The organism is Nocardia sp. NPDC050406 (assembly GCF_044459025.1).
Lineage (GTDB): Bacteria > Actinomycetota > Actinomycetes > Mycobacteriales > Mycobacteriaceae > Nocardia.
In genome coordinates this window covers 1,112,332-1,167,469 of the sequence record NZ_JBITIM010000001.1, presented here as the reverse complement: position 1 = coordinate 1,167,469, position 55,138 = coordinate 1,112,332, and the positions used below count along the sequence as shown (strand labels likewise).

Here is a 55,138-nt window from a genome sequence, read left to right as displayed (position 1 = left end):
GGTGCCCCAGGTGAGGTGGAAGCGCGGCACCGAATTGCCGTGGCCGTCGGCGGTCATGCCGCCGCGCTCGGCCCAGCCGACGAGCGGAGTCACCCGCAGCCCGAGATCGTAGAGGTATTGCCGCTTCTCCCCGGCGGCGAATTCGACATAGGCGCGCGCCCACTGTCGCGCCCAGTGATCCTCGTCCTCGCGGTCGAATCCGGCCGAGCCCTGCCAGTCCTGCCAGGCCAGCTCGAAGGAGTCCTTGACGCCCAGTCGTCGCTGCTCGGGGCTGTCCACGAAGAACAGCCCGCCCAGTGACCAGAACGCCTGACCGCCCAGATTCGCGCGGTTCTCCTGATCCAGCACCAGCACCCGGCGGCCCGCCCGCACCAGCTCATGGGTGGCGACGAGACCGGCCAGTCCGGCACCGATGACGATCACATCCGGGTTCTCGATCATGCCCAATCCTCGGGTCGTAGGAAGTTCGATACACAACTGTATCGGACGAGGTCCCGATGCGTCGGCAGGTCGATCGTGGCCGAGATTGTCGGTGGGTCGTGGCAAGGTGGGGATTTGTGCCTGCGAAGACCCCCGAGACCAGCGGATCCACCCGTCCCCGTGCCGCGGCCAGCGCGCGAGGCAACGCGTCATCAACTCCCGCCACGGCAGCGGGCACAAGCAGAGCGCCGCGAGACGCGGCCGCTACGCGGACGGGCTCGGGTGGTTCCGGGCGGCCGATGAGTATCGCCGCGGCTCGGCGAATCGCCTTGGCGGCACAGGGTTTCGCGGGGGAGCGGAGCGCGGGACCGGCCACGCGCCGAACGGTGATGCGGGTGCTCGACCGCACGCGGCTGCTGCAATTGGATTCGGTGTCGGCGGTGGTGCGGGCCCATTACGCGCCGGTTTTCAGCAGGATCGGGGCCTACGACCGGACCATGTTGGACGAGGCCGCGTGGGGGCACACCGCGCGTAAACCTCGTCGTCTGGTGGAGTTCTGGGCGCACGAGGCGGCGCTGATTCCGGTCGAGGACTGGTCGCTCATGCGGTGGCGCATGGAGCAGTTTCGGCACGGGCGCTGGTCGGGGATGAAGCAGGTGCTCGAGCGCAATCCCACGCTCGGCGACGAAGTGCTCGACGTGCTGCGCGAGTTCGGGCCCTCGACTGCCGGGGAGGTGGAGAAGCACCTCGAGCTGGATCGTCCACGCGACAAGGACCATTGGGGCTGGAACTACAGCGATACCAAGGTGGTCTGTGAGGCGCTGTTCGCGGCGGGGGAGGTGTCGGTGCCCAAACGCGTTGGCTTCCAACGCTATTACGACCTCACCGAACGCGTCGTCCCCGCCGATGTGCTGGCCCAGCGCATCGACGAAGCCGATGCCGTCCGTGAACTCGTGCGTCGCGCGGCGACCGCGCACGGTATCGGCACCGAGACCGACCTGCGCGACTACTACCGCCTCAATCGTCGCCAAACCGAGCCCGCCATAGCGGATCTCCTGGACTCGGGTGAGCTGGAGCAGGTGACCGTCGCGGGCTGGGACAAACCCGCCTACCTGCACACCAGCGCGCGCATCCCGCGCCGCGTCACCGGTGCGGCGCTGCTGTGCCCGTTCGACCCGCTCATCTTCTTCCGGCCCCGCACCGAGCGCCTCTTCGACTTCCACTACCGCATCGAGATCTACACGCCGGAACACAAACGCGTGCACGGGTATTACGTCTTCCCGTTCCTGCTCGACGGCGAACTCGTCGGCCGCGTCGACCTACGCGCCGAACGCGCCACCGGCCGCCTCCTGGTGCCGGGCGCGTTCACCGAACACGGCCGCGACAGCGGCCGTGTCGCGGCCGAGCTGGCGAAGTCCTTGCGCGACATGGCCGAGTGGCTCGAACTCGACACGATCGAGGTGGGTGAGCGCGGCGACCTCGCCCCGGCGTTGGCCGCGTCGCTGCGCTGACGTCGCATGGGTTGAACCGCTGTGGCCCGAACGCATCCGGGCGCGAGCGCGCTATCGCAGCAAAGCGCGCGAGGGCACGCGGCTTGAACGCGCGCAGGCCTCAACGCGCGACGGCCTGAAACCGCAGTGCGGCCCGAAACGCGGGGCGGCCCGAGACGCGGTGCGGCCCGAGACGCGGTACGGCCCGAGACGCGGTGCGGCCCGAGACGCGGTACGGCCCGAGACGCGGTACGGCCGGAAACGCGGTGCGGCCCGAACGAGCGGGTCCGAAGAGCTACCGCGCGAACCCGCGTGCGGTGACGTCTCAGAACGGCCCGTCGGTCCAGGTGTCGAGGGCGATGCCCTTCTTGTTGTCGCCGGTGCAGGTCAGGCTCATGGGGATGAGCGGGCGGGGCGAATCGCTGACATTGAAGGTCGGGGACTGGACGCCGCGGCCCACATTCCGGTAGCCCAGGCAGCGGACGATGCCGACGTACCAGCCGTTCTCCGGGCAGATGAAGGTGACGGTGTCCGGGGCGGGCCGCTCCACCGCGCAGCCCGCGGGGGCGGCGGAGGCGGGCGCGGCGACCGCGACCAGGGCGGCTCCGGAGAGGCAGAGGGCGGAGCCGACGGACAGCATCCGGCGGCGCAGGCGAAGACCGATCAGCATGAGCGTGTTCTCCTCGGGTAAGGACCTTCTCGAGTTGTCGCTACGTGCACAGCGTTGTGTCCGCGTTCAATAGTGACGTCGGTCGGTACTTCGGAGTGGGAGCCGCCCCGGATGGATTCCGGCGTGGCGCGCGATCGGGCGGACGCGCCCGCCGAGCCTGTCGGACCCGATCAGTAACCTGGATCCGTGGCAGATCCCGCGACGTACCGGCCCGCGCCGGGCACCATTCCCGTCGAACCCGGTGTGTACAAGTTCCGGGACGCGCACAAGCGGGTCATCTACGTCGGCAAGGCCAAGAGCCTGCGCAGCCGCCTCAACTCCTACTTCGCCGATGTGGCGTCGCTGCATCCGCGCACCCGCCAGATGGTCACCACCGCCGCCAGCGTGGAGTGGACCGTGGTCTCCACCGAGGTGGAAGCCCTTCAGCTGGAATACAACTGGATCAAGGAATTCGATCCGCGCTTCAATGTGCGCTACCGCGACGACAAGTCGTATCCGGTGCTGGCGGTCAGCCTCGACGAGGAGTACCCGCGCGTGTTCGTCTACCGAGGCGCGCGCAAGAAGGGGGTGCGCTACTTCGGCCCCTACGCGCACGCCTGGGCCATCCGCGAGACCCTGGATCTGCTGCTGCGCGTCTTCCCGGTACGCACCTGCTCCAACGGAGTCTTCAAGCGGCACAACCAGATCGGGCGTCCCTGCCTGCTCGGCTACATCGACAAATGCTCCGCGCCGTGTATCGGCCGGGTGAGCGCCGCCGAGCACCGGCAGATCGTGGAGGACTTCTGCGACTTCCTCTCCGGCAAGACCGATCGGCTGGTCCGCGACACCGAGAAGCGCATGCACGCCGCCGCCGAGGAGCTCGACTTCGAGACCGCCGCCCGGCTGCGCGACGACGTCCAGGCGCTGCGCCGGGCGCTGGAGAAGCAGGCCGTGGTGCTGGGCAGCGGCACCGACGCCGACGTCATCAACTTCGCCATCGACGAACTCGAGGTCGCCGTCCAGATCTTCCATGTCCGCGACGGCCGGGTACGCGGTCAGCGCGGCTGGGTGGTGGACAAGTCCGGCGATGCCATCGACGCGGTCGAATCCGGCGGCGAGCTGGCCGCGCTGGTCGAACAGTTCCTCACCCAGTTCTACGGTGAGCAGTCCGCCGTCGCCGCCCAGGCCGGAGACGAACAGCCCGGGGCCGTGGTCCCGCGCGAGGTCCTGGTGCCCGCCCTGCCCAACGACGCCGACGAGGTGCAGAAATGGCTGTCGAACCTGCGCGGTTCGGCCGTCCAGCTGCGCATTCCGCAGCGCGGTGACAAGAAGGCGCTCGCGGAGACCGTGCAGCGCAATGCCATGGAGGCCCTGCAACAGCACAAGCTCAAGCGCGCGGGCGACCTCACCGCCCGCTCGGCGGCGCTACAGGGCATCCAAGACGCCCTCGATCTCGACAGCGCGCCGCTGCGCATCGAGTGCGTGGACATCTCGCACGTCCAGGGCACCGATGTGGTGGCCTCGCTGGTGGTCTTCGAGGACGGCCTACCCCGCAAATCCGAGTACCGGCACTACGCCATCAAGGAGGCGGCGGGCGAGGGCCGCTCCGACGATGTGGCCAGCATCGCCGAGGTGACCCGGCGGCGCTTCCAGAAGCTGCGCCGCGACCTCGACGCCATGGCGGCCGAGGCGCTCGAATCCGACGGGGAGGCAACGGAATCCGCGCTCCCCGGCATCGACCCCAAGACCGGTAAGCCGCGCCGCTTCTCGTATCCGCCCAATCTCTACGTGGTCGACGGCGGCGCACCCCAGGTCGCGGCGGCCGCCGAGGTGCTCGACGAATTGGGCATCACCGATGTGGCGGTCATCGGCTTGGCCAAACGTCTCGAAGAGGTCTGGGTCCCCAATGAGCCCGATCCGGTCATCATGCCGCGCACCAGCGAATCGCTGTATCTGCTGCAGCGCGTGCGCGACGAGGCGCACCGCTTCGCCATCACCTTCCACCGCAGCAAGCGCTCGCGCCGTATGACCGAATCCGCCCTGGACGCGGTGCCCGGTCTGGGTTCGGCGCGGAAAACCGCGCTGGTCACGCACTTCGGGTCGGTCGCCAAGCTCAAGGAGGCTACGGTGGACGAGATCACCGAGGTCCCGGGTATCGGCGTGGCGACCGCCAAGGCGGTGCTGGCCGCGCTACGCGTCGATGCGAAGAGCGGCGGCGGCGAGTAGAACGCCGGAATCGGATACCCTTCGCGTATGGGACACGCCCGGCGAAGCAGTATCCGTCTATGGGCGTGTCGCGCCCGATTTCCGGGCATCGGTGCAGCATGATCGAAGGACACCCAGACACGAACCGGTAGGACATGACGCGCGTCGAATCCAGTAACAATGCGGCCAGTACCCGATCCACAGCCACCCCCACAGCAGCTGATACCGCACCGGTAGAGGTCGTCATCGTCACCGGACTCTCGGGTGCGGGTCGCGGCACCGCCGCCCGCGTCCTCGAGGATCTGGGTTGGTACGTCGCCGACAACCTGCCGCCCGAACTCATCGGCCGCATGGTCGAACTCGGCGCCGAGACCGAGCCGCCGATTCGCAAATGGGCCCTGGTCATGGATGTGCGCAGCCGGTTCTTCACCGGCGATCTCTCCGCCGTCACCGACCAACTGCGCGCCGCGGGCGTGCGCACCCGAATCCTGTTCCTGGAAGCCTCCGACGATGTGCTGATCCGACGTTTCGGGTTCGCCCGCAGGCGGCATCCACTACAAAGTGAAAGCGCCGACGGCACCCTCTCCGAGGGCATCGCCGCCGAACGCCGACGCCTGTCATCGGTGAAAACGGCCGCTGATGTGGTCATCGACACCACCGCCCTATCGGTGCACCAGCTGCACCGCAAACTCGAGGAGGTCTACGGCGGCGGCGCACCCACCGCGCTGCAGCTGACCGTGCAGTCGTTCGGTTTCAAGTACGGAGTGCCCATCGACGCCGACATGGTGTTGGATGTGCGATTCCTGCCCAATCCGCATTGGGTGCCGGAACTCCGCGAACAGACCGGACAGGATGCCGAGGTGAGTGAGTACGTGTTGTCGCAGACCGGCGCGAGGGACTACCTGAGCACCTGTCGGCACCTCATCGACCTCACCACCGACGGCTACCGTCAAGAGGGGAAGCGATACATGACCGTGGCAGTGGGCTGCACCGGTGGCAAGCACCGCAGCGTGGCGATAGCGGAGGCGCTGGGCGGATTACTCGGCGACGACGTCGAGAGCGGATCGGTGGACGTGGTCCGCGTGGTCCACCGGGACCTGGGGCGAGAATGAGCGGGCGCGAGACCAACCCGGCGATCGTCGCGCTGGGTGGAGGACACGGGCTGTACGCGACGCTCACGGCGGTCCGGCGGCTGACACGCAAGATCACCGCCGTGGTCACCGTCGCCGACGACGGCGGCTCCTCGGGCCGACTGCGTTCGGAACTGGGCATGCTGCCCCCGGGTGATCTGCGAATGGCGTTGGCCGCCTTGGCCGATGAGACCGACGGCATCTGGGCGCGCACCCTCCAGCATCGCTTCGGCGGTACCGGAGCACTGGCCGGGCACTCGGTCGGCAACCTCATGTTGGCCGGGCTCACCGAGGAGCTGGGCGATCCCATCGCGGCGCTCGACGAACTCGGCAAGGCCCTGCGCATCACCGGCCGGGTGTTGCCCATGTCGCCCATCGCCTTGACCATCGAGGCGGATGTGGCGGGGCTGGAGGCCGATCCTCGGGTGAGCCGGTGCATTCGCGGTCAGGTGGCGGTCGCCACCACACCGGGGAAAGTACGGCGCGTGCGGTTGATCCCATCCGATCCCCCCGCCTGCTCCGAAGCAACCTCGGCCATCGAGCACGCCGACGTCGTGGTGCTGGGCCCCGGAAGTTGGTTCACCAGCGTGATTCCGCATGTGCTGGTGCCGGAACTACACGATGCCCTGGTACATACGAGAGGCCGGAAAGTGCTGGTGCTCAACCTCGCCGCCGAACCGGGCGAAACGGCCGGATTCTCCGCGGAACGGCACCTACATGTATTGTCCCAGCACGCACCGGATTTCACAGTCGACGATGTTGTGGTCGATTCCGGATCCGTACCGGAGGGTAGGGAACGCGAACATGTGGCAAGAGCTGCCGAACAGCTGCGAGCACGAGTAACCTTCGCTGATGTCGCCGAGGCGGGCACGGACCGGCACCACCCTGGAAAGCTTGCCGCCGCACTGGATCAGGTGATCCGGCAACCTCGGCCGGAATTGGCAGGGCTTCGAGTCGAAGGACGGCATATGGGCCAGCACGTGCGGTCCGGGTTGGGCGGAAAGGAGCGCGTCTCGTGGCGATGACAGCGGAAGTGAAGGACGAGCTGAGCCGACTCTCTGTGTCACAGGTGAGTTCACGCAAGGCTGAGCTGTCCGCACTACTCCGGTTCGCCGGTGGACTGCACATAGTGGGCGGACGAGTGATCGTCGAGGCCGAGGTGGACATGGGTTCCATCGCGCGACGGCTCCGCCGGGAGATCTTCGAGCTGTACGGCTACGGCTCGGATGTGCACGTCCTCGGCGCGGGCGGACTCCGGAAAACCTCCCGGTACGTGGTACGCGTTTCCAAGGAGGGCGAGGCGCTCGCCCGGCAGACCGGATTGCTCGATGTGCGCGGTCGCCCGGTGCGCGGTTTGCCCGCGCAGGTGGTCGGCGGCAGCATCGCCGACGCCGAAGCCGCTTGGCGCGGAGCGTTTCTCGCGCACGGGTCGCTCACCGAACCGGGTCGCTCCTCGGCCCTCGAGGTGAGCTGCCCGGGACCGGAGGCGGCGCTCGCCCTGGTCGGCGCGGCCCGACGCATGGGCATCTCCGCCAAGGCCCGCGAGGTGCGCGGCACCGACCGCGTTGTGGTGCGCGACGGCGAGGCCATCGGCGCGCTGCTCACCCGCATGGGCGCGCAGGACACCCGGCTCACCTGGGAAGAACGGCGCATGCGCCGCGAGGTCCGCGCCACCGCGAATCGGCTCGCCAACTTCGACGACGCCAATCTGCGCCGCTCGGCCCGCGCGGCCGTCGCGGCGGCGGCCCGGGTGGAACGCGCGCTGGAGATCCTGGCCGACGATGTGCCCGACCATTTGGCCGCCGCGGGCAAGCTGCGCGTGCTGCACCGGCAGGCGTCGCTCGAGGAGCTCGGTCAACTGGCCGATCCGCCCATGACGAAAGACGCTGTGGCAGGGCGTATTCGACGCCTGCTGTCGATGGCGGACCGGCGCGCCAAGGAACTCGGCGTGCCCGATACCGAATCCGCCGTCACCGCCGAGCTGCTCGAAGACGCGTGATACGAACCCTTCGGTAGCGACACCGGAACACCCCCGGCGAGGATGGGAGCTCACATCCGCGGGGGTGTTTCTGTGATGGTCCCCGGCGGGTTTAGGGTTAGAAGGCAACGGAAAAGATCCGCGACACAACTGAGGAGCGATAACGTGACTGTCCGGGTAGGCATCAACGGCTTCGGCCGCATCGGACGTAACTTCTTCAGGGCGGTCGAAGCGCAGAAGGCGCTCGGCACCACCGATATCGAAATTGTCGCGGTCAACGACCTCACCGACAACGCGACGCTCGCCACCCTCCTGAAGTACGACTCGATCCTCGGCCGTCTGCCGCAGGACGTCTCCCTCGACGGCGACGACACCATCGTGGTCGGCGATCAGCGCATCAAGGCGCTGGCCATCAAGGAGGGCCCGTCCGCGCTGCCGTGGGGCGATCTGGGTGTCGACGTGGTCGTGGAGTCCACCGGTATCTTCACCGACGCCACCAAGGCCAAGGGCCACCTGGCCGCCGGTGCCAAGAAGGTCATCATCTCCGCGCCCGCCAAGGGCGAGGACATCACCATCGTCATGGGCGTCAACGACGACAAGTACGACGGTTCGCAGAACATCATCTCCAACGCGTCGTGCACCACCAACTGCCTCGGCCCGATCGCCAAGGTGCTCAACGACTCCTTCGGCATCGAGCGTGGTCTGATGACCACCGTGCACGCCTACACCCAGGACCAGAACCTGCAGGACGGTCCGCACAGCGACCTGCGTCGCGCCCGCGCCGCCGCGCTGAACATCGTGCCCACCGGCACCGGCGCCGCCAAGGCCATCGGCCTGGTGCTGCCCGAACTGCTCGGCAAGCTGAACGGCTACGCGCTGCGCGTGCCGGTCCCGACCGGGTCGCTCACCGACCTGACCGTGGACCTGGCCAAGGCCGCCTCCGTCGACGAGGTCAACGCCGCCATGAAGGCCGCCGCCGAGGGCCCGATGAAGGGCATCCTGAAGTACAACACCGATCCGATCGTCTCCTCCGACATCGTGACCGACCCGCACTCCTCCATCTACGACGCGCCGCTGACCCAGGTCATCGACAACCAGGTCAAGGTCGCCTCGTGGTACGACAACGAGTGGGGCTACTCCAACCGTCTGGCCGACCTCATCGGTCTCGTCGGCAAGTCCCTGTAAGCGATATGGCGATCAAGACACTCCAGGATCTGCTGAGCGAGGGTGTCGAGGGTCGGGGCGTGCTGGTGCGCTCCGACCTGAACGTTCCCCTCGACGACGGCGTCATCACCGATCCGGGCCGCATCATCGCGTCCGCGCCCACCATCAAGGCCCTGGCCGAGGCCGGTGCCAAGGTGGTCGTGACCGCGCATCTGGGCCGCCCCAAGGGCGAGCCCGATCCGAAGCTCTCGCTCGCCCCGGTCGCCGCGCGACTGGCCGAGGAGCTGGGCCGCAATGTCCAGCTCGCCGGTGACGTGGTGGGTCAGGACGCGCTGGCGCGCTCGGAGGGCCTCACCGACGGCGACGTCATGCTGTGCGAGAACATTCGCTTCGACGCGCGCGAGACCAGCAAGGACGATGCGCAGCGGGCCAAGCTCGCGGCCGCGCTCGTCGAGCTGGTCGGCGACGACGGCGCGTTCGTCTCCGACGGTTTCGGTGTGGTGCACCGCAAGCAGGCGTCGGTCTACGACGTCGCGAAGGTCTTGCCGCACTACGCCGGTGGGCTCGTGGCCGCCGAGACCGAGGTGCTGAAGAAGCTCACCGAGGATCCGGAGCGGCCGTACGCGGTCGTGCTGGGCGGCTCCAAGGTCTCCGACAAGCTCGCGGTCATCGAGGCGCTCGCCCCCAAGGTCGACACCCTGGTGATCGGCGGCGGCATGTGCTTCACCTTCCTTGCGGCACAGGGCCTTTCGGTGGGCTCGTCGCTGCTGCAGGAGGAGATGATCGACACCTGCAAGCAGCTGCTCGAGACCTTCGGCGATGTCATCCACCTGCCCGTCGACATTGTCGCGGCCGACAAGTTCGCCGCCGATGCCGATTCGAAGGTGGTGCCCGCCAACGAGATTCCCGAGGGCTGGATGGGCCTGGACATCGGTCCGGAGTCGGTGAGCCGCTTCGCGGCGCTGCTCACCGAGGCCAAGACCGTGTTCTGGAACGGCCCCATGGGCGTATTCGAGTTCGAGAAGTTCGCCGACGGTACGCGCGGGGTTGCCGAGGCCATTGCCACGGCCACCGGCAAGGGCGCGTTCACCGTGGTCGGCGGCGGCGATTCGGCCGCGGCCGTGCGCACCCTGGGCCTGCCCGACGACGGCTTCTCGCACATCTCCACCGGCGGCGGCGCGTCGTTGGAATACCTGGAGGGCAAGGAACTTCCGGGCCTCTCCGTCCTGGAGGACTGATTCATGGCGCGTAAACCGCTCATCGCGGGCAACTGGAAGATGAACCTCAATCACCTCGAGGCCATCGCCCTGGTGCAGAAGATCGCCTTCGCGCTGCCGGAGAAGTACTTCGCCAAGGTCGATGTGACGGTGATTCCGCCGTTCACCGACCTGCGCAGCGTGCAGACCCTGGTGGAGGGCGACAAACTGCTCATCACCTACGGTGCGCAGGACGTCTCCACCCACGATTCGGGTGCCTACACCGGCGAGATCAGCGCTCCCATGCTGGCCAAGCTGGGCTGCACCTACGTGGTGGTCGGGCACTCCGAGCGTCGCCAGTACCACCTCGAGGACGATGCGACGGTGGCCGCCAAGGCCAAGAAGGCCCTGGAGCACGGCATCACCCCGATCGTCTGCATCGGCGAGGGGCTCGGTATTCGTGAGGCCCGCACCCATGTCGAGTACAACCTCGAACAGCTGCGCGGCTCGCTGAAGGGCCTGTCGGCCGAGGACATCGCCAAGGTCGTCATCGCCTACGAGCCGGTCTGGGCCATCGGTACCGGCAAGGTCGCCAGCGCGGCGGACGCCCAGGAAGTCTGCGGCGCCATCCGCGGCGAACTGGCCGAACTCGCCGACCCGGAGGTCGCCGCGGGTGTGCGCGTCCTCTACGGCGGCTCGGTCAACGCCAAGAACGTCGGCGAGTTGGTCGGTCAGACCGATATCGACGGCGCGCTGGTCGGCGGCGCCTCGCTCAAGGGTGACGAATTCGCCACCCTCTCCGCCATCGCCGCGGGCGGTCCGCTGCCGTAACGGTTGCACCGCAACGGTTTTCACCGAAAAGGGCCGGACATCGCGATGATGTCCGGCCCTTTTCGCGGTCGAGCTAGAGGCTGAAGGCGATCGACTGCAGCACCAGCGCCGCGATGAACACGATCGTGAAGGCCAGGTCGATGCCGATATTGCCCGCCCGGATCGGGGGCAGCACGCGGCGGACCGGAGCGATCACCGGCTCGGTCAGTTTGTGCGTGACATCGCGGGCCTTGTACACCCAGTCGGCGGGGCTGGACGACAGCGTGATGATCCAGTCCACGATCAGGCGGGCGATCAGGAACAGAAGAAACACCGACAGGGCGTACCCGATCAGGGTTCCGATGAGGCTCATGACGAACTCCTTTGATGGCCGTGTGGCCCTTCTACCACGATCAACGTGGGGGTCCCGGTCGAGAGTGCCGCTTTTGCCGCAGATTCAGGGGATTCTCAGGTCGGCGTGTCGGAGTGGCGCGGCCCGCGACCGGCTCGACGCGCCGTCGCGATTGCTCGGACGCGAGGTGATCATCCGTGCGAAGCTCGTGCCGAGACACCGGAACGACATGCGGGAAGGTAGCTGATGGCAGGCAGGGGAGCACGGTCGGATTCGGTCGGTACCGCCGTTCGGTCAACGGCGGGTGAGGTGGTCACGGTGGGCCTCGGTCCGGTCGCCGTCGACGAGGTGGTGCGGGTCGCTCGACAGGGCGCGGGCGTGGTGCTGTCGGAGGAGGCGTTTGCGGCGATCGCGCACAGCCGCACACGGATTCAGGAGCTCGCCGACGATCCGAAGCCGGTGTACGGGGTCTCGACCGGGTTCGGGGCGCTGGCGAGCCGCCATATTCCGCAGGAGCTGCGCACCCAGTTGCAGCGCAGCCTGATTCGATCGCATGCCGCCGGGTCGGGGGCGGAGGTCGAGGCGGAGGTCGTGCGGGCGATGATGTTGCTGCGGCTGTCCACCGTGGCGACCGGGCGCACCGGGGTGCGGCCCGAGGTCGCGGCGGCCTACGCGAGCATGCTCTCGGCCGGGTTGACGCCGATCGTCTACGAATACGGCAGCCTCGGCTGTTCCGGTGATCTCGCGCCGCTGGCGCACGTGGCGCTGGCGGTCATGGGCGAGGGGCAAGTGCGCACGGCCGACGGTGAATTGCTGGATGCCGCCGAGGGATTGGCGCGGGCCGGGCTGGAGCCGGTCGTGCTGGCCGAGAAGGAGGGGCTGGCGCTGATCAATGGCACCGACGGCATGTTGGGCCAGTTGGTGCTCGCCCTCGACGATCTCGATCGCCTGTTGCGGTTGGCCGATATCGCGGCGGCCATGAGTGTGGAGGGGTTGCTCGGCACCGACCGAGTGTTCGCGGCGGATCTGCAGGCACTGCGCCCGCATCCGGGGCAGGCGGTGGCCGCCGCGAATATGACGCGGGTGCTCGCCGACTCCGCCATTGTCGCCAGTCATCGCGGGCCGGACTGTGCTCGGGTGCAGGACGCGTATTCGCTGCGCTGCGCACCGCAGGTCGCGGGTGCGGCGCGCGATACCGTCGCGCACGCCCGCACCGTGGCGACGCGCGAATTGGCCAGTGCCATCGACAATCCCGTCGTCACCCTCGACGGCCGCGTCGAGTCGAACGGCAATTTCCACGGTGCGCCCATCGCGTACGTGCTGGACTTCCTCGCCATCGTGGTCGCCGATGTCGCGAGCATCAGCGAGCGCCGCACCGACCGCTTCCTCGATGTCGCCCGCAATCACGGCCTCAACGCGTTCCTCGCCGACGACCCGGGCGTGGACAGCGGCCACATGATCGCCCAATACACCCAGGCGGCGATCGTCTCCGAGCTCAAGCGGCTGGCGAATCCGGCGAGCACCGACTCCATTCCCTCCTCGGCCATGCAGGAGGATCACGTCTCCATGGGCTGGTCGGCGGCGCGCAAACTGCGCCGGTCCATCGACGGCCTCACCCGGGTGCTGGCCATCGAAATCCTCACCGCCGCACGCGGAATCGACCTGCGCGCACCGCTGACCCCGTCACCCGCCACCGCCGCGGTCATCGCCGCGCTGCGCGAGCAAGTGCCCGGGCCGGGTACCGACCGCCATCTCGCCCCGGAGATCGACGCCGCGGTACGGCTGTGCGCCTCCGGCGAACTGGTCGCCGCCGCGGAATCGGTGACCGGCCCGCTGTCCTGACCGATACGGCTTGAGTCTCCACCAAGGGGAGACAGCAAGGTGGAGTTCATGGACGACGAGACGCTCTTCACGATCGGAGCGCTGGCCGAACGGACCGGGCTGACGGTCAAGACCATTCGGTTCTACGCCGACAAGGGGATCGTCCCGCCGACCACGCACAGCCCCGGCGGCTACCGGCTCTACGACACGCACGCGGTGGCGCGGCTGGAAATGGTGCGCACTCTGCGCGATCTGGGGGTCGATCTGGCCACGGTCAAACAGGTGCTGGCCCGCGACACCACGGTGGCCGAGGTCGCCGCCGCCCACGCCGACGCGCTCGACGTGCAGATTCGTGTGCTGCGGCTGCGGCGCGCCGTGCTGCGCGCGGTGGCCAAGCGGGGCTCCAACCACGAGGAGATGAGACTCATGCACGGACTGGTCAAACTGTCGGAGGCCGAGCGGCAGCGGCTGATTCACGATTTCGTCGACGACACCTTCGGCGCGGTGGACGGCAATCCGGCCATGGTCGAGCTGCTGCGCTCCACCATGCCGGAGCTGCCCGACGACCCGCGTCCGGAGCAGGTCGAGGCGTGGATGGAGCTGGCGGAACTGGTGCAGGACAGCGACTTTCGCGCGGCGGTGCGGCGCATGGCCGAATATCAGGCGCAGGAGCGCGCCGCCGGGGACACCACCGGCCTGCACCAGGAGCTGACCGAGACCGTCGTGGCGACCGTGCGGGAAGCCGAATCCGCCGGTGTCGCACCGGATTCACTGGCGGCGCGGCTGATCGTCGGCGTGCTCACCGCGCGCTATGCCGAGACCTTCGGCAAGGCCGACGACGAGCGGCTGCGCCGATGGATTCTGGAACGGCTGGAAGTGTCGAACGACCAACGGGTACAGCGCTATTGGCAGCTGGTGTCGACCATCAACGATTGGCCCGAAGCGCCCGATGTGACCGGGGTGTTCGCGTGGCTGACGGCGGCCCTGCGCGCCCATCCCTGACAGGTCATGGATTGCCGGGCTGTTCCGGGCCCGCCAAGGCGGTGGTGTCGGGTGCCGTCGGTGCTTCGCGTCGCCCGTCCTCCACGACGCCGGGCACCCCGTCACGCACCACGAAGGTCGCCCGGGTGTGAATGGGCGCGCCGGGTCGCCGAATGTAGGGCACGACCCGAAAGTCTGTACGCCACAACCCATGATTCAATTCGACCCGGACGTACCCGCGCTGCGAATTGGTGAATTTCAGATCCGGGTTGGCGTCGAGGAGTCGGCGTCCGCTCGGACTGAGGTCGGTGCCATTGCCACCGCTGCTGATGGAGGTGCCGATGAATTCCCCCGCCACCACCGGTGATTCGAGGTCGCCGTGGTCGCGGCGCAGGTCGGAGGCGCAGTGCTCGTGCCGGTCGCCGGTGATGACCACCAGATTGCGCCCGCCGCGTTCTGCGGCGGCGCCCAGCACGGCGCCGCGGTCGGCGAGGTAACCGTCCCAGGAGTCGGTGCCCATGACTGTCTCGGGTCCCGGGTCGGAGTCGGTGCGCGCCATGGAGACCTGATTGCCGAGCACCTGCCAGCGCGCGGGGGAGGAGGCCAGCCCGTCGATGAGCCAATTACGTTGCCGCTCACCCAATATGGTGCGATCAGCGGAGTAGCGGTCGTCGCAGTCCGCCACCGGGCTGCCGTCGCCGCACGCCTGTTTGCTGCGGTAGGAGCGGGTGTCGAGCATGGTGATCTCGGCCAGGTCGCCGAACCGGTAGCGGCGGTGCAGCAACATGTTCGGGCCCGACGGCATCTGCGCGATCCGCAGCGGCTGATGCTCGTACATGGCCTGGAACGCGGCGGCCTTGCGTCGCCGGAACAGCGCCGGAATCCGATGGACGTCGAAGCCGAGCCCTGGGGCGTCACCGGCCCAGTTGTTGTCGATCTCGTGATCGTCCATGGTGGTCAGCCACGGGAAGGCCGCATGCGCCGCGCGCAGTGGCGCTTCGGCTTTCACCTGCGCGTACCGCTGCCGGTAATCGGACAGGTCCACGGCCTCGGTGGAGAAATCGGCATTGGGAGCCATCCCGTCGCGCCCGTGTATCCAGGTCCGCTCGTAGATGTAGTCACCCAGGTGCACGACCAGATCGAGATCCTCGCGACTCATATGGTCGTAGGCGGTGAAGTACCCCGAACTCCACGACTGGCACGACGCGTACGCGAACCGCATGCGCGCGACCGACTGCCCGAGGGCCGGAGCCGTGCGCGTGCGCCCGACCGGTGAGATCGCCGCCCCGGCCCGAAACCGGTAGAAGTACCAGCGATCCGGTGCCAACCCCCGCACCTCCGGGTGCACACTGTGCGCGAGTTCGCGCGTCGCGACCGCCGAGCCGCGCGCCACCACCTGCCGAAACGCCTCGTCGTGCGCGACCTCGTACTCCACGGTCACCGGAGCCAACGGCATGCCGCCGAGCCCATCGGGGGCCAGGGGATCCGGGGCCAACCGCGTCCACAACACCACCCCGTCGGGCAGCGGCTCTCCCGACGCCACCCCCAAGGTGAACGGATCACTGCCCACCCAGCGAGGCGCCCGGAACCGCGCACTGCTCACCGCGGAGCTCCCCACGAGCACCGCCGCGGACCCAGCTGCCCCGAATCGCAACAACTGCCGACGCGATATGGCCATAAACCACAGTAATCAGCTCCATGGTGGCCCCTCGTGAACACCGGGCGTGACCTGGTGAAACATCCGATGACAGAATGCGGCCTACGATGTCGCCATGACCGGCAGCCAGCGTTTGAGGGTCGTGCCCTCGCAGTTCGTGGTCGAGCATTTGCCGAACTCCACGTTCCCGGAGGACGACGAGTGGATCGCTTTGGTGCGCGCCCCGGAGGGTCTCACCGCTGTTCGGGAAGCGCCGTCGTGGGCGGAGGGCGAGGTGTGGAAGGGGTTCTACGGCGACGGGGCGCACGGTCTCGATACGCCGGGGATGCTCGCCGCGTTGGTGGGGCCGTTGGCGGACGCGGGGGTTCCGGTATTCGTGGCGTCCACGTATCACGCCGATCTGGTGTTGGTTCCCGCGCATCGATTGCCGGACGCGTCGGCGGCCTTGCGGGACGCGGGGCACCGGGTCGCCGAATAGCCCTGCGGGGGTAGCCGGGTGGGCTGTGGCAGGATCGCCGACATGTCCGCAGCCATGACGCCCGAACAGATCGCCGAACGAACCTCCCGCGCGCTCGACGCGGCGGTCGGAGCGGGACGCGAGCTGGGGCTCACGGTGACGGACGCGGCGGTCCTGCACGACGTGTTCTCGGTGGTCGTGCATCTCGCGCCGTCGCCTGTCGTGGTGCGGGTGCCGGTGGTGGTGCCGCCCTATCTCGATGTGGACGCGCAGGCCGCGCGGCAGCGCATGGAGCTCGCGGTGGTGGGCTGGCTGGCGGACCAGGGGCATCCGGTGATCGCGCCGAGTCCGCTGGTGCCGCGAGAGCCGGTGCGGCGCAACGGATTCTCGATGACGTTCTGGGAGTTCGTCGACCAGGACCACGACGCGGAGCCCGATTACGCGCGCAACTGCGGCCTGGTCGCCGACCTGCATGCGGCACTGCGCGACTACCCCGGCGAGCTGCCGTTCCTGTCGGCGGCCGAACCGGTGATGGTCGAGGACGCCTTCGCCTTCCTCGGAACACGGCCCGATCTGTTGGATCCGGCCGACCTCGACCGCGCCCGGCGGGAGTGGGAGGTCGTGGCGCCACTTGTCCGGTCGCGCACGGCTTTCGAAGCGGAATTCCCCGGCATCGACGTGCAGCCGATCCACGGGGACGCGCCCGCCGCAAATATCATCACGACGGTCACCGGCCCGGTGTACTCCGATTTCGAGCTCGTCACCCTCGGTCCGGCCGAATGGGATGTGGCGTTCTTCGGGCCCGACTGCGAGGCCGCGTACGACGCCGCGGCGCGGCGACACGGCTTGCGCCCACTGGACGAGCGCGTGCTGCGGTTCGTCAGCGCCGTCGGCATGTCCCGCGTGGTCGCGTGCCTCGCGCTGGTGCCGAGCCTGCCCATGCTCGAGGAGGCGCTGAAACCGTCCTTGGAGCACTGGCGGACCATGCCGCCGTTCACCGCGACCGCGCGCGACTGACGGGCTCGGGCAGTCGAAGTCGCTTCAGCGCCACCGCGTTCAATGCCACGATGATGCTCGACCCCGACATGGACATGGCCGCGATCTCGGGCCGCAGCGTGAAGCCCCACGGCTCGAACACCCCGGCCGCGATGGGCAGCGCGATGGTGTTGTAGCCGACCGCCCACGCCAGATTCTGACGCATCTTGCGCACGGTGCCGCGCCCGATGCGCAGCGCGGTGGGCACATCCAGGGGATCGGAGCGCATGAGCACCACTTCGGCGGTGTCGATGGCGACATCGGTGCCCGCGCCGATGGCGATGCCGAGGTCGGCGCGCGCCAGCGCGGGCGCGTCGTTGACGCCGTCACCGACCATGGCGACCTTGCGGCCATCGCGCTGCAGGGCCGCGATCCGGTCGGCCTTGTCGCCGGGCAGCACGTCGGCGATGACGGTGTCGATGCCGAGCGCGGCGGCGATGCGCTCGGCGGTGGCGCGATTGTCGCCGGTGAGCATGACGACTTCCACTCCGAGAGCGTGCAATTCGCGCACGGCGTCGGCGGAGGTGGGTCGCGGGGCGTCGGCGATGCCCACCACGGCGGCGGGCTTGCCGTCGACCGCCGCGAGCACCGCCGTCTGCCCGCCTTCGGCAATGCGCTCGCGCGCCTCGGCGAGTTCGCCCAGGTCGATGCCCTCGCGTTCGAGCAGTCGCCGATTGCCGACAACTACGCGATGTCCGTCGACGGTGGCGATCGCGCCGTGCCCCGGGACGTTCTCGAACTTCTCGGCGGAAACCGCCAGTGCCCCTTGGCCTTCGGCGTATCGGACGATCGCGGCGGCCAGGGGATGTTCGGATTCGCGCTCCACCGCCGCCAACAGCGGCAGCACCTCGTCCGTGGAAGCGCCCGCGCCCGCCCGGATTTCGGTGACCTCCGGCTTGCCCATGGTCAATGTGCCGGTCTTGTCCATGACCACCACCTGAATCCCGGCGGCGGACTCCAGGGCCATCGCGTTCTTGAACAGCACACCGCGTTTCGCGCCCAGCCCGGTGCCCACCATGATGGCGGTCGGTGTCGCCAACCCCAGCGCGTCCGGGCAGGTGATCACCACGACCGTGATGGCGAAGAGCATGGCCTTGGCGAACGAGGCACCCAGCAGTAGCCACACCAGTAGCGTCAGCCCGCCGCCGATCAAGGCCACCAGCACCAGCCAGAACGCCGCCCGATCCGCCAGTCGCTGCCCGGGGGCCTTGGAATTCTGGGCCTGCTGCACGAGATCCACGATCTGCGCCAACGCCGTGTCGGAACCGACCTTGGTGGCCCGAACCCGCAGTGTCCCATTGGCATTGATGGTCGCGCCCACCACGGCCGAACCCGGCTCCTTGTGCACCGGCAGGCTCTCACCGGTGACCATGGACTCGTCGACCTCGCTCGCACCGTCCTCGACCACGCCGTCCACGGCGATCTTGGCACCCGGCCGCACCAACAGGATGTCGTCGACACGCACCTCGGCCGTGGGGATTTCGACCTCTCGGCCGTCGCGGAGCACCACCGCGTGCGGCGGCGCGAGATCCATCAGCGTGCGAATGGCGTCATTGGCCCCGCCGCGCGCCCGCATCTCGAACCAGTGCCCGAGCAGTACGAAGGTGGCCAACATGGTGGACGCCTCGTAGAAGACCTCACCGCCGCCGGTGAGCGTAATGGCAAGGGAGTACAGCCATCCCGCGCCGATGCCGACCGCGACCAGCACCATCATGTCGAGGGTGCGGGCCCGCAGCGCGTGGACCGCGCCGGTGAAGAAGATGCTCGACGAGTAGAAGATCACCGGCAGGCTCAGCAGCAGCGCCCACACGTCCTGGCGCAGTCCGAACGGCGTCGGCAGATGCAGTCCGAACATCTCGGTCGCCATCGGCGAATAGAGCATCACCAGCAGGGAGAAGACCAAGGCCACCAGGAACCGATTGCGCATATCGGCGGCCATGGCGTCCATGGACATTCCCGCGTGCCCGGCATGCCCCATGGCCGCGTGGTCGGCCGGTTCGTGCTCGGCCACCGGTTCGGCCATCGGATCGCACAGATGCCTCGGCACCGACCGCCCGTCGCAATGGAATCCGCAGTCGCGCACCCACTCGCGCAATTCGGCGACCGAGGTGCGCGCGGGGTCGTACTCCACCGTCGCTGTCTGCCCCACCGGATTGGGCGTCACCGCCAGCACGCCGGGCCGCCGCCCGAGCACCGCGCTCACCCGGTGCTGCTGACTGGCCCAGCGCAGCCCGCTCACGTCCAGGACCGCCGTGCGGGGTCCGGATTCTTCGGCCATGCCATCGCTCCTCGGACTCGCGGCCCCCGATCGTCCACAGTACGACGTACGTACGTAGGGCGTATGACGTGTCTGTTTCGTGTCGCCGTTCCGGTTGAGCGGTGGCCACGCTACCCCTACCATCTACGCAACAGAGCAGTAGATTCCTGGAGAGGAGATGTCGGCGGTGGCACGAGGCTTCGGCGACCTGGAAGCGGTCGTCATGGACCGCGTCTGGGCGCGCACCGAGCGGACCACCGTCCGCGAGGTGTTCGAGGAGCTCGCCGCCGAACGCGATATCGCCTACACCACCGTCATGTCCACCATGGACAACCTGCACCGCAAAGGCTGGCTGGAGCGCGAGCGGGTCGGCAAGGCGTACCACTACTGGCCCCAGCTCAGTCGCGAGGAGTACAGCGCCCGGCTCATGCGCGAGGCGCTGGGGGCGGGCGGGAGTTCGGAGCTGGTGCTCGCGCATTTCGTGGAACAGATGAGCCCCGAGGAGTCCGCCGGGCTGCGCGCCGCTCTGCGCAAATTGACGCGGGGCAAGCGCGGCTGAGGCCGAGACCGCCCCCTCCCACTATCTACGTACGGAGATAGTAGATTGGTCCGCGTGGGCATTGCGGATCTGCTGCGTGACCGGGGGCTGCTGGCGATATTCGCCGCCATCCTGCTGGTGATCCCCGTGGCCGACTGCGCCTTGGTCGAACCGGCCGGGCACGCCCACGTCTCGGCCGATTCGATGGCCGCGATCGCGCCTCTCGCCGAGGACACGCCGCCGGGTGACTTCGAGGGCGCGGCGCACTGCGAGCCGCATGCGCAGCACTACGTGAAAGCCGTTCCGCCCGTGGTGTCCGCGGGCGTGCCGCATCTCCCCGCCATGCCCATGATGGTCGCGGTGATTCTGACCGCCCTCGCCGTGTTGTGGGCGGCCTCCGGAGGTGTGCGCGGCCCGCCTCTGATTCGCGTGCGCACCGGCCGAATGCTCTTGGCCCACTTCTGTATCGACCGTCGCTGACCGGTCAGCGTCAGGCCGTCGCTCGTCGTCGGCCGGTGTCCGCTGCCCGCACGCAGGTCGCCGCCCTCGGGTGGCGTCGATACAGAAAGCGACAGTCATGGACAAGGTTGTGCTCGACAGCTTCGCATCGGTGGGTTCCGCGCCCGGCGCGGCACGCCAGCCCCGCGCCCTGGTGGGCAATACGCCGGTGCTGTGGGTCGGTCCGCCGCTCGCACCCGAGGGGACGGGGTTCTGGGCGAAACTGGAAGGTTTCAATCCTGGCGGTATGAAGGACCGTCCCGCGCTGCACATGGTGCGCCGCGCCCAGGAGCGCGGTGATCTCGCACCGGGTGCGCGCATCATCGAATCGAGCAGTGGCACTTTGGGTTTGGGTTTGGCGCTGGCGGGGATGGTGTACCGGCACCCGGTGACGGTGGTGACCGACCCGGGTCTGGAGCCGATTGTGGCGAATATGCTCGCGGCCTACGGGGCGCGCGTGGAGATGGTGACCGAGCCGCATCCGGTCGGCGGCTGGCAGCAGGCCCGCCGTGACCGGGTGACCGAGTTGCTGGCGCGCGAGCCCGGCGCGTGGTGCCCCGACCAGTACAGCAATCCCGACAATGTCGACGGATACCGTTCGCTGGCACTGGAACTCGTCGACCAGCTCGGCCGGGTGGATGTCCTGGTGTGTGCGGTGGGCACCGGCGGGCATTCGGCCGGGGTGGCGCGGGTGCTGCGGCGGTTCAATCCCGCACTGAAGCTCATCGGCGTGGATACGGTGGCGTCCACCATTTTCGGGCAACCGGCCGGGTCGCGCCTCATGCGCGGGCTCGGCTCCAGCATTCACCCGAGCAATGTGGACTATGCCGCCTTCGACGAAATCCATTGGGTGGCACCGGCGGAGGCGGTGTGGGCGTGCCGGGCGCTGGCCGCGAGCCATCACGCCAGCGGCGGCTGGAGCGTGGGCGCGGTGGCCCTGGTGGCCGGGTGGGCGGCACGCACCCATCCGGCGCGCACGCGCATAGCCGCGGTCTTTCCCGATGGTCCGCACCGCTACTTCGACACCGTCTACAACGACACCTACTGCGAGGACAACGATTTGCTCGGCACACCACCCACCGATCCGGCGACCATCACCCATCCGAGTGCGCGGGTCGTGAGCTCGTGGACGCGCTGCGCGACCGTGGTCGATCCCCGGGGGCTGATCGCGTGAGCGCGCTGACGACCTTCCGGGGCTTCGACCGGCCCGCCCAGCTGTTGATGGTGAACCAGTTCGGCATCAATCTGGGCTTCTACATGTTGATGCCGTATCTGGCCGGATACCTCGCGGGCCCACTGGGTTTGGCGGTGTGGGCGGTCGGCTTGGTGCTGGGTGTGCGCAATTTCTCGCAGCAGGGCATGTTCCTGGTCGGCGGTACCCTCGCCGACCGTTTGGGCTACAAGCCGCTCATCGTGGCCGGATGTCTGCTGCGCACCGGCGGTTTCGCGTTGCTCGTCTTCGCGACGTCACTGCCGGGCTTGCTGATCGCGTCCGCGGCAACGGGTTTCGCGGGAGCGCTGTTCAACCCGGCGGTTCGCGCGTATCTCGCGGCCGATGCCGGTGAGCGGCGCGTGGAAGCGTTCGCGGTGTTCAACATCTTCTATCAGGCGGGCATTCTCGCCGGACCCTTGGTCGGATTGGCGTTGTTGACGCTGGATTTCCGTGTGGTCGCGGGTGTTTCGGCGGTGGTGTTCGCGCTGTTGACGGTGGCGCAGCTGCTCGCGCTTCCGCCCAGGCGCGCCGCCGACCGCGTGCAACCGTCCTCGGTGCTCGATGATTGGCGCACGGTGGTTCGCAATCGCCGGTTCGTATCCTTCGCGGTGGCGATGATCGGCTCGTATGTGCTGTCGTTCCAGGTCTATCTGGCGCTGCCGTTGCAGGCGGAGTTCATCGCGCCCGAGAATGCGCAACTGCTGACCTCGGCCGTCTTCGTCATCTCGGGGGTCGTCGCGGTCGCGGGACAGCTGCGCATTACGGCGTGGTGCCGGGCGCGGTGGGGGAGCGGGCGCAGTCTGGTGGCGGGAATGGCGCTGTTGACGGTGGCCTTTCTGCCGTTGGCGGTGATTCCGGGCCCGCGCTGGTTCGGGCCGGTCGCGGCGGGCGCCGCGCTGCTCGTCGCGGCGGCGCTACTGGCGGTCGGGACGGCGGCGGTCTTTCCGTTCGAGATGGATACGGTCGTCGCGCTGTCCGGGGACCGACTGGTCGCCACGCACTACGGTTTCTACAACACCGTGGTCGGCGTCGGAATCCTCATCGGCAATCTCGCGACCGGCGCGATTGTCGGTGCCGCCCGCGCGGCTGGAGCGGAATGGTCGGTGTGGGTCGGCCTCATGGTCATCGGCGCGATCGCGGCGTACGCGCTGCACCGACTCGCCGAACCAGCGCCCGCGAAGGTGCTGGCCGCGTAACCGCAGCGCTGACGGCCGGGGGTCCGGCCGTCAGCGGCGCGGCTTGGCGAGCTGGGCCAGGAACTCGGCATTCGTCGGGGCCTGGCGCAGCCCCTCGAGCAGGAGTTCGGTGGCATTGCCGTCGACCGCGGCGAGGGTACGGCGCAGGACATCGGTGGACGCGAGTTCGGCTGGGGTGAGCAGAAGTTCGTCCTTGCGGGTGCTCGACTGGCCGATATCGATGGCAGGGAAGACGCGGCGATTGGCGAGGGCGCGATCGAGCTTGAGTTCGGCATTGCCGGTGCCCTTGTACTCCTCGAAGATCACCGTATCCGCGGTGGAGCCGGTCTCGACCAGGGCGGTCGCAATAATGGTGAGCGAGCCGCCGCCGTCGAAATTGCGGGCCGCGCCGAGGAATCGCTTGGGCAGCGTGAGCGAGGCGGCGTCCACGCCACCGGAGAGGATACGGCCGGAGGCCGGGGCCGCGAGATTGTAGGCGCGGGCAAGGCGGGTCAGCGAATCCAGCAGAACCACCACGTCACGGCCGGTTTCGGCGAGGCGCTTGGCATGTTCGATGGCCAGTTCGGCCAGCGCCACATGCTCGCGCGGGGAGCGGTCGAAGGTGGCGGCCGCGACATCGGCGGGGACCGAGCGGGCGAGGTCGGTGACCTCCTCGGGGCGCTCGCCGACCAGCACCAGCATGAGTTCGCATTCGGGATGGTTCTTGGCGATACCGTGTGCGATGGATTGCAGCACAGAGGTTTTGCCCGCCTTGGGCGGTGCGACGATGAGCGCGCGCTGGCCCTTGCCGATCGGCATGACGAGATCGGTGATGCGCGTGGTCATTTCGTGCGGTTCGGTCTCGAGCCGCAGGCGCTGATTGGGATAGACGGGGACCAGCTCGGCGAATTTCGGCCGGTGCGCGGCGCGCGATGGGTCTTGCCCATTCACCGCCGTGACCTCGGTGAGCTGATCGTGCTTGGCGTTGCCGGTCGGCGGATTCGCGGTGCCGTTGACGAAATCGCCACGGCGCAGGTGGTTTTCGCGAACCAGTCGATTCGAGACGTGGATGTCGTCGGGATCGGGGAGATAACCGTGCACCCGCAGGAATGCGTGGTTGTCGATGATGTCCAGGATCCCGGATACTGTGCGTCCGGCAACTGGCGCCCGGTGAGATGTGTTGTCGTTCATGGTGTTTCCTTGAATGTGCTGGGCACGGCGAGACGGCCGTGGGCGCTGGAGATCCGAGCGCGACGAGAAAGGATGTCGCGGAGGTGAAAATCGCCGAATCTCCGGAGAGAAATCTGACTGCTCGTGGGAGGAGAACCTACGACCACAAGAATGAGACAGCAGTGACGATACGCGACAGCAGGGCGGTCACGCAACCGTGAGCCCGGTCACCGGGCAGCGGTCAGCTCGATATCGGCAGGCAGACGGCGGTTTCGGCGGCCGCCAACAAGAGTGCGGCGACGGCGGTCAGGGCGGCGGTGGCGGTGGCCGCGCCGAGCGTCAGCCGCGAGCGGCGGCGTGCGGTGCGATCGGTCGGTGCGGCGAGGCGCGCCACCCGTCCGGTGAGGCCGATTCCGGTGGCCCCCATGGCCTCTGCCGGTCCCTCGGACATATCGGAGACGGTGAGCAGGGCGCGCAGCACGGTCGCGCGACCGTGGACGCGGACCGCGGCGTCGTCGGCGAGTATCTCCAGCAATCGCGCCACCTCGGCCGCGCCGACGGCGAACAGTCGAATGCGGGGCAGTGCCGTGGCGAGTCCGCGGGTCAGCGCGAGCAGGAGGTGGTGGCGGCCGTCGAGATGGGCGCGCTCGTGGGCCAGCACCGCGTCGATGTGGCGGTCATCGAGCGCGGTCAGCACCCCTCGGGTGACGACGATCGTATGGGGTTTGCCCGCAACGCAATACGCCGCCGGATGGTCCACATCCAGTACTACCGCGCCGAGTTCGCTGTTGTGTCGCCCGGCGATGCGGGCCATGCGCGCATGGCTGAAGGTGGTGCGGCGGGCCTGCCACAGCGAGTGGCCGATGCGGACGAACCAGAAGGCGCTGGCGAGAGCGGCCAATCCGGTCAGGATGAACAATCCCACCTGCGTCGCGCCGCCGTACTGGCCGACCGCGGCGTCGTGCAGCTGGGTGACGCAGTCGTCCATGACCGCCTGCGACATGTGGTGCACCCGGTGCCGCACCACATCCACGGTGAGTGTCGTCAATGCGCCGACCCAGGCGAGCACGGTGGAGCCGAGGGCGGTGAGCCAGGCCGTGAGTGCGAAACGCGGGGCCGCGCCGCCGCGCGCGAGCCGGGGCAGCGCCGAGGGAGCGAGGACGGCGATGATGAAGCCGTACACCAGGAGGCAGACCGCGACGCTCACCGCACCGAGTGTACGTGCCGATCTTGATAGTCCTCGGCGGCCTCGTGACCAGTGCCGTTGCGCCACCGCCACATTTCCGCTACTACTATCTACGTACCTACTTAGTAGATAAGAGCTTGTGCCGTACCCCTCAGCGGCACGAGGGACGCCGAGCGGAACGGCGTTGCGCGACCGGCGGTGGTGGGCTCCCTCATCACCCGCCCCCGCCGGTCGCTCTTTCCCGCTCGCGCTGCTGCGAAGGCCCGCTCACGACCTCGCGAGGAGTTTGTCGGCGGCCTCCTCGATCCGGGGCTCGTCGAGCAGGACGAGATTCGTCGCGGGGCCGAGGGGAATGAAGCTGTCCTCGCTGGTGACCCGAGCGAGCGCGCCGTCGTATCCCGCGTCGAGCAGCGCCGCGCACACCGACTCGGAAACGCCTCCGCTGCGGCGGGTTTCGTCGACCACGAGTACGCGCCCGCTGGCCCGCGCGTGGTCGAGGAGATCGTCCACGGGCAGCGGAGCCAACCAGCGCAGATCCACCACACGCGCGTGCACACCGCGTTCGGCCAGGCGACGCGCCACGCGCAGGCTCATCGGCACCCCATTGGCGAAGGTGACGATGGTGAGGTGGGTGCCGGTGCCATGGGCGCGGGCCCGACCGATGTCGGCATGGCGCACACCGGCGATGGGGGCCAGCCAGGCGGCGTCGCCGGGACGGTACAGATCCCGGGTGTGGTACAGCGCGATGGGTTCGAGGAAGACGCACACCCGCCCGTCCACGCGCGCGGCGGAGACGCAGGTGCGCAGCAGGGCGGCGGCATCGTCGGCGCGGGCGGGGGAGGCGATTACCAAGCCTGGGATATCCCGCAGTGCCGCAAGGGAATTGTCGTTGTGGAAGTGGCCGCCGAAACCCTTCTGGTAGCCGTATCCGGCGATGCGCACCACCATCGGGTTGCGGTAGCGACCCTCGGAGAAGAACGACAGCGTGGCCGCCTCGCCGCGCAGCTGGTCCGCGGCATTGTGGACGTAGGCGAGGTACTGGATCTCCGGGATGGGAACGAAACCCGCCAGGCCCGCGCCCAGCGCGGTGCCGAGCACGCTCTGCTCGTCGAGCAGCGTATCGAAAACCCTGCGCGCCCCGAAGCTCTGCTGCAATCCCTTGGTGACGCCGTAGACGCCGCCCTTGCGGCCGACATCCTCGCCGAAGACCAGCACATCGCGGTCGTGGGCGAGCAGGCTCGACAGCGTGTGATTGACCGCCTGCGCCAAGGTCATCGGCTCGCCCGGCTCCGCGGCATCGGCTTCCCGCGAATCCGTTGTGTGCGACGCGGATCCGTTCGAGGTGGCCGCGCGCAGCGCGTCCGTGCGCACCATGGTCGGCCGAGTCGGGGCGAGGGGTTCCATGACCATGGCCGCGGAACTCAATTTCGGCTCCCGCCTGACCTTTTCGGCGGCCTCCGCCACCCGCGCGCCGATCTCGTCGTAACGCCGAAGCACCGCGTTCGCCGTCGCCACCCCGGACGCTACGAGCAGCCGCCCCGTCGCGGTCACCGGATCGCGGCGCAGATCGGCCGCCAAGTCACCCGGCCGCCGGTAGGCCGCCTCCACATCCGAGCCCGCGTGTCCGAGCAGCCGCACCGTCCGCAGCCGCAGGAAGGCGGGCCGCCGATGCTCCCGCACCCACTCCGCCGCCGCGGTAGCGGTCTCCACCGCCGCCACGGTATCCGTGCCGTCCGCCTCGAAATACCGCAGCCCGGGCCGAGATCCGTACGCGTTCTCGATCCATTGCCGAGGTGTCGGCACGCTGATGCCGATGCCATTGTCCTCGCAGACGAACAGAATCGGCATGGCGATGCCCTGGTAGGCGGTGTGGACGGCGGTATTGATCGCCCCCGCCGCCGTGGAGTGATTGGCCGAGGCGTCGCCGAAGGTGCACAGCACCACCGCGTTCGCGGGCCATTCGCACGCCAGCCCCGCCTTGGCCGCCCGCTCCAGTGCGAAGGCCAGCCCGACCGCGCGCGGCAGGTGCGAGGCGATGGTGGAGGTCTGTGGAATCACCCCGGCGGCCTTACTGCCGAAAACCTTGTGCCGCCCACCGGAAATCGGGTCCGAGGCCGCCGCCACGACCCCGAGCAGGACATCGCGAATCGGATCGCTTCCGGAAACCCGCCCGACCCGATGGACGAAGAACGCGCCGGACCGATAGTGCAGCAGCGCCGGATCGTCCACCCGGGTGGCCGCCGAGAGCGCCACATTGCTCTCGTGCCCGGAGGATCCGATGCTGTAGTAGCCGTTGCCTTCTCGGGTGAGCTGGCGTGCCATCAGATCGAGATGTCGGCTGGCGGCCTGCGCGTCGAAGAGTTCCAGCAGTCGGTCGCCGGTGAGTGCCGCACTCAGCGGTTGGTCGCGGGCTCGGGTCGGTCCCGGCGTCGTCGCGGTGACCTCCGCGCGAAACCACTGATCCAATTCCGATTCCCGCTCGCCGATGACGGTCACCGCCCCTCGATTCCGGTTTGCCGCTTATGTCCTGTATTGCGGTGTTTCAGATTAATCGGGTGTCCGGTTTCTCGTGGGCAATCTCGGTCGCGGCCCGCGAGTCACACCGACCAAGCATCCCGCTTCATCAGGTCCACAATCAATGCCGCGACATTCCAGGCATCGTCGTCCCCGCGATGATGGGTGCCCGCCAAGGGAATTCCGGCCAGCCGCAGCGCCCCGGCCATCCCGTATCGACGAGTGGTGCCCTGGGCCGCGGAGAAGGCGCGTTTGGCATTGGTGTGCCGGGTGCCGAAGGGGTAGCGCACCCCGGTGGCCGCGCACTGCGTCTCGAACTGCCTGCGGTCGTAATCGCCCCAGCTCGCCCACGGCCGCGAATCGGTGTGGAATCGTTCGCGCAGCAGGGCGCAGGCCTGCTCGAAGAGGATGCCGCCCGCGACCTGCTCGGGTGTGAGAGTGGTCAGCCGGGTACAGAACTCGCTGACCTCGGAGCGCTCCGGGCGCACCAGAATGCTGTGCTTCCCGACCCGCTCGAGGGTGCGGGTATCGAGGACGCAGAGGCCGATTTCGATGATCTCGTTGGGTTGGCCGGGCGGGTTCGGGCCTTCCCAACAGGTGGCCTCGACATCCACGACGTTGAGGAAGTGGTCGTTCATGCGCCGGACGGTACCGGCCCGGATATGGCGGGCGACAACAATTTTCGCCCGTCGCGCTACTCCGCGCGCAGTTTCAGCCCGGTGCCGTTGCCGGTATTGCGCAGGGTGAGGGTATCCGAATCGATGGTGGCCGTGGTCTTTCCGTCCAGCGCCGTGAGCACCTGCTGCTCCACCTCCATGACCTGGGGATCGCAGGCCATTCGGGTGGTGCCGATCTGGAAGGTGACCTCCTCGCCCGCGATCTGGGCGCTGCCCATCATGCGATTGCAGCCCGCGCTGCCGGAGACCGCGCCGTCGGAGCCGATGAGCAGGGTCGGCTTCACCTCGTCGAGGGTGCGCGAGCGCACCTCGGCGTCCTGGGTGAGCGTGGCGGTGACGATCCAGGTGGTGCCGACCAGGGGTTTGTCCGGATGGGCGACCTTGCGGTCGAGCAGGGTGACGGTGCTGCCATTGCCGCTGACGGTCAGGGTGTCGCCGTCCATCTTCCAGGTGGGCCGGGATTTCAGCAGGCCCTCCTGCCAGCCGTCGGACTCCCCGCGCTCGTCCGGGCAGCCCATGAGGGTGGAGGCGAGTTGATCGACGGTGAGGACATGGCCGTCGAGATTCACCGGGCCGGTGGCGGTATTGCATCCGGCATTGGAGGTGACGCGGTCCTCGGCGAAGGAGAGCGTCAATGGGCCGCCGCCGGGAATCGGCAGGCCCTCGACCTTCGTGGAGACGAAGGAGCGGCCCATCGGCGTGGGCCCCGGCTTGTCGTCGGTGTCGTCGCCGGAGGAACATCCGGCGACGACGACCGCGGTCAGGGCTAGGAGAAATCCACCCCGAACTCGAGTTGCTCGCATATTGCCGATCGTACGGAGGTCATACCGGCATGCCCAGTGCCGACGCGAGCGTTTGTCCAATGGTGTTGGCGAAAGTGCCGATCGCGCCCGGATCCAGAATTTGGCTCCATACGTCGCGATTCGAACATCCGGCCGGAGCGGGCACGCCATTGAGCCGGTCACTGAGCCACATAGCGGCGCTCGCGGTGCCGGAGACCGCCGCTATGCCGTGCTCGCTGAGCAGGTCGCGGGTGTAGTAGACCTGCGCGTTCGGGTCCGTGCAGTAGGTGTCGTAGAGCCGATTGACGGAATTGATCGGCATCACCTCGTCGAAGGGCGATTCGTAGATGAACAGCGGCGAGGGCGGGGTGCCGCGGCGGCCCAGGCTCAATTCGTCGAGGACCGGTTGCATTTCGGGCGCGCGCATGGGATCGCCCGGGTAATCGAACAGGCCCTTGATATTCACGAAGGGGAAGGCCGCGAATTGCAATGTCACGCACTGGCCTTCGTGGACCACCCGCACGGCCTTGCCGAGAGGGTTCATATAGCGGTCGATGAATTGATTCACCTGCGGGTATTCCCGGGCGACACCGAACAGCCCGCCGAGCACCGCGCCGCCGAAGGTCGAGGTGCCGTTGTTGTAGTCGATGGCGTCGCGGATATCGGCCATGAGTCCGCCCGCGGCCGTTCCCACCATATTCAGTTCCGGGGCGTACTCGGGCTGCAATTCCGCGGCGTGCGCGGTCGGAATCGCGCCGCCGGAGTAGCCCCACAACCCGACCTTGGTCTCGCTGCCCGGCAGTTCGGCGGGCGCGAAATTCTCGGCGGCGCGAATACCGTCGAGGGTGATACGACCGCCCAGCGGCCCGACCGCGTAGGCCGCGTTCGGTCCCTGATGATCGGGCACCACGACGGCGTGACCGAGTTGCAGCATGGCCTGCACCTCGATGAATTCCGCGCCGATGACCGGGTTCAGCGGATTGGGCAGCGAACCCATCTGCAAGGTGTACGAGGGCGCGCAATTGACCGACAGCGAATCCTCGGCCATTTGGAACGACAGCAGCGCGCGCTGACCCGTGGGGGCGGGGCGGTGCGGCACGATGACCGTCGCCACGGCCGGAATCGCCTCACCTCGGGTATTGGTGCTGCGGTAGGACAGCTGCCAGGCCTTCACATTCAGCGGGATCAGCCAGAAATTGGCGAGATTCACCTGTCGAGCGGAGAGGATTTCGCCGGGCTGGGCGGCGGCGACCTTGGCTGGGTCGGGGTTGTAGAAATCCGGATCCAGGTACGGCGGGGCGGGCGGAATCGGGAAGGGGAGTGGCGGCTCCACCGAAACAGGTTCCGCCGCAGCGGGATTCACCACCGCCGGGCATACCGCCACCGTCAATCCCGCCGCTACCGCGAGACAGGTTCGGGCGATGGTCGCCCGGGTCCGCGCTGTCATATCGATTCCTCCACACCCCGCGTCCCCGACGCGCGCCCGCCCACTAAGATAGAGAGCGTTTGTTTTCTAAGTTGGGTGCCGACTCTATGGCTCCGAGCGGGACTGTGTCAACGGTCACGTTCGAGCGGGCGTTGGCCTCGCCCCGACGACCAGGCAGGATGATCCACCGTGACCGAAGCTCCCCGCCCGCGCCGCACCCAGCAGGAACGCCGCGCCGCCACGGTCGCCAAACTGGTCGACGCGACCATCGCGGCCATTGGCGAGGTCGGCTACCAGCGCGCCACGGTGCAGGAGATCTGCACGCGGGCCGGGCTGTCGGCCGGGGCCATGTTCCGGCAGTTCGACACACGCCTGGATCTGATCGTGCGCACCGCGCGGGAGGCGTTCGCGCAGCAGTTGAACGGGTTCGGCGCGGCCATGGAACACCTTGGGGCGCAAGAGAACGCGCTCGATGTGGCCCTGCGGTTCCTGCGCCAGGCGCAGTCCTCGAATCTCATACACGCGCTGCGGGAGATCTATCTGGCGGCGCGGTCGGACAGCGAACTGCGCGAGCGGATCGCGTCCATCGCCGACGAGTACTACCGCGAGATCGTGGCCACGCTGAACCGCACCGGGCTGCTCGACGACTTCCCGGAGCAGGTGCGCGAACCGCTGTTCTTCATGATGCTGCACCTGTTCTCGGGTGAGGCCGTGGTGCGCGGGGTGTATCAGCGGCCGGATCTCGACGAGTCGGTGCTCGCGCTGGTGGAGGACATGTTGGCCGTCTACGCCGCGCGGTTAAGTTCGCGCGAGTCCTAGCGTGGCATCCGCACGGCCTCGATGGCTGGGAATACGCTGCGTTCGGTGAGTGCCGTTCGATCCGAAGCCCGCGACTCGGCGTGGGCCCCGCTGGCGGCCCCGGTGTTTCGCGCGCTGTGGATCGCGCAGTTGGTCTCCAATCTGGGTACCTGGATGCAGACCGTCGGCGCGCAGTGGACCCTGGTGGGCGAACCCAACGCCGCGACGCTGGTCTCGCTGGTGCAGACCGCCACCACCCTGCCGGTCATGTTGTTGGCCATTCCCTCCGGTGTGCTGGCGGATCTGGTGGATCGGCGGCGGCTGCTCATCACCGCCCAATCGGTCATGGCGGCGCTGGCCGCGGCGCTCGCGGTGCTCACCGCGACCGGGCACACCACGCCGTTGCTGTTGTTGACGCTGCTGTTCCTGCTGGGCTGTGGGCAGGCGCTGACCGGTCCGGCCTGGCAGGCGATTCAACCGGATCTGGTGCCGCGCAACCAGATTCCGGCGGCGGCCGCGCTGGGCAGTATGGGCATGAATGTCGGGCGGGCGGTGGGTCCGGCGCTGGCGGGCATGCTGGTGGCGCTGTCGGGACCGACCCTGGTGTTCGCGCTGAACGCGGTGTCGTTCGCGGGCATTCTGGTGGTGCTGGTGCGGTGGCGGCGGCCCGAGAGCGACCGAGGGTTGCCGACCGAACGGCCCATCGCCGCGCTACAGGCCGGGCTGCGGTTCATCTCGGCCTCGCCCGCGGTGCGGCGAGTGTTGTTGCGCTGCTTGCTGTTCGTGGCTCCCGGCAGTGCGCTGTGGGCGCTGCTGCCGGTGGTGGCGCACGATCGGCTCGGGCTGTCGTCGTCGGGGTACGGACTGCTGCTCGGGGCCTTGGGGCTCGGCGCGGTCATCGGCGCGACCCAGGTGGCGCGATTGCGGCACACGCTGCGACCGACTCGGCTGCTCGCCGTGGCGGCCGTGGCGTTCGGCATCGCGACCGTGGGCGCGGGCGCGATCCACAACGAGGTGGTCGTGCTGCTGCTGTTGGTGGTCGGCGGCTTCGGCTGGATAACCGGTATGTCCACCATGAACTCGACCATGCAGCTGCTGCTGCCGGGCTGGGTGCGGGCGCGCGGACTTTCGGTGTATCAGCTGGTGTTCATGGGTGGGCAGGCGCTCGGCTCACTGCTGTGGGGTCTGGCGGCGGGGTGGGTCGGCAGCGAGACCGCGCTGCTCGCGGCGGCGGCGCTGCTCGGTCTGTGTGCCGTGAGCACGCTGTGGCTGCCCGTGAAGGTCTCCTCGGTCGACACCACTCCGTCGGCGCACTGGCCCGAGCCGGTGCTGGTCTTCGAACCCGCTCCGACCGATGGTCCCGTGCTGGTGTTGGAGACCTATCGCGTCCCCGACGAGATGGCCGCCGACTTCGTCCATGCCATGGCTCGCGTCGGCCGCTCCCGGCAGCGCACCGGAGCCATGGAATGGCGGCTGTTTCGCGATGTCGGCGCGGCGGACCGGTATGTCGAGGCGTTCGTGGTTCGGTCGTGGGCCGAGCACATGATCCAACACCAGGTCCGCCTCACCGCTCAGGACCAAGCGGCGGAAGCGCGGGTGGCTCAGTACACCGTCGGTGAGACGCACACGTTGCACCTGGTCGCGGTGCCGCCCCCGCATCCCTCCGGGGGCCTGATGCGTCCGTGATCGTCAGGCGGCGAAGACGGTACGGACGATGGATTCGTCGCCCTCGACCTCGATCAGTCCGAAGGTGCGGGCGTCGCCGAGGGTGAAGGCACCCGCGGCGAGGCCGAGGATGTAGGCGGGGTCGGCGCGCAGGGTCGCGTCGAGGTCGCGACCGTCGTGTGGGGTGACCTCGAAGCCGGAGCGGGTCGCGCGCAGTTGTAAAGGGGGACCGCCGATTTCGAGGCCGACGGTGGCTACGCGGCGGACCTTGGCTCGGGTGGCGAGCAGGGCGGGGAGGGCCAGGGCGAGCCACTCGGGGCGGAAGACGTCGCCCTCGGGGCCGCGCGCCATCAGCGGGGTCGACCAGCGGATCAGGCTCTCGATGGGCTGGCGCAGTGCGGAACCCCATGGGGTGAGCGCGTATTCGACCGCACCGCCCGGGCCCAGTCGGCGCTCGAGGACTCCCGAGGACTCGAGGTCGCGGAGTCGATCGGCGAGCAGGTTGGTGGCGATGCCGGGGAGGCCGTCCATCAGGTCGCGGTAGCGGGCGGGGCCGATGAGGAGCTGGCGGACGATGAGCAGATTCCATCGATCGCCGACGACCTCGAGGGATCGGGCGAGCCCACAGTACTGACCATAGCTACGCATGCTTGACCTTCTCCAGTGCGCTTGAGAAAATCAAGTATACCGCCGCCTTCGAGTCGAGAGGGTCGTCATGACCGGCACCACCGAGAGCGTGCGACCCGCCTGGGTCGATGACAGTCTGTTCCCCTTCCAGAGCCGTTTCGTCGAGATCGACGGGCACACAGTGCATTACGTGGACGAGGGTTCGGGTCCCACACTGCTGTTCCTGCACGGCAACCCGACCTGGTCGTTTCTGTTTCGCGACGTGATCCGCGCACTGCGCGACGACTTCCGGTGTGTCGCCCTCGACTACCCAGGGTTCGGGTTGTCCACGCCGAAGCCGGGTTATCGCTTCCGGCCCGAGGATCACGCCGAGGTCGTCACCGCTTTCGTCGACAAGATCGGATTCGTGGGCGTCACGCTGGTCGGCCAGGATTGGGGCGGTCTCATCGGCTTGGCGGTCGCGCAGCGGCGGCCCGGCCTGTTCGACCGGCTGGTGCTGGCCAACACCTGGGCGTGGCCGGTCAACGGCGTCCTGCATTTCGAAGCCTTCTCCCGCCTCGTCGGCGGTCTCGCGGGCCGCTTCCTGGCCCGGCGGTTCAACCTGGTCGTCAACACGTTCATCCCCACCGGCCACCGCCGCCGCAAGCCCACCCCGGCCGAGATGACCCACTACCGCGAAGCCCTGAACACCCCCCAGCGCCGCCAGGCCTCCGCCATCTTCCCCGCCCGGGTCCTCGCCAGCCGAGCCTTCTTCGCCGACCTCGAAGCGGGCCTCCCCACCCTCGCCCACCTGCCGACACTGATCGTCTGGGGCGACGCCGACATCGCCTTCCGCCCGCAGGAGCGCGAGCGCCTGGAAGCGACCTTCCCCGACCACGAGACGGTGATCGTCGAGGGCGCTGGAACCTACGTGGAATCCGATGCACCCGAAGAGTTCGTCGCCGCCATCCGCGAGTGGACAGCGGCGCACCCCGGCGCGCTAGGCCAGTAGGAAGCTGGCGAGGGCGGGGCCTACCGCTTGACCGAGTTGGTAGGCCAGGAGGTAGAGGCCGAGGGCGCTGTGGCGGTGGTGGAGGGGGAGTGCTGTGGTGGCATGGGTTGTGTACCAGGCCATTCCGGCGCTGGATGCGAAGACCGCCAGCGCCGTCGAGCAGGTGAGGATGGTCGGGGGAGGAGCGGCGAGTGGGAGGGTCGCCGCGGCGATGGCGAAGGCGGGCAGTCCGAGATCCACGGCCCTGGCGGGCAGTCGGTGGGCCCAGCGGGTGAACAGCAGTGCCGCGGTGGCTCCTGCGGCGAGACCGATGAGAGTGGCCAGACCGATCTGATTCGGGGACCACTCGGCACGCAGTAGCTGCGGAATCGTGTACAGCACAGCGAAATACACCGTCGACAGGGCGCAGGCGGCCGCGGTGCCGACCAGCCACGGGCGTGATCTCAGTACCGCCCGTGGCACGAATCCCTCAGGGGTACTGGCGATATGAGCCGCCAGGGCCGCCGCCAGAATCGCGAGCGCGGCGATCGCGACACCGGGTACGCGGGGCATGACCACGACCGCGGTGAGGATGCCGATCACCAGCGCCGCACCGCGATGATCCCGGGTTTGCGCACTGCCGATCGGGACCGTCCGCAGTCGTCGCAGCAGTGCGGGTGCCGCCAGTGTCGCTAGGGCGGCCAACAGCAATGGCAGCCGCCACGACACCGCCGACAGCGCGGAACCGGCCAGCGGGCCGAAAGCGCCGACGAGCCCGACGCTGGCGGTGATCACGCCGGTGCGGCGGGTCGTACCCGCCAGGCTGATCGCGAGCGTGACCAGACCTCCGCTGCCGATCGCGCCGACCGCGCGCCCGGCGAGCAGCACCGCAAGCGTGGGCGCGGCGGCGGTGACGGCCGCTCCGAACAGGACGAGCGCCGTGTTCACGCCGAGAGTTCTACGCGGGCCGTGGATTTGGAGAAGGGCCGTCGTCAGCGGAGTGCCCACGAGCACACCCCATCCGAACGCCGTGGCCACCCACGTCGCGGTGGACACGGTTACGCCCAAATCGGTTGCGAGGGAGGCGATCGCCGTCGTGGCGCTATTGGCGCTGAGCGCGGTCGGCGTCGCCAGCAGGACAAGTAGGAGGAGCGGAACATGCGCGGTCCGCGTCGTGTCGGTGACCATGAATCCAAAGTAAACCAAGTAGTGCAATAAATGCACTACTTGGTTTACATTGGTGGCACTCGCGAAAGCGAGACCACCATGACGAAGCGCGCTGGCCCGGAAGGCGCCGTGGTGCACTTATAAGCTGCTCGGGGAACACAGAAGGGAAGTGGATGAGCGAGCGGTCGGAATTCCGCGGTAGGCCCGACAAGCGGCGAGCCATCACCGGTGCGGCCCGCAAGGTATTCGGCCAGGTCGGATATACGCGGGCCAGCGTGGAGGCGATCGCGGCCGAGGCGGCGGTATCCAAACGCACCATCTACAACCATTTCGCCGACAAGGAACAGCTTTTCCTCGATGTCGCGCTCGAGGGCGCGAACGAGGTCACCGCGACGATCGCGCAGATCATGGACCGTCATCTGCGCAAGATCGTCGACCTCGAACAGGATCTGATCGATTTCTCGCTCGACCGCATCGCGGCCGTCACCGAATTCCCCGATCACTTCGCGCTGGTTCGCGTCATCGAAGCCGAAGCCAATCGGATTCCACCGGCCATTCTGTCGGCCTGGATCGACGCTGGCCCGCAGACCGCCCACCTGCGCCTCGCCCCGTACCTCCGCCGGATCGCCGACCGCGGTCTCCTGCGCATCGACGACGCCGATACCGCCGCAGCGCATTTGACGTTGTTGACCATCACCGACATCAACAATCAAACCTTCTACGGCGCACGGCCATTGCCCGAGGACGTCATCGAGAAGACCGTGGTCGCCGGAGTCCACGCATTCTTGCGCGCGTATCGCACCCAGGGACAATGAATCCCACGCTGTGGCTGTGGCCAGGTCACTGCGTCTATCTCGGGCCGTCGCTTCGGCTCGACGCGCATCGCGGGTCGGTGCATTGTCTGGCGGTCGGGGTGGACGCGCCGTTCACCGTGCACGTCGGGGACTCGGGGTGCACCGCTCGAAGCGCGTTGATACCGCCGCGGATGACGCATCGACTCGTGGCCGAGGGGGAGCGGATGCTGTTCTGCTATATCGACCCCGGTTCGGCGCGTGCCGCAGCCTGTGGGGATCGAATGACGGCTCAGGTGCAGGGAATTGGCGTCGGTCACCGCGATGAACAGTCCTTGCTGACGCTCGCCGCCCGGCCGGAATTCGATCCCACTGCGGCGCTCGACCTCGCCTGCGGATACCGACCACTCCCCATCGACCCTCGAATCGCGACCGCGGCGGCAATGATCCGCGCACACCCCGCGCACCCGAACTCCGCCGCCGAGCTGTCCGCCGCGGTACACCTGTCGACCTCGCGCTTCCTGCGCCTGTTCAGCGCGCACGCGGGAACGAGCCTGCGCCGCTACCGCCTCTGGGCGCGCATGCTCACCGTCGGCCGCGCCGTAGCCGACGGCGCGGACCTCACCACGGCGGCCGCGACCGCCGGTTTCGCCAGCCCCTCCCACTTCAGCGACACCTTCCACGCCATGTTCGGCCTCACCGCCAGCACCCTCCTCACCTCGGGCACCCGCGTCGTGATCCTCGACTGACCGGTAGCGCCGGTCCTAAATCTAGCGACGCTAGACAAGTTAGCAAGGGGGTGTTACCGTTGCTCCAGCTTCTAGCGCTGCTAGATTTCGTGAGAGGGAATCGAAATGCTCAGCACCACAGGCCAACTCGTCGCCGTCATAGCCGTCCTGGCCAATGCCGTCGTCTACGGCACCGACGTCTGCGCGGCCGTCATCATGCGCTCGGTCTACCGCAAACTCGACGACGCGACCGTCACCGTGAGCGCCGGGTGGGGCCATTACTACGGCGACAAACGCATGCCGATCGTCGGCGCGGGCGGCGTGGTCACGGCCGTCCTCACCCTCGTGATCGCGGTAGCGGCCGGAAGCCCCGGCGCCGCCCTGGCAGCCGGAATCACAGTGGCCGCCCTACTCACCTGGCTGGGCCTCTACGTCCGCATCGCCAAGCCGATCAACACCCAACAAACCGCCGCCGCCCAGACCGGCATAATCCCGCCCAACGCCCGTGCGCTACAAGACAAGTGGGACAGCATCCTCAAATACCGAGTCACCCTGCAACTCACCGCCCTCGCCGGACTGTCCGCCGCCCTGATCCTGTTCTGACCCCCGATAAATCAATTGCACCCGTCCTGGGCATCTGCGAACGTTGGTGTCCCACAGGTTGTTCGGGCCGGTGGGAAACCAGGAAGACAAACCGGCCAGGGGCCGGAAGCCGTTGCTAGCGGTATTGAGCCTTCGGGCTTGGGATTCGAGTTCTCTGTCTCCGCGACCGCTTGGCAGCAAGCGGATCCGAATGGGCGTAGCTCAGTGGTAGAGCAGCGGTCTCCAAAACCGTGTGTCGGAGGTTCGACCCCTCCCGCCCGTGCAGCGGTGTGGCGCAGTTCGGTAGCGCGACGGGTTCATACCCCGTAGGTCGTCGGTTCGAATCCGACCACCGCCACCACGACCCCACCGGGGTCAAGCCTCTGTAGCTCAGTTGGTAGCAGCAGCCGCCTCTTAAGCGGCGGGTCCCAGGTTCGATCCCTGGCGGGGGCACGCGTCGAGAGCGCTGTCATCGCAGGCGGAACCGAACGCCGTGGCGACCGGCGGGTGCGAAGTTGAGTGCTCCTACTGCACCGCGACCTTCACTCCGCGAGAGAACATCGAATCGTGAAACTCGATGGAGGCGGGGACTGTTCCCACGGGTAAGTCGAAGGCCAGGACCACGGAGATCTTGTGGCCCGGGTTGAGTTCGTCATGAAATCCGTAGTTGTTCAAAGCGGCGTTGGCGTCGAAGTTGCTGGCGAATTCACGCTCCTGATCATCGATCAGTCTCTGGTTGTCGCCGAAGTAGGTTTGCGGTCTGTCTCCGGTATTGGTGACATCGACATAGACCAGAACGAACACCCCCTTGGCGTCGGCCTGCCAGAATCCGTCTCCGACAGACGTTGCGCCTTGCTCGATTCGTGTCACGACGAACTCGAATTTGCCGTCCCGCACCGCTGAACCCACCGCTGCGACCTCGTCCTTGGGAGGTGTGACAGGCATGGTCGGCGCGGGCGTGGCGGGCCGGTTATTCGCCGAGGGGTTCGCGGCGACCGTGCTGGTTCGGTTGGGTTTCGTCTTCGAGGTCTCGTTGCTGGCCAGTCCGACCAGTCCGGCGCACCCGCCGCAGGAGAGGACGAACGCGCCGATCAAGATCCATACCCAGATCGGCACGGTGGACTTCGGCGGTGTCGGCGGTCGCATGGGGTACTGCGGATACGAATAGGGCGGTTGCGGCCCGTGTGGTGGCTGCGGCGGATAGGTCACGGGATCCCCGTGGGTTGGGAAGAATGTCGTGTTGTGGATCGGCCGCGGCACGGTGTGCTGGCAGGTGTCCATCAGCTCGGTCTGGTCGACTGTCCGCATCGTAGGAGACCAATTGAGGCCGTTGCGGTGACAATGTGTGCCACCCTCGCGGGTAGCTCGGAATTGGCCATTGTGCGGGCACCGAGAATATGCGCGGGTGCGTCGGATTCGATCGATTGACAGAGCTGGTGGCCCCCGCTCGTGGGCCCGGGTTAGCTGTCGGTGGCTTGTGTGAGACTCCGGGTTCGGGCGCGGGCACTACAGCGAGGAGTCTGTGATGGCGGAGATTGGCCGGGACGCCGCGAGGGATATCGACAGCATCAACAGGCTCACTGGTAATGGAGTGCGGCGCAACGAGATTCCTGACAGTCGTGCCGATCTGCTCGGTAAGAAGTGCTTCGCGCATTTGTCGTCGCTCGGGCCCGACGGTGAGCCGCAGTCGCATCCGGTGTGGTTCGACGCCGCGGGCGGGCGGCTACTCATCTCCACTGGCACCGATCGGCAGAAGTACCGCAATATTCGGCGGGATCCGCGGGTGTCGGTGTCGATCCTCGATCCCGACGACCCGTACCGCTATCTCGAAGTGCGCGGCCGTGTGGTCGAGATCGAGGCTGATCCGCAGAAGATCTTCCTCGACCAGCTGGCTCGCAAGTACCTGGGGCAGGACCGTTATCCATACGAGGAGCGGCGGGGAGTGGAACGGGTCATCCTGCACATCGAGCCCGACCACGTCGTTGGCGGCTGAACCTCCCCCACCAGGGTGGATGCTGCCGCAAGTGTTTGTTGAGGATCTTGAAAGTGTGTCCGCCTTCCATAGAGCAATACAGCGAGGCGGGAAATGGTTCCGCTTCGGACAATGGGAGGCACACCATGAAGAAGTTTACGACCGCCGCGCTAGTCGGCGGCGCTGTCGCGGCGGCCCTCATCGGCTTTGCGGGTCCTGCGGCGGCGTCGACTCCGGTGGCTCACACGCCCTGCACCCGCAGCGAGATGATGAAGCCGGATTGGGATGTCAACACCGGCCTTCCGGTCATCTGCGTCAGCACCGGTGCCAGCGGCTTGCAGTGGGTGCCCGACGCCACCCGATGACGGCTAGTTCGGAACGACGCAGATGGTGAGTTCGATACGCGGGTAGACGATTGCCTCTGTCGTGCAGAGGTTTTCGTCGGCGACGTCGAACACCTCGGTGATCCGCTCACTTCCGGGCTGGTGGGCGGCGCAGTCGACGCGAGTAGGTTCGTTGACGTCGGCCAGATCCCAACAACTGTCGGCCGTCATGTTGTACGTGAAGCAGTACAGAGCCAGCCGATACCCATCATCGGCCCGATGGTGGTAGCTCAGCGTAGCCTTCGGCCCACACCGCTGCTCCTGGTTCTCCGGCGTCAACGAATACTGCTCGATCAGCCGGTACTTCGCCTCCACCGCCCCACAATCGGCCGGTCCCGCAGTCCCGTTCACCTCATCCCGCGAAGCACACCCCCCGACCTGCAACCCCTCATACTGGTTCGGGTACGCCTGGGCGACCGCGAAACCCGAGAAAGCCAAAACCGCCGCCCCCACGAAACCCACTGCGCCACTTGCCAATTTCACGACATCCCCCAGAGAACTCGAAGCTGTGTAGTGATCTTGCCAGACGCCGGGCTATCGATCGCCGCAATGTCGATTTCGCGACTCTCGCGGAGTGGCTCGAGTCCACGGCGTCGGCATCAGCTGCCAGGTCCAGGCGCTTGCTTGCTCGAAGAGGGCCGCCCCTGAGCGGAGTATCCGCGGTCGGCTCGGTGCCAGGCCAGGGAGGATGCGGGTGGGTTGGTGGGGGTTGCATACACTGTGGGGCATGCGCATGTTCCTTGACATCCTTCTCATCATCACCAGCGTGTTGCTGGTGCTGCTGGTGCTGCTGCATCGGGCCAAGGGCGGTGGTTTGTCCAGCTTGTTTGGTGGTGGGGTGCAGTCCAGCCTTTCGGGGTCGACGGTTGTCGAGAAGAACCTTGACCGGATCACGGTGTTCACGGGCACCATTTGGTTGATCGCCATCCTGGGGATTGGGTTGGAGATCAAGTTCGCCTGACGTAGGCGTGGGTTGGGAGTCACCCGGGTGTCTTGGATGCCTGGGTGATTTGTTGTAGGCGGTCGCAGATCGGGGTGGAGGGGCGGATTTCGCCGGGTGGGGGTGAAGTTCGACCGTTCAGGCCTAACCGAGGCTGGGCTCGACGTATCCCTGGGCGTCGGCAAAGGCGGCCAGGTCCACCTGGCGGCGGGCGTTCGAGATCGCGGTGGCGACGCAGGTACCCAAGGGGCCGCTGCGGTCGTACATGAGGGCCGTCGCTACCACCAGGCCGTTGGCGGCTATGTGATCGTGGGCTTGGAGGCCGACCTCGGGGCCTTCGGGGAGGCGGGCGAGGGTGAGGGTCATATCGCTGTTGATGTAGCCGACGCCTTCGGTGCCCCAGTTGCAGACCAGGTTGGTCGCGTCGCCGACGAAGGCGGCGCGCTGGAAGGGGGTGATGGGCTCTCCCTCGACCAGGGGTGGCACGTTGTGCCAGATGGCTTTTCGTTCACTGTTGCGGCCGGAGGCGAAATCGCCCGTCCAGTCCATCGCACCGGATTTGAACAGGGGCGGGTGGCCCTCGGGGTTGTCCAGGCGTCGCTCGGGTACCGGCAGGTGGTGGCCAGGCTGCCAGACCTCGCCCGGCGGCTGCTGAGCGTTCGCGAGGTACATTACCGTCGCGCGGGCCCGCACCTCGCCGTCCTGCACGATCGACGCGTCGACCACGCGAATGCGCCGACCGTCGCGCACCACCTCGCTTCGCAGCGCGATCGGCTCGTTGAGCACCGGCCGGAACAGGTCCACGGTGAACCGGGCGGGGGTGAAGCCCGCGTCGGGGCGGTGGGTCTCGAGCTCGCGGGCGAGCAGCCCGCAGACCGCGGTCCCGGCCAATTGCGTCGCCGACCATGCGCTGACCGCCATCGCGGTAGCGACGAAACGCCCGTCGACCTCGGTGAAGAATGCGACCACCGTGCCCTGCCTTCCCATTTCAAGATTTCTTGAATTAGAACACGTTTCAGAATTGAACTGAAGCGTGGAGAAGTTGTGTGGAAACTGTGAGGCCTCGAAAAGGAGAGGTGGAATTCGCCGCGACCCGGGCATGATGGCGATCATGCACGTGATGGATGCGGTGGGGCCGAACCTGGCGGGGGTCCTGCATCGAAATTTGTTCTGGATGGTGTGGAACACCATATTGGCTTGGGTGCCGGTGGTCTTCGCGCTGCTGGTGTTCCGGATGAAGCGCCCGGGGGAGGGGCGGCTGCCGAAATCGCCGGTGTGGTGGGCTGGGGCCGTCCTACTGCTGCTGTTTCTGCCGAACGCACCCTACGTCGTGACCGATCTCGTGCATTTGCGCGACGATATCCGCTGGGCGGGTGAGGGTCCGGTGGTCACCGCCGTACTGCCGGTATACGCGGCATTCATCGCCTCGGGCTTCCTGGCCTACTACCTGGTACTGCGCGAGATGGGCCGATTCCTGGAACGGTCCGGATTGGGATCCTGGCGGACACCGGTCACCCTCGCGGTCCATTTCCTCTGCGCGATAGGCGTTTTCCTGGGCCGCTGGGTGCGGCTGAACTCCTGGGAACCGGTGGTCGAGCCGCGCGGCACCCTGGAGCGCATGGTGCTGGCCTTGACCTGGGAGTGGGCTCCGATTCTCATCGCGGCCGTCTTCGTGGCCACGGCGGTGGGGCATTTCGTGACCCGGGCGGTGGTGGAAACGGCCCTGAGCAGTGCGCGCAGCGGAATGGAATTCGTACGCGCACTGCGGGTTCCGGGTCCTACCACCGATCAGGCGTAGTCCCGGTGCGGGTCGATCAGGCGATACCCAGCTGCTCCTGGGCGATCACCCGCACCGCCTTCTTGTCGGGCTTGCCGAGCCCGGTCAGCGGCAGCTTCTCGATGACCACGAAATGCTTGGGCACCTGCACCGAACCCTTGCGCTGCTTGACCGTCTGCTGAATCTCGGCGGTCACCTTCTCGATCGCGGCGCTGTCGGCGGCCGTGGCGGCATCCAGGACCACGACGGCGGTGACGGCCTCGCCCCACTGCGGATCGGGCACGCCGACGACCGCCACGTCCAGCACGCTGGGGTGTTCGGCGACAACGTCTTCCACCTCGCGCGGGAACACATTGAACCCGCCGGTGACCACCATGTCCTTGCTGCGGCCGACAATGTGCAGGAAACCGTCCTCGTCCTCCCGGGCGAGGTCACCGGTGTGCAGCCAGCCGTCCTTGAAGGTCTCGGCGGTGACCTCCGGCAGATTCAGATACCCCGCCGCCAAAAGCGGCCCGGACACACAGATTTCGCCGACCTCACCGGGCGCGACAACCTTGTTGTCGGCATCGATCAACGCCACCCGCAGCGCCGTCGACGGCCGCCCGCAGGAGCTGAGCCGCTCCTTGTCGTGCTCGTCCTTGGCGAGATAGCTGATGGCCATCGGCGCCTCGGACTGCCCGAAGTACTGCGCGAACACCGGCCCGAACTTCTCGATGGCCTGCGTCAACCGCGTCGGATCGATGGCGGAGGCGCCGTAGTACACCGTCTCCAGCGACGACAGATCACGCGTGGCCGCGTCCGGATGATCGAGTAGCGCGTAGATCATGGACGGCACCAGCATGGTGGCGGTGATCTTGTGCTCCTCGATGGCCTTCAGCACCTCCCCGGCATCGAAGCGCGGCAGCACGATGCATTCACCGCCGAGCAGCACCACGGGCACGAAGAACGCCGCGCCCGCATGCGAAAGCGGCGTGCAGATAAGGAATTTCGGCCGCTTCGGCCACTCCCACTCCGAGAGCTGGATCTGCGTCATGGTCGACATGGCCAGCGCCGTGCCCACCACGCCCTTCGGCTTGCCGGTGGTGCCGCCGGTATAGCTCACCGAGATCACATCGTCGGGCCGCAACTCGGTCGCCTCGATGGGCTGGGCCTGGAACTTCTCCACCTCCGCGAGGAAATCCACACCCACATCGGCCAATTCGTCCGGCACCGGCCCGAGCACGAGCACTCGGTTCAGCCCCTCCACCCGGTCGACGAGGTCCCGCGCGCGCTGTACGAACGCCGGGACCGGATCGAGGATGAGTGTCGAAATGCCCGCGTCGGCAAGCACATACGCGTGATCGTCGAGTCCGCCGATGGGGTGCAGCGCGGTGCGCCGATGCCCGCGCACCTGTCCCGCCGCGATGGTGAACAGCACCTCGGGCCGGTTCAGCGCGAGAACGCCCACGGGCGTACCGGTTTCGACGCCGTTGGCGGAGAACGCCTGCACGTACCGGCTGATGGCATCGAGTACATCCGCGCCGGTCAGCACCGTGTCGCCGAGCGTCACCACGGGATTCTTCTTGTGCCGCCGCAGTCCAGCCAGCAGGCTGTGCCCGTTGTGCACGGGCATCCGCAGTCGGGTATCGGGATCGATGGTGGTCATTGGTGTGTCAACTCCCGTTCGTTCCGGTCAGCGTGCGTTCGGTCCGGCATAGAGGGTCACGGCGGTCGCGCCGCCGAGCCCGAGATTGTGGGCGAGGGCGATCTTCGCGTCGGGCACCTGCCGCTCACCGGCGAGTCCGCGCAGATGCCAGGACAATTCGGTGGCCTGCGCCAGCCCGGTCGCGCCGAGCGGGTGCCCCTTGGAGATGAGCCCGCCGGAGGGGTTCACCACCCAGTCGCCGCCGTAGGTGGTGGCACCGGACTCCACGAGCGCACCGGATTCGCCCCCGCCGCACAGTCCGAGGGCCTCGTAGGTGATGAGCTCGTTGATGGAGAAGCAGTCGTGCAGCTCGATCACATCGACATCGGCGATGCCGATGCCCGCGGTCTCGAAGACCTTCGCCGCCGCGCGCCGAGTCATACCCGATCCGACCACATCGATCATGGATCCGGTCGAGAACGCGGAGGAATCGTCGGTCGCGATCTCCTGAGCGAGGATCTCCACCGCCTGTGCTTCGAGCCCGTGCGCCTTGACGAACTCCTCGCTCACCACGACCGCCGCGGCGGCACCGTCGGACATGGGCGAGCACTGCGACCGCGTGAGCGGCCCGTGCACCGGCTTGTCGGTCAGCACCTGCTCCAGCGTGTAGGCATCCTGGAACTGCGCCAACGGATTTCGCGTCGAGTGCTGATGGTTCTTCACCGCCACCGCCGCCAACTGCTCGGGCGTGGTGCCGTAGAGCTTCATGTGCTCGATGGCGGCATTGCCGAAGAACTGCGTGGTGATGGGCGCGTTCGAGAAGTCGAACTGCCCGCGCATGACCCCGAGGTGATGGTCGACGGTGGTGGCCTTGGGTTTGGTGGCCGGTCCGGCCATGGCCTCCTTGGTCATCTGCTCGAACCCGACGGCCAGCGCGACGTCGGCGATCCCGCTGCCGACCCACTCGCGCGCCAGCATGAGCGCGGTGGACCCGGTGGCGCAGTTGTTGTTCACATTCACCATCGGAATACCGGTCAGCCCCACGTCGTAGAGCGCGCGCTGCCCGGCCGCGGAGGGCTGGAACACGTAGCCGACGGCGGCGCGCTGGACCCGGTCGTAGCCGACGCCCGCATCCCCCAGCGCACCGCGCACCGCCTCGCCGACCATCTCGGGATAGGTCCACTCGCGGGAGCCGATCTTCACGAACGGCGTCATGGCGACACCCACGATGAAAACGCGTCGCATGGTTGCACTCCTTCTTTCGTTGTCTGCCAGAGGGTTTCGCAGCGTCAGTCGGCGCGGGGGATCCGGCCGTCGAGGTCGGTGAAGCCGTACTCCTCCGCCAGATCCGCCACCCGCCAAGCCTTTCCGGTGCGGGCGCGGCGCTTGGCATCGGCGGCCAGCGCCACCACGGCGCGGCCCGGAAAGCGCGGGGTCTCGGCGGCGGCCAGGTCGAAAGTGCCCTCACCGGGCAGCGTCACCAGGCGGCGGCCCTGATCGTCGGCTGGAACCAGTTGCAGCAGTTCGGTATCCACTATCCCGGGCCAGATCGACACCGCCGTCACCTCGGTCTCGGCGAGGTCGTGCGCCAGATCGGCGGTGAGCCGGTCCAGGGCGGTCTTGCCGACGCCGTAGACGGCATTGTGCATGTACCGCACCGCGCCCGGCGACGACACGTTCACGATCAGCCCGCCCGCCTCGATGAGCAGCGGCGCGGCGAAAACGCTTGCCACGTAATGAGATCGGACCCCGATATCGAAGGTCTCGTCCCACGCTTTGGGCGGCACCTCCCAGAACTTTCGACCGAGCCAGCGCGCCGCCGAGGGCGAGTTGTAGACATTGTTCACCAACACATCCAGGCGCCCGTGTTCCTCGCGGACCCGCGCGAACAGCGCCTGCACCGCCGCGTCGTCGTGGTGATCGCACACCACGGCCACCCCGGTGCCGCCCAGGTCGGTGATCTCGGCGGCGGTGGCGTGCACGGTCCCCGGCAGGTGTCCCGTCGTGGTGCTGCGGCCGGTCACGTACACCGTCGCACCCGCCGCGCCCAGCTCCAGGGCGATGCCCTTGCCGATACCGCGACTCGCGCCGGTGACCACCGCGACCCGGCCGTCGAGAATCTTGGGTATTTCGCTCACGACCGCTGGACACTACCTTGAAATAAGAACGTGTTCTAGAACTTGGAGGCGGTAGTGGAGTTGACGCACCGAATGGTGGAGACCAGCGGCATTCGGATGCATGTCACCGAACAGGGGCAGGGCTATCCGGTGGTGTTCTGCCACGGGTTCCCGCATACCGGCTTCGTGTGGCATCACCAAGTCGAGGCCCTCGCCGGGGCCGGGTACCGCGCCCTCGCCCCCGACCTGCGCGGATACGGCCGCACCGACGCTCCGGGAGATGTGGCGGCCTACACCAACGAGGCCGTGGCAGGTGACCTGCTCGCCCTGCTCGACGACATCGGCGCGGAGCAGGCGGTGTTCGTCGGCCTCGATTTCGGCGCGCAGCTCGTGTGGGAGCTGTCGCTGCGCGCCCCCGAACGCGTGGCCGCGGTCATGGTGCTGAACAATCCGTTCGCCCCGCGTCCGCCGCGTCCCCCGTCGGCCTTCTGGACCAAGGCCGCCGAGCGCCACTTCCTGCACCTGTCCTACTTCCAGGAACCCGGTGTCGCCGACGCCGAACTCGCCGCACGCCCCCGCGAATTCCTGGCCCGGGTCTACTACTCGCTCAGCGGCGCGTACCACTACCTCGACACTTGGAAGAACCCGCCCGGCCTCGGCTACCTCGACGTCCTCCCGCAGGCGCCCGAGCTGCCCTGGCCGTGGCTCTCACAAGCCGAATTCGACACCCTCGCCGAGGATTTCGAGCGCACCGGCTTCACCGGCGGCCTCAACTGGTACCGCAATCTGGACCGCAACTGGGAACTCACCGCCGCCTACGCCGACGCCAAGGTCGAGGTGCCCGCCTTCTTCCTCTACGGCGAACACGATCCCGATATGGAGGGCTTCAGCGGCCGCGACCCCCTCGCCACCATGCGCGCCGCCGTCCCGGATCTGCGTGCGGTGGTGCAGGTCCCACGCGCGGGCCACCTGGTGCAGCTGGAGAACCCCCAAGCCGTCAACGACTTCCTGCTCACCAGCCTGGACAGTCTGAAGCTCGACAAGGCCGCGACGGTCTCCTAGTCGCCCGAGCGGCGGTCGGCGATATCGCGTGTGTCACCGCCCGGGTTCCGCGGTCGCGGCCGGTGGCGTCGATACCGTGAGAGGCATGCCGATCACGCCTGCGTCTACCGTGCGGTTCCCGGGTGGACCCGTCCCGTTGGTCCTGTTGGCCGCCGGGGCGGGAGGTATGGACGCGCTGGTGTTCACCGCCTTGGGCAAGGTGTTCGCCAGCGTTCTCACCGGAAATCTGGTGCTGCTGGGCGTGGCCGTCGTGACCGCTGGGATCGAGGTGTCCGCGCCGGTCACGGTCATCGCGGGCTATCTCGTCGGTGTGGTCGGGGCGGCGCGTTGGTGTCGTGGCGCGCGGGTTCGGCGAATCCCGGAATGTCTCGCCGCGGCGACGGTATTGGCGGGTGTGCTCGCGGTGCTCGTCGGGCTGGGAGCCGGTGGCGTGCTGCTGCCCCTCCTGGTGGCGTCGTTGGCGATGGGTATTCAGTCCGCCACCGTCATGGTGGCCGACAATGCCTCGCCGACAACGTATTTGACCTCCACCGTCACACGATTCTTCAGCGATCTCGCCGCGAACGGCAGCGTCGATTCCTGGGCGGTGGCTCGCATCGCCGGACTCGTGACTGGAGCGGGGGCCGCCGTAGCGCTGGGTAAAGCGCTGCCGGAGTGGGGTTTCGCGCTGCCCGCCGTATTCATCGCGATGGCGGCGGTGCTGGTGATACGGGCCGGTCGCGCCGCGCTGTCGGAGTGATCCGGCGAATATTAGCTTGCCTGACTAGAACTCGTGCGCGATGGTGGTCGCGTGCGAACATATGAAATCCGGGCCGACTACGACCGCGACACCATCGTGGTCTATCAGGCGTACAACCCGGAGATCGGCAACGCCGCCCTCGCGCACGGGCGCTTCGTGGAACCGTTCTCCCGCAACCGTATGACCTGGATCAAGCCGTCGTTCCTGTGGATGATGGCGCGCTGTGGCTGGGCGCGGAAGCCGGGGCAGGAAATGGTGCTGGCCGTGCGGATTTCCCGTTCCGGCTGGGAAGAAGCGCTGTCGCTGGCCGAACACACCAGCGCCGATCGCCGGATCTACGCGGATTCCGCCGAATGGCGGGAGCGGTCGAAGCACGCGCGGGTGCGCGTCCAATGGGATCCCGAACGCACGCTGCGAGGTGCGACTCTGGATGCGCGCAGTATTCAGATCGGCTTGAGCCGCAGCATTATCGACCGCTATGTGGACGAGTGGATCGTCGCCATCGACGACTACACCCCACTGGTGCGCAAAATGCACGCGCACCTGCGCGACGGTCATATCGACCGTGCGAAGCAGCTGCTGCCCTCGGAGCGGGTCTATCCGGTAGCGCCGGAACTCGCTCTACGGCTCGGTATCGACTAGCGGATCGTATCGAGACGGTCGGCGACGCGAGTCAGCAAGTCCTGCAAAGTCTCTCGCTCGTCGGCCGTGAACTCCTGGGCCAGGGTGCGCTCGACGTGAATGGCGCGGGCGTCGGCATCCTTCATCACCGTCTCGCCCTGTTCGGTGAGCCGGGTTTCGAGAATGTTCTTGTGCCAGGCATGGGGCGTGCGCTCGATGAGCCCGCGGTCCTGCAGATTGGTCAGGATCGTATTCATGGTCGGCGGCGTCACGCCGCACAGCCGGGCCAGGGCCGCCGCCGAAATGCCGGGATTCTCGGTGAGGAAGAGCAGCGCCGCGTACTGCGACACCGTCACCCCGGCCGGTTTCAGCGCGGCGTTCTTGGCGGCATTGAGGGCCTGCTCGGCGCGCTTGACGTACGAACCGATGCGCTCGGCGGCAGGCATGGAGGTCATGAGGGCATGGTAACCGGTCATCCTATGATTAGCGTCTTGACGAGTATTAGAACTCTAATCTACATTCGTGCTCACTCAAAGATGAGTCTTCACGCATTGGCTCGATCAGGAAGAGACGTCCATGCCTTCCGCGTTTGTCCGCACCTCGATCACCGCCGTGACCTCGGCCGTATCCGTTCTCGCCGTGACGGCGTGCGGGACGGCTGACGAACCGGCCGCGAATACGCCTGAAACCCGCATATCCACCGCCTACGTACTGCCCGACGAGCGCGCGTACCCCGAGGGCATTGCCCTCGATGCGCGCACCGGCGATACCTACGTCGGCTCCTACACGAATGGGGCGGTCTACCGCGCCGCCAAGGACGCGACTACCGCGGAGGTCTTCCTCCCCGCGGGCACCGACGGCCGTGCTACCGCCAACGGTCTGAAAGTCGATGCCCTCGGTCGGCTCTGGGTCACGGATTCGACGAGCGGGGTCACCGTGTACGACACCGCCACCCGCGCGCGCCTCGCGCGCTTCGAAGTACCCGGTACCGCACCGCGATTCGTCAACGATGTGGCGATCACCCCGGACGGCACGGCCTATCTCACCGATACGATCCGCTCGGTCGTCTACCGCGTCACACCGGACCAGGTTGCCGCCGCCCGCGGCGAAAAGGCAGAACTGGCAACCGCATTCGACCTGAAGGCCAGCCTCGAACCGCATGCCGCGGACGCGTTCACGCTCAATGGCATCGTCGCCGACCCCACCGGCCGCTATCTGCTCACCGTCGATATGACCGGCGGCGACCTGTATCGCATTGCCACCGCGCCGAATTCGCCCGACGCCATACGGAAGGTCACCCTAGCGGGTGGCGACCTGGCGCACGGTGACGGCCTCGAGCTGACCGGTACCACCCTGCGGGCGGTACAGAACGTCACCCACACGCTGACCCGCTGGACACTCTCCGAGGATTACTCCACCGCGACCCTGGCGCAGCACCTCACCGACGAATCCTTGGGTCTGCCAACCACTCTGGTGCGCGCCGACAATCGCACCCTGGTGGTCTCATCGCAATTCGACAAGGGCGGGCCCATGAGGCCCGGCACCCCGGCGACGCCGTTCCAGGTCGTCGCCGTCGACGGTTTCTAGCCCAGTCGACCTCAGCGCTGCTCGGCGAGCGCGGCGAGACGATCGACCGAGGCCAGCAGTTTGTCGGAGGTCGTCGCGCGGGCGCGGACGAGGCGGTTCTCGTCGGTCAGTTTCGTCCAATCGTAGGTGTGGGTCACCCGGGTGCGGCCTTCGCCCACCGGTTCGAGTTCCCAACGCCACAGGTGACCCGGCGGGCGCTGCCCGGGTTCGGCGGGCAGCCAGGCGATGCGGCGGCCCTCGTCGAATTCGACAATGTGGTTCTCCCGGACCAGGCCCTTGGTGAGGGTCATGGTGAAGACCTCGCCGACCGACCGGACCCGCTGTCCCGCAGGGGCTTCCGAGAGATTGTCGTTGCCGTCCCAGCGCGGCTGCTGGGCGGGGTCGGCGATCAGTTCGAAGATCTCGGCCGCGTCGGCGGCGATCTCGCGGCTGGCGGTCACGATCTGGGGAACGTCGGTGCTATCGGTCATGGCTCGATCGAAACATATGCCCGCCGCACCGCCAATGCCGCCGCGGCGGCACCGAGCAGGAGCACCGTCGCGATCCCGAATGCGGCCGTATACCCGGTGCCGAGCACCGGAGCGACGACCAGCGGACCGAGCATTTGGCCCGAGCCGTAGCCCGCGGTGAGCGTCGCGGCGGCGCGGCCGCCGATGAGATCGGCGCCGATTTCCATGGCGAGCATGACGATGCCCATGAATGTCGCTCCGAAGAGGACAGCGGCGATGACAACCGGGACGATGCTCGTGGACAACGCCGGGAGGGCGGCGGAAATCGTTTGCAGGAGTAGGGCGATGACGAGCGCGGTAGCCGCGCTCCAGCGGCGGGCCAGCGCACCCCAGAGCACCGTGGCCGGTACGGCGGCCACGCCGACCACGATCCAGAGGGCGGTGCCCTCGGCCTCATGGCCGGGCGTGGCGACGGCCGCCACCAGGAAAGTGCCGATGACGATATAGCCGACACCGTCGAGGAAATAAGACACGCGCAGCGACCTCCAGCCCGGGGTGGGGCGGGATTCGGTTGTGGCCGAACGGCTTCCGGGGCGGATATCGAGCCGCCAGGTCGGCAGCAGCAGGACGGCGGTCAGCGCGGCCGAGAGGAGCCACAGCGCCTGCCACGACGCGATCGGGCGGGCCGCCAGCACCAGCAGGCCCGCGAGCGCGATACCCGCGCCCACGCCGGAGAACGCGATACCCGCGGCACGCGTACGGTTCTCGTGCCGCGCGGCCATCGACGCGCAGCCGATGAAGAGCACCGCGCTGGCCACCCCGGCGAGCAAGCGCAATGCGGCGGGGACGGCCGGGGGAGCGGGGACCGCCATCAGCGCCTCGCTGAGCACCAGTACAACGGCGGAAGCCTGAAAAACAGTGCGCCCGTTCCACTCCGGGCGTCGCGCCAGCACGATCGCGCCGAGCAGATAGCCCGCGTAGTTCACGGCGGCGATGAACGCTCCGGAGTGCGCGTCGAGGCGGTGGGCATCGGTCATCACCGGCAGCAGCGGGGTGTAGACGAACCGGCCGACACCCGTACTGGCCGCCAATCCCGAGGCGGCGGCGAAGGCGGGAGCGAGACCGAGCTGTCGAGGCGGGGCAATGGTCACGTCCTCCGACGCTAGGGCCGGGATCGCAGCCTGTGAAATGCTTCTTGTGCGGCATGTATACGCTGAACGCATGGATCTGGAGCTGCGCCATCTGCGCGCCTATCTCGCACTCTGCGACGAGGGCAACTACACCCGGGCCGCCCAGCGCCTGCACGTCACCCAGCCCTCGCTCACCCGCACCATCCAGCAGTTGGAGCGCATACTCGACACCCGCCTCGTCGAACGCACCTCGCGCCGCTTCGACCTCACCGATGACGGCGTCGAATTCCGCGTGCACGCCCGCCGCATCCTCGCCGATCTCGATACCGTCTGCGCCGAGCTGCAATTGCGGGCCGCCGTCGCCGTCGGGTTCTCCTGGCTGCTGCCCGACACCTGGTTCGCCGACGTCCGCACCCGGTTCGAAGCGGTCGGCGGGCATGTGGAGATCCACCGCGTGGACGATCCGATCGCCGCGCTCACCGCCCGCACCATCGATATCGCCCTGTACCGCAAGCAGATCCGGCTCCCGCGTACCCTCGCCGCCCGGGAGATCGCCACCGAACGGCGGGTACTGGCGGTGTCGGCGGAGTCGCCGCTGGCGCACGCCGGGAATCTGCGCTGGGACGATCTCGCCACCTACCCGCTGGTGGTCAACACCATATCCGGCACCACCGACGAAACATCCTGGCCCACTCGGCTTCCCGGCCGTCAGGTCATCGAATGCACCAATTTCGACGAGTGGATCGAACTCGTGGCCGCCGATCGGGGCATCGGCGCGGTGCCCGAATTGGCGCGCACGCGGGCACCGCATCCCGGCGTGGTCTACCGCGATATTCCCGACGCCCCACCGTCGCACCTGTACCTGATCTGGCGCACCGACCCCGCGCCCTCGCGTTCGGTGCGCCGCTTTCTCGACACCGCGTGAGCTCAACGGCTCACGGTGGTCTCCTGCTCGATGCGCGAGAGCTTCTCCGGATTGCGCACCGCGTAGAGCCCGGTGATGAGGCCGTCGTCGATGCGCGCCGCCACCACGCTGTCGAGCTGGCCGTCGATCCGAACGATGAGCGCCGGATGGCCGTTGAGCTGCGCGGGATACAGCGATCCAGGCGGGATGCGCCCGAGCACCCCGGCCACGAGTTCGGGGCCGACGAGAGGCGCCAGCGCGGCCTGTCGGATACCGCCGCCATCGGTGAGCAGGACGACATCGGGGGCGAGGATATCGAGCAGTCCTTGGAGGTCGCCGGTGTCGAGCGCGCGCTGGAACGCCGCGAGCGCGTCGCGGGTCTCGGCCGGGGTGACCTCTCCTCTCGGCCTGCGCGCGGCGACGTGCGACCGGGCACGGTGGGCGATCTGACGGACCGCGGCGGGCGACTTGTCGACGGCCTCGGCGATCTCGCCGTACTCCAGATCGAAGACCTCGCGCAGCACGAACACCGCCCGTTCGGTGGGCGTCAGCGTCTCCAGCACCAGCAGCATCGCCATGGAGACGCTGTCGGCCAGTTCGACGTCCTCGGCCACATCGGGGGTGATGAGCAGCGGTTCGGGCAGCCAGGGCCCGACATAGGACTCCTTGCGGCGGCCCAGCGTGCGCAGCCGGGCCAGGGCCTGCCGGGTGGCGATGCGCACCAGGTACGCCCGGTGCTCGCGCACCTCGTCGAGGTCCACGCCCACCCATTTCAGCCACGTCTCCTGGAGCACGTCCTCGGCGTCGGCGGCCGAGCCGAGCATTTCGTAGGCGACGGTGAACAGCAGATTCCGGTGCGCGACGAAGGTTTCGGTGGCGCGGTCCACGGGCTCGGTCATGGGCGGTTCCTGTCTGTTGACTCTCGACTGTCAACAAGATGCCGCCCACGACCGTCCTGTGACAGCGGCCGACGGTGGCCTACATCACACGATCAGCGCGGCAGATCCGCCGCGGCGGATTCGTCCAGCAGCCAGGTGGTGGATTCCGCCCCGATCGCGCCCGCGGCCGGAATGTCCAGGGGGGACGCGCCATTGAGGGCGGCGGCCACCGCCGCGGCCTTCGCCTCGCCGGAGACCACCAGCACCACATTGCGGGAACGCTGAATCGCCGGAAGGGTCAGGGTCACCCGCACCGCCGGGGGTTTCGGCGAATCCGTCACCGCCACAACGAGTTCGTGATTCTCGCGGACCGCGTCGGTGTGCGGGAACAGCGAATTGATGTGCCCCTCACCGCCCATGCCGAGCAGGTGCAGATCGAAGGCTCCGTGTTCGGCGAGGTGGGCGTGCACGGCGGCGGAGTACATACCCGCCGCCTCGACGGGGTCCACGTACTCGCCGTCCGAGGTCTCCACGGTGTGCACCCGCGACGGATCGACGGGGACGTGGTCCAGGAGCGCCTGGCGGGCCTGGAGCTCATTGCGCTCGGGATCGCCCGCGGGCAGGAACCTTTCGTCGCCCCAGAAGATGTCGAGCTGGCCCCAGTCGATGTCGCCGGGCGCGCGGCGCACCCATTCGAGCAGCCCGATGCCGGTGCCGCCGCCGGTCAGTACCACCGATGCCGAACCGCGCAGCCGCTGCGCCTCCACCACGTCGGCGACGAAGCGCGCCGCGGCCGCCTGCACCAATTGGTCTGTGTCGGTGAAGGTTTCGACGGCGGGCTTACTC

Annotated in this window: 56 protein-coding genes and 3 tRNA genes (3 of these 59 only partly in view); 34 read left to right on the top strand and 25 right to left on the bottom strand. The window is 67.9% G+C overall.

The window, feature by feature from the left end; translation table 11 throughout:
• Nucleotides 1–441: the 5' portion of an FAD-binding dehydrogenase gene (locus ACIBH2_RS05520; protein ID WP_397113775.1), read on the bottom strand. 1,224 nt of this gene lie to the left of the window's left edge; only the first 441 of its 1,665 coding nucleotides appear in the window; the start codon lies at nt 439–441; the stop codon falls past the left edge of the window.
• Between the two features lie 278 nt (nt 442–719).
• Between ACIBH2_RS05520 and ACIBH2_RS05515 the strand changes: the two genes are divergently transcribed.
• A complete protein-coding gene (locus ACIBH2_RS05515) occupies nt 720–1,931 on the top strand; it encodes a winged helix-turn-helix domain-containing protein (protein WP_397113772.1) in 1,212 nt (403 codons plus the stop codon).
• Nucleotides 1,932–2,235: 304 nt separating this feature from the next.
• Here ACIBH2_RS05515 and ACIBH2_RS05510 read toward each other — a convergent pair whose 3' ends face one another.
• Nucleotides 2,236–2,580, bottom strand: a complete 345-nt coding sequence (locus ACIBH2_RS05510; protein ID WP_397113770.1) for a hypothetical protein — start codon at nt 2,578–2,580, stop codon at nt 2,236–2,238.
• 186 nt (nt 2,581–2,766) lie between these two features.
• Here ACIBH2_RS05510 and uvrC point away from each other — a divergent pair, with 186 nt between their 5' ends.
• The 7 genes from uvrC (at nt 2,767) to tpiA (ending at nt 11,063) form a co-directional block, all read left to right on the top strand.
• The gene (gene uvrC, locus ACIBH2_RS05505; RefSeq protein ID WP_397113768.1) at nt 2,767–4,785 is read left to right on the top strand and encodes an excinuclease ABC subunit UvrC; all 2,019 of its coding nucleotides are present in this window, start codon (nt 2,767–2,769) and stop codon (nt 4,783–4,785) included.
• Nucleotides 4,786–4,919: 134 nt separating this feature from the next.
• Nucleotides 4,920–5,876, top strand: coding sequence for an RNase adapter RapZ (rapZ, locus tag ACIBH2_RS05500; protein WP_397113766.1), 957 nt, complete (start codon nt 4,920–4,922; stop codon nt 5,874–5,876).
• Nucleotides 5,873–6,919, top strand: a complete 1,047-nt coding sequence (gene yvcK, locus ACIBH2_RS05495) for a uridine diphosphate-N-acetylglucosamine-binding protein YvcK (RefSeq protein ID WP_397113764.1) — start codon at nt 5,873–5,875, stop codon at nt 6,917–6,919. Before rapZ ends, yvcK begins: the two co-directional genes overlap by 4 nt.
• Complete coding sequence (whiA, locus tag ACIBH2_RS05490; protein ID WP_397113762.1) at nt 6,910–7,893, top strand: DNA-binding protein WhiA; 984 nt, start codon at nt 6,910–6,912, stop codon at nt 7,891–7,893. The genes yvcK and whiA overlap by 10 nt, the downstream gene beginning before the upstream one ends.
• Before the next feature lie 144 nt (nt 7,894–8,037).
• Nucleotides 8,038–9,057: a type I glyceraldehyde-3-phosphate dehydrogenase gene (gap, locus tag ACIBH2_RS05485; RefSeq protein ID WP_397113760.1), complete on the top strand. Its 1,020-nt coding sequence runs from the start codon at nt 8,038–8,040 to the stop codon at nt 9,055–9,057.
• 5 nt (nt 9,058–9,062) lie between these two features.
• Complete coding sequence (locus tag ACIBH2_RS05480) at nt 9,063–10,274, top strand: phosphoglycerate kinase (RefSeq protein ID WP_397113758.1); 1,212 nt, start codon at nt 9,063–9,065, stop codon at nt 10,272–10,274.
• A gap of 3 nt (nt 10,275–10,277) precedes the next feature.
• Nucleotides 10,278–11,063, top strand: coding sequence for a triose-phosphate isomerase (tpiA, locus tag ACIBH2_RS05475; protein ID WP_397113756.1), 786 nt, complete (start codon nt 10,278–10,280; stop codon nt 11,061–11,063).
• A 73-nt stretch (nt 11,064–11,136) separates the two neighbouring features.
• Here tpiA and ACIBH2_RS05470 read toward each other — a convergent pair whose 3' ends face one another.
• Nucleotides 11,137–11,415, bottom strand: a complete 279-nt coding sequence (locus ACIBH2_RS05470) for a YggT family protein (RefSeq protein WP_397113754.1) — start codon at nt 11,413–11,415, stop codon at nt 11,137–11,139.
• A gap of 225 nt (nt 11,416–11,640) precedes the next feature.
• Here ACIBH2_RS05470 and hutH point away from each other — a divergent pair, with 225 nt between their 5' ends.
• Together hutH and ACIBH2_RS05460 are read left to right on the top strand one after the other, a co-directional pair.
• Nucleotides 11,641–13,236 (top strand): histidine ammonia-lyase, encoded by a 1,596-nt coding sequence (hutH, locus tag ACIBH2_RS05465; RefSeq protein ID WP_397113752.1) that lies wholly within the window; start codon nt 11,641–11,643, stop codon nt 13,234–13,236.
• Nucleotides 13,237–13,284: 48 nt separating this feature from the next.
• A complete protein-coding gene (locus ACIBH2_RS05460; RefSeq protein ID WP_397113750.1) occupies nt 13,285–14,217 on the top strand; it encodes a MerR family transcriptional regulator in 933 nt (310 codons plus the stop codon).
• Nucleotides 14,218–14,221: 4 nt separating this feature from the next.
• Here the strand turns inward: ACIBH2_RS05460 and ACIBH2_RS05455 are convergent, their stop codons facing one another.
• Nucleotides 14,222–15,874, bottom strand: coding sequence for an alkaline phosphatase D family protein (locus ACIBH2_RS05455; protein ID WP_397113748.1), 1,653 nt, complete (start codon nt 15,872–15,874; stop codon nt 14,222–14,224).
• 94 nt (nt 15,875–15,968) lie between these two features.
• Here ACIBH2_RS05455 and ACIBH2_RS05450 point away from each other — a divergent pair, with 94 nt between their 5' ends.
• On the top strand, nt 15,969–16,331 hold the full coding sequence (locus ACIBH2_RS05450) for an ACT domain-containing protein (protein ID WP_397113746.1): 363 nt from the start codon (nt 15,969–15,971) through the stop codon (nt 16,329–16,331).
• Nucleotides 16,332–16,373: 42 nt separating this feature from the next.
• Complete coding sequence (locus tag ACIBH2_RS05445) at nt 16,374–17,327, top strand: aminoglycoside phosphotransferase family protein (protein WP_397113744.1); 954 nt, start codon at nt 16,374–16,376, stop codon at nt 17,325–17,327.
• Here ACIBH2_RS05445 and ACIBH2_RS05440 read toward each other — a convergent pair.
• On the bottom strand, nt 17,305–19,623 hold the full coding sequence (locus ACIBH2_RS05440) for a heavy metal translocating P-type ATPase (protein WP_397113742.1): 2,319 nt from the start codon (nt 19,621–19,623) through the stop codon (nt 17,305–17,307). The two genes, ACIBH2_RS05445 and ACIBH2_RS05440, sit on opposite strands and share 23 nt — an antisense overlap.
• A gap of 157 nt (nt 19,624–19,780) precedes the next feature.
• Here ACIBH2_RS05440 and ACIBH2_RS05435 point away from each other — a divergent pair, with 157 nt between their 5' ends.
• The 4 genes from ACIBH2_RS05435 to ACIBH2_RS05420 all read left to right on the top strand — a co-directional run bounded on the left by ACIBH2_RS05435 (nt 19,781) and on the right by ACIBH2_RS05420 (nt 23,047).
• Nucleotides 19,781–20,161, top strand: coding sequence for a BlaI/MecI/CopY family transcriptional regulator (locus ACIBH2_RS05435; RefSeq protein WP_397113740.1), 381 nt, complete (start codon nt 19,781–19,783; stop codon nt 20,159–20,161).
• Between the two features lie 54 nt (nt 20,162–20,215).
• Nucleotides 20,216–20,620 carry a hypothetical protein gene (locus ACIBH2_RS05430; RefSeq protein WP_397113738.1) on the top strand — a complete coding sequence of 135 codons (405 nt, stop codon included), beginning with the start codon at nt 20,216–20,218 and terminating at the stop codon, nt 20,618–20,620.
• 97 nt (nt 20,621–20,717) lie between these two features.
• Nucleotides 20,718–21,812 carry a PLP-dependent cysteine synthase family protein gene (locus ACIBH2_RS05425; protein WP_397113736.1) on the top strand — a complete coding sequence of 365 codons (1,095 nt, stop codon included), beginning with the start codon at nt 20,718–20,720 and terminating at the stop codon, nt 21,810–21,812.
• Nucleotides 21,809–23,047, top strand: a complete 1,239-nt coding sequence (locus ACIBH2_RS05420; protein WP_397113734.1) for an MFS transporter — start codon at nt 21,809–21,811, stop codon at nt 23,045–23,047. Before ACIBH2_RS05425 ends, ACIBH2_RS05420 begins: the two co-directional genes overlap by 4 nt.
• A gap of 30 nt (nt 23,048–23,077) precedes the next feature.
• Here the strand turns inward: ACIBH2_RS05420 and ACIBH2_RS05415 are convergent, their stop codons facing one another.
• The 6 genes from ACIBH2_RS05415 to ACIBH2_RS05390 all read right to left on the bottom strand — a co-directional run bounded on the left by ACIBH2_RS05415 (nt 23,078) and on the right by ACIBH2_RS05390 (nt 30,802).
• The gene (locus tag ACIBH2_RS05415) at nt 23,078–24,217 is read right to left on the bottom strand and encodes a transcription termination factor Rho, short form (protein WP_397113732.1); all 1,140 of its coding nucleotides are present in this window, start codon (nt 24,215–24,217) and stop codon (nt 23,078–23,080) included.
• A gap of 220 nt (nt 24,218–24,437) precedes the next feature.
• Nucleotides 24,438–25,403: a M56 family metallopeptidase gene (locus ACIBH2_RS05410; protein ID WP_397113730.1), complete on the bottom strand. Its 966-nt coding sequence runs from the start codon at nt 25,401–25,403 to the stop codon at nt 24,438–24,440.
• 246 nt (nt 25,404–25,649) lie between these two features.
• A complete protein-coding gene (locus tag ACIBH2_RS05405) occupies nt 25,650–27,878 on the bottom strand; it encodes a thiamine pyrophosphate-dependent enzyme (protein ID WP_397113728.1) in 2,229 nt (742 codons plus the stop codon).
• A gap of 101 nt (nt 27,879–27,979) precedes the next feature.
• Nucleotides 27,980–28,534 (bottom strand): exonuclease domain-containing protein, encoded by a 555-nt coding sequence (locus ACIBH2_RS05400; protein ID WP_397113726.1) that lies wholly within the window; start codon nt 28,532–28,534, stop codon nt 27,980–27,982.
• A gap of 56 nt (nt 28,535–28,590) precedes the next feature.
• On the bottom strand, nt 28,591–29,376 hold the full coding sequence (locus ACIBH2_RS05395; RefSeq protein WP_397113724.1) for an META domain-containing protein: 786 nt from the start codon (nt 29,374–29,376) through the stop codon (nt 28,591–28,593).
• A 19-nt stretch (nt 29,377–29,395) separates the two neighbouring features.
• Nucleotides 29,396–30,802: a lipase family protein gene (locus ACIBH2_RS05390; protein WP_397113722.1), complete on the bottom strand. Its 1,407-nt coding sequence runs from the start codon at nt 30,800–30,802 to the stop codon at nt 29,396–29,398.
• Between the two features lie 168 nt (nt 30,803–30,970).
• Between ACIBH2_RS05390 and ACIBH2_RS05385 the strand changes: the two genes are divergently transcribed.
• Both ACIBH2_RS05385 and ACIBH2_RS05380 read left to right on the top strand, forming a co-directional pair.
• Nucleotides 30,971–31,600 (top strand): TetR/AcrR family transcriptional regulator, encoded by a 630-nt coding sequence (locus ACIBH2_RS05385; protein WP_397113720.1) that lies wholly within the window; start codon nt 30,971–30,973, stop codon nt 31,598–31,600.
• A gap of 45 nt (nt 31,601–31,645) precedes the next feature.
• A complete protein-coding gene (locus ACIBH2_RS05380; RefSeq protein ID WP_397113718.1) occupies nt 31,646–33,265 on the top strand; it encodes an MFS transporter in 1,620 nt (539 codons plus the stop codon).
• Between the two features lie 3 nt (nt 33,266–33,268).
• On the opposite strand, the gene ACIBH2_RS05375 is transcribed toward ACIBH2_RS05380, so the two are convergent.
• Nucleotides 33,269–33,892, bottom strand: coding sequence for a winged helix-turn-helix transcriptional regulator (locus tag ACIBH2_RS05375; protein WP_397113716.1), 624 nt, complete (start codon nt 33,890–33,892; stop codon nt 33,269–33,271).
• Nucleotides 33,893–33,959: 67 nt separating this feature from the next.
• Here ACIBH2_RS05375 and ACIBH2_RS05370 point away from each other — a divergent pair, with 67 nt between their 5' ends.
• Entirely contained in the window at nt 33,960–34,862 is a 903-nt protein-coding gene (locus tag ACIBH2_RS05370; protein WP_397113714.1) for an alpha/beta fold hydrolase, read from the top strand.
• Here the strand turns inward: ACIBH2_RS05370 and ACIBH2_RS05365 are convergent.
• Nucleotides 34,851–36,029: an MFS transporter gene (locus tag ACIBH2_RS05365; RefSeq protein WP_397113712.1), complete on the bottom strand. Its 1,179-nt coding sequence runs from the start codon at nt 36,027–36,029 to the stop codon at nt 34,851–34,853. The genes ACIBH2_RS05370 and ACIBH2_RS05365 overlap by 12 nt on opposite strands.
• 152 nt (nt 36,030–36,181) lie before the next feature.
• Here ACIBH2_RS05365 and ACIBH2_RS05360 point away from each other — a divergent pair, with 152 nt between their 5' ends.
• The 6 genes from ACIBH2_RS05360 to ACIBH2_RS05335 all read left to right on the top strand — a co-directional run bounded on the left by ACIBH2_RS05360 (nt 36,182) and on the right by ACIBH2_RS05335 (nt 38,562).
• Entirely contained in the window at nt 36,182–36,823 is a 642-nt protein-coding gene (locus tag ACIBH2_RS05360; RefSeq protein ID WP_397113710.1) for a TetR/AcrR family transcriptional regulator C-terminal domain-containing protein, read from the top strand.
• A gap of 170 nt (nt 36,824–36,993) precedes the next feature.
• On the top strand, nt 36,994–37,548 hold the full coding sequence (locus tag ACIBH2_RS05355; RefSeq protein WP_397113708.1) for a helix-turn-helix domain-containing protein: 555 nt from the start codon (nt 36,994–36,996) through the stop codon (nt 37,546–37,548).
• 105 nt (nt 37,549–37,653) lie between these two features.
• Entirely contained in the window at nt 37,654–38,130 is a 477-nt protein-coding gene (locus tag ACIBH2_RS05350; protein WP_397113706.1) for a DUF1772 domain-containing protein, read from the top strand.
• 190 nt (nt 38,131–38,320) lie between these two features.
• Nucleotides 38,321–38,392, top strand: a tRNA-Trp gene (locus tag ACIBH2_RS05345).
• A gap of 1 nt (nt 38,393) precedes the next feature.
• Nucleotides 38,394–38,470: transfer RNA gene (locus ACIBH2_RS05340), tRNA-Met, on the top strand.
• Nucleotides 38,471–38,488: 18 nt separating this feature from the next.
• Nucleotides 38,489–38,562 (top strand) — tRNA-Lys (locus ACIBH2_RS05335).
• Between the two features lie 72 nt (nt 38,563–38,634).
• Here the strand turns inward: ACIBH2_RS05335 and ACIBH2_RS05330 are convergent.
• Nucleotides 38,635–39,417, bottom strand: coding sequence for a DUF4352 domain-containing protein (locus tag ACIBH2_RS05330; protein ID WP_397113704.1), 783 nt, complete (start codon nt 39,415–39,417; stop codon nt 38,635–38,637).
• 217 nt (nt 39,418–39,634) lie between these two features.
• Here ACIBH2_RS05330 and ACIBH2_RS05325 point away from each other — a divergent pair, with 217 nt between their 5' ends.
• The gene (locus ACIBH2_RS05325; RefSeq protein ID WP_397113702.1) at nt 39,635–40,102 is read left to right on the top strand and encodes a PPOX class F420-dependent oxidoreductase; all 468 of its coding nucleotides are present in this window, start codon (nt 39,635–39,637) and stop codon (nt 40,100–40,102) included.
• Between the two features lie 125 nt (nt 40,103–40,227).
• Complete coding sequence (locus ACIBH2_RS05320; protein WP_397113700.1) at nt 40,228–40,446, top strand: hypothetical protein; 219 nt, start codon at nt 40,228–40,230, stop codon at nt 40,444–40,446.
• Between the two features lie 3 nt (nt 40,447–40,449).
• Here the strand turns inward: ACIBH2_RS05320 and ACIBH2_RS05315 are convergent, their stop codons facing one another.
• Nucleotides 40,450–40,779 (bottom strand): hypothetical protein, encoded by a 330-nt coding sequence (locus ACIBH2_RS05315; protein ID WP_397113698.1) that lies wholly within the window; start codon nt 40,777–40,779, stop codon nt 40,450–40,452.
• Between the two features lie 412 nt (nt 40,780–41,191).
• Between ACIBH2_RS05315 and secG the strand changes: the two genes are divergently transcribed.
• Nucleotides 41,192–41,425 carry a preprotein translocase subunit SecG gene (gene secG / locus ACIBH2_RS05310; RefSeq protein WP_397113695.1) on the top strand — a complete coding sequence of 78 codons (234 nt, stop codon included), beginning with the start codon at nt 41,192–41,194 and terminating at the stop codon, nt 41,423–41,425.
• Nucleotides 41,426–41,548: 123 nt separating this feature from the next.
• Here the strand turns inward: secG and ACIBH2_RS05305 are convergent, their stop codons facing one another.
• Nucleotides 41,549–42,391 carry a thioesterase family protein gene (locus ACIBH2_RS05305; protein ID WP_397113693.1) on the bottom strand — a complete coding sequence of 281 codons (843 nt, stop codon included), beginning with the start codon at nt 42,389–42,391 and terminating at the stop codon, nt 41,549–41,551.
• Between the two features lie 124 nt (nt 42,392–42,515).
• On the opposite strand from ACIBH2_RS05305, the gene ACIBH2_RS05300 reads away from it, so the two are divergent.
• Nucleotides 42,516–43,202 (top strand): DUF1361 domain-containing protein, encoded by a 687-nt coding sequence (locus ACIBH2_RS05300; RefSeq protein WP_397113691.1) that lies wholly within the window; start codon nt 42,516–42,518, stop codon nt 43,200–43,202.
• Between the two features lie 16 nt (nt 43,203–43,218).
• Here the strand turns inward: ACIBH2_RS05300 and fadD8 are convergent, their stop codons facing one another.
• From fadD8 to ACIBH2_RS05285, 3 genes are read right to left on the bottom strand one after another with little or no spacing between them, the layout of a single operon-like run.
• Nucleotides 43,219–44,826: a fatty-acid--CoA ligase FadD8 gene (fadD8, locus tag ACIBH2_RS05295; protein ID WP_397113689.1), complete on the bottom strand. Its 1,608-nt coding sequence runs from the start codon at nt 44,824–44,826 to the stop codon at nt 43,219–43,221.
• Between the two features lie 27 nt (nt 44,827–44,853).
• Nucleotides 44,854–46,050 carry a thiolase C-terminal domain-containing protein gene (locus tag ACIBH2_RS05290; RefSeq protein WP_397113687.1) on the bottom strand — a complete coding sequence of 399 codons (1,197 nt, stop codon included), beginning with the start codon at nt 46,048–46,050 and terminating at the stop codon, nt 44,854–44,856.
• 44 nt (nt 46,051–46,094) lie between these two features.
• A complete protein-coding gene (locus tag ACIBH2_RS05285; RefSeq protein WP_397113685.1) occupies nt 46,095–46,943 on the bottom strand; it encodes an SDR family NAD(P)-dependent oxidoreductase in 849 nt (282 codons plus the stop codon).
• 54 nt (nt 46,944–46,997) lie between these two features.
• Between ACIBH2_RS05285 and ACIBH2_RS05280 the strand changes: the two genes are divergently transcribed.
• From ACIBH2_RS05280 to ACIBH2_RS05270, 3 genes are all read left to right on the top strand, one after another.
• Nucleotides 46,998–47,984 (top strand): alpha/beta fold hydrolase, encoded by a 987-nt coding sequence (locus ACIBH2_RS05280; protein ID WP_397113683.1) that lies wholly within the window; start codon nt 46,998–47,000, stop codon nt 47,982–47,984.
• 85 nt (nt 47,985–48,069) lie between these two features.
• Nucleotides 48,070–48,723 (top strand): DUF1275 family protein, encoded by a 654-nt coding sequence (locus ACIBH2_RS05275; protein WP_397113681.1) that lies wholly within the window; start codon nt 48,070–48,072, stop codon nt 48,721–48,723.
• A gap of 51 nt (nt 48,724–48,774) precedes the next feature.
• Nucleotides 48,775–49,365 carry a DUF4291 domain-containing protein gene (locus tag ACIBH2_RS05270; protein WP_397113679.1) on the top strand — a complete coding sequence of 197 codons (591 nt, stop codon included), beginning with the start codon at nt 48,775–48,777 and terminating at the stop codon, nt 49,363–49,365.
• On the opposite strand, the gene ACIBH2_RS05265 is transcribed toward ACIBH2_RS05270, so the two are convergent.
• A complete protein-coding gene (locus ACIBH2_RS05265; RefSeq protein WP_397113677.1) occupies nt 49,362–49,799 on the bottom strand; it encodes a MarR family winged helix-turn-helix transcriptional regulator in 438 nt (145 codons plus the stop codon). The two genes, ACIBH2_RS05270 and ACIBH2_RS05265, sit on opposite strands and share 4 nt — an antisense overlap.
• Before the next feature lie 121 nt (nt 49,800–49,920).
• On the opposite strand from ACIBH2_RS05265, the gene ACIBH2_RS05260 reads away from it, so the two are divergent.
• On the top strand, nt 49,921–50,931 hold the full coding sequence (locus ACIBH2_RS05260; protein ID WP_397113675.1) for an SMP-30/gluconolactonase/LRE family protein: 1,011 nt from the start codon (nt 49,921–49,923) through the stop codon (nt 50,929–50,931).
• 11 nt (nt 50,932–50,942) lie between these two features.
• On the opposite strand, the gene ACIBH2_RS05255 is transcribed toward ACIBH2_RS05260, so the two are convergent.
• Both ACIBH2_RS05255 and ACIBH2_RS05250 read right to left on the bottom strand, forming a co-directional pair.
• Nucleotides 50,943–51,401, bottom strand: coding sequence for an SRPBCC family protein (locus tag ACIBH2_RS05255; RefSeq protein ID WP_397113673.1), 459 nt, complete (start codon nt 51,399–51,401; stop codon nt 50,943–50,945).
• Nucleotides 51,398–52,531: a YbfB/YjiJ family MFS transporter gene (locus tag ACIBH2_RS05250; RefSeq protein ID WP_397113671.1), complete on the bottom strand. Its 1,134-nt coding sequence runs from the start codon at nt 52,529–52,531 to the stop codon at nt 51,398–51,400. The genes ACIBH2_RS05255 and ACIBH2_RS05250 overlap by 4 nt, the downstream gene beginning before the upstream one ends.
• 70 nt (nt 52,532–52,601) lie before the next feature.
• Here ACIBH2_RS05250 and ACIBH2_RS05245 point away from each other — a divergent pair, with 70 nt between their 5' ends.
• Nucleotides 52,602–53,435, top strand: coding sequence for a LysR family transcriptional regulator (locus ACIBH2_RS05245; protein WP_397113669.1), 834 nt, complete (start codon nt 52,602–52,604; stop codon nt 53,433–53,435).
• Between the two features lie 2 nt (nt 53,436–53,437).
• Here the strand turns inward: ACIBH2_RS05245 and ACIBH2_RS05240 are convergent, their stop codons facing one another.
• Nucleotides 53,438–54,313: an RNA polymerase sigma-70 factor gene (locus tag ACIBH2_RS05240; protein WP_397113667.1), complete on the bottom strand. Its 876-nt coding sequence runs from the start codon at nt 54,311–54,313 to the stop codon at nt 53,438–53,440.
• Between the two features lie 92 nt (nt 54,314–54,405).
• On the bottom strand, nt 54,406–55,138 hold the 3' portion of the coding sequence (gene pgl, locus ACIBH2_RS05235) for a 6-phosphogluconolactonase (protein ID WP_397113665.1). It continues 2 nt past the right edge of the window; the window shows 733 of its 735 coding nt (coding positions 3–735); the start codon is cut by the window's right edge — 1 of its three bases falls inside, at nt 55,138; its stop codon occupies nt 54,406–54,408.
• A protein-coding gene (gene opcA / locus ACIBH2_RS05230; RefSeq protein WP_397116820.1) for a glucose-6-phosphate dehydrogenase assembly protein OpcA crosses the window boundary here: on the bottom strand, nt 55,133–55,138 show its 3' end. It continues 903 nt past the right edge of the window; 6 of the gene's 909 nt are visible here — the last part of the coding sequence; its start codon lies beyond the right edge, outside the window; the stop codon is at nt 55,133–55,135. Before opcA ends, pgl begins: the two co-directional genes overlap by 8 nt.

Coding starts and splice junctions, on each gene's coding strand:
- ACIBH2_RS05350 (WP_397113706.1), top strand. CDS start 37,654: ATGCTCAGCACCACAGGCCAACTCGTCGCCGTCATAGCCGTCCTGGCC.
- ACIBH2_RS05290 (WP_397113687.1), bottom strand. CDS start 46,050: ATGCGACGCGTTTTCATCGTGGGTGTCGCCATGACGCCGTTCGTGAAG.
- ACIBH2_RS05450 (WP_397113746.1), top strand. CDS start 15,969: ATGACCGGCAGCCAGCGTTTGAGGGTCGTGCCCTCGCAGTTCGTGGTC.
- ACIBH2_RS05510 (WP_397113770.1), bottom strand. CDS start 2,580: ATGCTGATCGGTCTTCGCCTGCGCCGCCGGATGCTGTCCGTCGGCTCC.
- fadD8 (WP_397113689.1), bottom strand. CDS start 44,826: ATGACCACCATCGATCCCGATACCCGACTGCGGATGCCCGTGCACAAC.
- tpiA (WP_397113756.1), top strand. CDS start 10,278: ATGGCGCGTAAACCGCTCATCGCGGGCAACTGGAAGATGAACCTCAAT.
- ACIBH2_RS05275 (WP_397113681.1), top strand. CDS start 48,070: ATGCCGATCACGCCTGCGTCTACCGTGCGGTTCCCGGGTGGACCCGTC.
- ACIBH2_RS05515 (WP_397113772.1), top strand. CDS start 720: ATGAGTATCGCCGCGGCTCGGCGAATCGCCTTGGCGGCACAGGGTTTC.
- ACIBH2_RS05305 (WP_397113693.1), bottom strand. CDS start 42,391: ATGGGAAGGCAGGGCACGGTGGTCGCATTCTTCACCGAGGTCGACGGG.
- ACIBH2_RS05400 (WP_397113726.1), bottom strand. CDS start 28,534: ATGAACGACCACTTCCTCAACGTCGTGGATGTCGAGGCCACCTGTTGG.
- ACIBH2_RS05325 (WP_397113702.1), top strand. CDS start 39,635: ATGGCGGAGATTGGCCGGGACGCCGCGAGGGATATCGACAGCATCAAC.
- ACIBH2_RS05395 (WP_397113724.1), bottom strand. CDS start 29,376: ATGCGAGCAACTCGAGTTCGGGGTGGATTTCTCCTAGCCCTGACCGCG.
- ACIBH2_RS05320 (WP_397113700.1), top strand. CDS start 40,228: ATGAAGAAGTTTACGACCGCCGCGCTAGTCGGCGGCGCTGTCGCGGCG.
- ACIBH2_RS05455 (WP_397113748.1), bottom strand. CDS start 15,874: ATGGCCATATCGCGTCGGCAGTTGTTGCGATTCGGGGCAGCTGGGTCC.
- ACIBH2_RS05470 (WP_397113754.1), bottom strand. CDS start 11,415: ATGAGCCTCATCGGAACCCTGATCGGGTACGCCCTGTCGGTGTTTCTT.
- ACIBH2_RS05440 (WP_397113742.1), bottom strand. CDS start 19,623: ATGGCCGAAGAATCCGGACCCCGCACGGCGGTCCTGGACGTGAGCGGG.
- ACIBH2_RS05375 (WP_397113716.1), bottom strand. CDS start 33,892: ATGCGTAGCTATGGTCAGTACTGTGGGCTCGCCCGATCCCTCGAGGTC.
- ACIBH2_RS05330 (WP_397113704.1), bottom strand. CDS start 39,417: ATGCGGACAGTCGACCAGACCGAGCTGATGGACACCTGCCAGCACACC.
- ACIBH2_RS05365 (WP_397113712.1), bottom strand. CDS start 36,029: ATGGTCACCGACACGACGCGGACCGCGCATGTTCCGCTCCTCCTACTT.
- hutH (WP_397113752.1), top strand. CDS start 11,641: ATGGCAGGCAGGGGAGCACGGTCGGATTCGGTCGGTACCGCCGTTCGG.
- ACIBH2_RS05460 (WP_397113750.1), top strand. CDS start 13,285: ATGGACGACGAGACGCTCTTCACGATCGGAGCGCTGGCCGAACGGACC.
- ACIBH2_RS05370 (WP_397113714.1), top strand. CDS start 33,960: ATGACCGGCACCACCGAGAGCGTGCGACCCGCCTGGGTCGATGACAGT.
- yvcK (WP_397113764.1), top strand. CDS start 5,873: ATGAGCGGGCGCGAGACCAACCCGGCGATCGTCGCGCTGGGTGGAGGA.
- ACIBH2_RS05390 (WP_397113722.1), bottom strand. CDS start 30,802: ATGACAGCGCGGACCCGGGCGACCATCGCCCGAACCTGTCTCGCGGTA.
- ACIBH2_RS05255 (WP_397113673.1), bottom strand. CDS start 51,401: ATGACCGATAGCACCGACGTTCCCCAGATCGTGACCGCCAGCCGCGAG.
- ACIBH2_RS05360 (WP_397113710.1), top strand. CDS start 36,182: ATGAGCGAGCGGTCGGAATTCCGCGGTAGGCCCGACAAGCGGCGAGCC.
- ACIBH2_RS05425 (WP_397113736.1), top strand. CDS start 20,718: ATGGACAAGGTTGTGCTCGACAGCTTCGCATCGGTGGGTTCCGCGCCC.
- ACIBH2_RS05265 (WP_397113677.1), bottom strand. CDS start 49,799: ATGACCTCCATGCCTGCCGCCGAGCGCATCGGTTCGTACGTCAAGCGC.
- rapZ (WP_397113766.1), top strand. CDS start 4,920: ATGACGCGCGTCGAATCCAGTAACAATGCGGCCAGTACCCGATCCACA.
- ACIBH2_RS05245 (WP_397113669.1), top strand. CDS start 52,602: ATGGATCTGGAGCTGCGCCATCTGCGCGCCTATCTCGCACTCTGCGAC.
- ACIBH2_RS05480 (WP_397113758.1), top strand. CDS start 9,063: ATGGCGATCAAGACACTCCAGGATCTGCTGAGCGAGGGTGTCGAGGGT.
- ACIBH2_RS05415 (WP_397113732.1), bottom strand. CDS start 24,217: ATGAACGACAACACATCTCACCGGGCGCCAGTTGCCGGACGCACAGTA.
- ACIBH2_RS05240 (WP_397113667.1), bottom strand. CDS start 54,313: ATGACCGAGCCCGTGGACCGCGCCACCGAAACCTTCGTCGCGCACCGG.
- secG (WP_397113695.1), top strand. CDS start 41,192: ATGCGCATGTTCCTTGACATCCTTCTCATCATCACCAGCGTGTTGCTG.
- ACIBH2_RS05260 (WP_397113675.1), top strand. CDS start 49,921: ATGCCTTCCGCGTTTGTCCGCACCTCGATCACCGCCGTGACCTCGGCC.
- ACIBH2_RS05445 (WP_397113744.1), top strand. CDS start 16,374: ATGTCCGCAGCCATGACGCCCGAACAGATCGCCGAACGAACCTCCCGC.
- ACIBH2_RS05300 (WP_397113691.1), top strand. CDS start 42,516: ATGCACGTGATGGATGCGGTGGGGCCGAACCTGGCGGGGGTCCTGCAT.
- ACIBH2_RS05435 (WP_397113740.1), top strand. CDS start 19,781: ATGTCGGCGGTGGCACGAGGCTTCGGCGACCTGGAAGCGGTCGTCATG.
- ACIBH2_RS05355 (WP_397113708.1), top strand. CDS start 36,994: ATGACGCATCGACTCGTGGCCGAGGGGGAGCGGATGCTGTTCTGCTAT.